Source organism: Pseudothauera rhizosphaerae, assembly GCF_004801305.1.
In the GTDB taxonomy this organism is placed as follows: domain Bacteria; phylum Pseudomonadota; class Gammaproteobacteria; order Burkholderiales; family Rhodocyclaceae; genus Pseudothauera; species Pseudothauera rhizosphaerae.
In genome coordinates, this window is record NZ_SSOD01000006.1 from 170,325 (window position 1) to 225,277 (window position 54,953).

At 69.3% G+C, this 54,953-nt stretch carries 58 protein-coding genes and 1 tRNA gene (2 of these 59 cut by a window edge); 31 read left to right on the forward strand and 28 right to left on the reverse strand.

Annotated elements, in window-relative coordinates:
* Window positions 1–457, reverse strand: partial view of an imidazoleglycerol-phosphate dehydratase HisB gene (gene hisB, locus E6O51_RS09605; RefSeq protein WP_136384768.1) — the 5' portion only. The gene continues 131 nt to the left of window position 1, outside the view; 457 of the gene's 588 nt are visible here — the first part of the coding sequence; it begins with the start codon at window positions 455–457; its stop codon lies off the left edge, out of view.
* Between the two features lie 109 nt (window positions 458–566).
* Between hisB and hisC the strand changes: the two genes are divergently transcribed.
* On the forward strand, window positions 567–1,637 hold the full coding sequence (gene hisC / locus E6O51_RS09610; protein ID WP_136384769.1) for a histidinol-phosphate transaminase: 1,071 nt from the start codon (window positions 567–569) through the stop codon (window positions 1,635–1,637).
* Window positions 1,638–1,702: 65 nt separating this feature from the next.
* Here hisC and hisD read toward each other — a convergent pair whose 3' ends face one another.
* Together hisD and hisG are read right to left on the reverse strand one after the other, a co-directional pair.
* Window positions 1,703–3,007 (reverse strand): histidinol dehydrogenase, encoded by a 1,305-nt coding sequence (hisD, locus tag E6O51_RS09615; RefSeq protein WP_136384770.1) that lies wholly within the window; start codon window positions 3,005–3,007, stop codon window positions 1,703–1,705.
* Window positions 3,004–3,645, reverse strand: a complete 642-nt coding sequence (hisG, locus tag E6O51_RS09620; protein WP_136384853.1) for an ATP phosphoribosyltransferase — start codon at window positions 3,643–3,645, stop codon at window positions 3,004–3,006. The genes hisD and hisG overlap by 4 nt, the downstream gene beginning before the upstream one ends.
* A gap of 165 nt (window positions 3,646–3,810) precedes the next feature.
* Here hisG and rnk point away from each other — a divergent pair, with 165 nt between their 5' ends.
* Window positions 3,811–4,203, forward strand: a complete 393-nt coding sequence (rnk, locus tag E6O51_RS09625) for a nucleoside diphosphate kinase regulator (RefSeq protein WP_136384771.1) — start codon at window positions 3,811–3,813, stop codon at window positions 4,201–4,203.
* Between the two features lie 25 nt (window positions 4,204–4,228).
* On the opposite strand, the gene E6O51_RS09630 is transcribed toward rnk, so the two are convergent.
* Window positions 4,229–4,870, reverse strand: coding sequence for a TetR/AcrR family transcriptional regulator (locus tag E6O51_RS09630; RefSeq protein WP_168735241.1), 642 nt, complete (start codon window positions 4,868–4,870; stop codon window positions 4,229–4,231).
* 238 nt (window positions 4,871–5,108) lie between these two features.
* Between E6O51_RS09630 and E6O51_RS09635 the strand changes: the two genes are divergently transcribed.
* The 14 genes from E6O51_RS09635 (at window position 5,109) to gltS (ending at window position 21,861) form a co-directional block, all read left to right on the forward strand.
* Window positions 5,109–6,857 carry a PHA/PHB synthase family protein gene (locus tag E6O51_RS09635; RefSeq protein ID WP_136384773.1) on the forward strand — a complete coding sequence of 583 codons (1,749 nt, stop codon included), beginning with the start codon at window positions 5,109–5,111 and terminating at the stop codon, window positions 6,855–6,857.
* A 1-nt stretch (window position 6,858) separates the two neighbouring features.
* Window positions 6,859–8,334: an efflux transporter outer membrane subunit gene (locus tag E6O51_RS09640; protein ID WP_136384774.1), complete on the forward strand. Its 1,476-nt coding sequence runs from the start codon at window positions 6,859–6,861 to the stop codon at window positions 8,332–8,334.
* Between the two features lie 23 nt (window positions 8,335–8,357).
* Window positions 8,358–9,431, forward strand: a complete 1,074-nt coding sequence (locus tag E6O51_RS09645; RefSeq protein WP_230976752.1) for an HlyD family efflux transporter periplasmic adaptor subunit — start codon at window positions 8,358–8,360, stop codon at window positions 9,429–9,431.
* Window positions 9,432–9,434: 3 nt separating this feature from the next.
* Window positions 9,435–12,173 (forward strand): ribosome-associated ATPase/putative transporter RbbA, encoded by a 2,739-nt coding sequence (gene rbbA / locus E6O51_RS09650; protein ID WP_136384776.1) that lies wholly within the window; start codon window positions 9,435–9,437, stop codon window positions 12,171–12,173.
* Between the two features lie 406 nt (window positions 12,174–12,579).
* Complete coding sequence (locus tag E6O51_RS09655; protein WP_136384777.1) at window positions 12,580–13,704, forward strand: ABC transporter permease; 1,125 nt, start codon at window positions 12,580–12,582, stop codon at window positions 13,702–13,704.
* A 42-nt stretch (window positions 13,705–13,746) separates the two neighbouring features.
* Window positions 13,747–14,247, forward strand: a complete 501-nt coding sequence (locus E6O51_RS09660; protein ID WP_136384778.1) for a hypothetical protein — start codon at window positions 13,747–13,749, stop codon at window positions 14,245–14,247.
* A complete protein-coding gene (gene phbB, locus E6O51_RS09665; protein ID WP_136384779.1) occupies window positions 14,237–14,986 on the forward strand; it encodes an acetoacetyl-CoA reductase in 750 nt (249 codons plus the stop codon). The genes E6O51_RS09660 and phbB overlap by 11 nt, the downstream gene beginning before the upstream one ends.
* 158 nt (window positions 14,987–15,144) lie before the next feature.
* A complete protein-coding gene (locus E6O51_RS09670) occupies window positions 15,145–16,326 on the forward strand; it encodes an acetyl-CoA C-acetyltransferase (RefSeq protein WP_136384780.1) in 1,182 nt (393 codons plus the stop codon).
* Window positions 16,327–16,385: 59 nt separating this feature from the next.
* The gene (locus E6O51_RS09675) at window positions 16,386–16,970 is read left to right on the forward strand and encodes an acyloxyacyl hydrolase (protein ID WP_136384781.1); all 585 of its coding nucleotides are present in this window, start codon (window positions 16,386–16,388) and stop codon (window positions 16,968–16,970) included.
* A gap of 77 nt (window positions 16,971–17,047) precedes the next feature.
* A complete protein-coding gene (locus E6O51_RS09680) occupies window positions 17,048–18,187 on the forward strand; it encodes an ABC transporter permease (protein WP_136384782.1) in 1,140 nt (379 codons plus the stop codon).
* Window positions 18,184–18,993, forward strand: coding sequence for an ABC transporter ATP-binding protein (locus E6O51_RS09685; RefSeq protein ID WP_136384783.1), 810 nt, complete (start codon window positions 18,184–18,186; stop codon window positions 18,991–18,993). Before E6O51_RS09680 ends, E6O51_RS09685 begins: the two co-directional genes overlap by 4 nt.
* A 1-nt stretch (window position 18,994) precedes the next feature.
* Entirely contained in the window at window positions 18,995–19,936 is a 942-nt protein-coding gene (locus E6O51_RS09690; RefSeq protein ID WP_136384784.1) for an MlaD family protein, read from the forward strand.
* Window positions 19,933–20,559 carry an ABC-type transport auxiliary lipoprotein family protein gene (locus E6O51_RS09695; RefSeq protein ID WP_136384785.1) on the forward strand — a complete coding sequence of 209 codons (627 nt, stop codon included), beginning with the start codon at window positions 19,933–19,935 and terminating at the stop codon, window positions 20,557–20,559. The genes E6O51_RS09690 and E6O51_RS09695 overlap by 4 nt, the downstream gene beginning before the upstream one ends.
* A 75-nt stretch (window positions 20,560–20,634) precedes the next feature.
* Window positions 20,635–21,861 carry a sodium/glutamate symporter gene (gene gltS / locus E6O51_RS09700; protein ID WP_230976753.1) on the forward strand — a complete coding sequence of 409 codons (1,227 nt, stop codon included), beginning with the start codon at window positions 20,635–20,637 and terminating at the stop codon, window positions 21,859–21,861.
* Here gltS and E6O51_RS09705 read toward each other — a convergent pair.
* The 11 genes from E6O51_RS09705 to E6O51_RS09755 are packed head-to-tail and all read right to left on the reverse strand — an operon-like array spanning window position 21,827 to window position 30,199.
* Entirely contained in the window at window positions 21,827–23,119 is a 1,293-nt protein-coding gene (locus E6O51_RS09705; protein ID WP_269140102.1) for a TIGR03862 family flavoprotein, read from the reverse strand. The genes gltS and E6O51_RS09705 overlap by 35 nt on opposite strands.
* Window positions 23,116–24,372 carry a UDP-N-acetylglucosamine 1-carboxyvinyltransferase gene (gene murA, locus E6O51_RS09710; RefSeq protein ID WP_136384786.1) on the reverse strand — a complete coding sequence of 419 codons (1,257 nt, stop codon included), beginning with the start codon at window positions 24,370–24,372 and terminating at the stop codon, window positions 23,116–23,118. Before murA ends, E6O51_RS09705 begins: the two co-directional genes overlap by 4 nt.
* Window positions 24,372–24,629: a BolA family protein gene (locus tag E6O51_RS09715; RefSeq protein ID WP_136384787.1), complete on the reverse strand. Its 258-nt coding sequence runs from the start codon at window positions 24,627–24,629 to the stop codon at window positions 24,372–24,374. The genes murA and E6O51_RS09715 overlap by 1 nt, the downstream gene beginning before the upstream one ends.
* A 20-nt stretch (window positions 24,630–24,649) precedes the next feature.
* Complete coding sequence (locus E6O51_RS09720) at window positions 24,650–25,429, reverse strand: ABC transporter permease (protein WP_136384788.1); 780 nt, start codon at window positions 25,427–25,429, stop codon at window positions 24,650–24,652.
* On the reverse strand, window positions 25,422–26,318 hold the full coding sequence (locus E6O51_RS09725) for an ABC transporter ATP-binding protein (protein WP_136384789.1): 897 nt from the start codon (window positions 26,316–26,318) through the stop codon (window positions 25,422–25,424). Before E6O51_RS09725 ends, E6O51_RS09720 begins: the two co-directional genes overlap by 8 nt.
* A gap of 15 nt (window positions 26,319–26,333) precedes the next feature.
* Entirely contained in the window at window positions 26,334–26,618 is a 285-nt protein-coding gene (locus E6O51_RS09730; RefSeq protein WP_136384790.1) for an STAS domain-containing protein, read from the reverse strand.
* Window positions 26,615–27,235, reverse strand: a complete 621-nt coding sequence (locus E6O51_RS09735; RefSeq protein ID WP_136384791.1) for an MlaC/ttg2D family ABC transporter substrate-binding protein — start codon at window positions 27,233–27,235, stop codon at window positions 26,615–26,617. The genes E6O51_RS09730 and E6O51_RS09735 overlap by 4 nt, the downstream gene beginning before the upstream one ends.
* The gene (locus tag E6O51_RS09740) at window positions 27,232–28,089 is read right to left on the reverse strand and encodes an MlaA family lipoprotein (protein WP_136384792.1); all 858 of its coding nucleotides are present in this window, start codon (window positions 28,087–28,089) and stop codon (window positions 27,232–27,234) included. Before E6O51_RS09740 ends, E6O51_RS09735 begins: the two co-directional genes overlap by 4 nt.
* Window positions 28,090–28,119: 30 nt before the next feature.
* Window positions 28,120–28,587, reverse strand: a complete 468-nt coding sequence (gene mlaD / locus E6O51_RS09745; RefSeq protein WP_136384793.1) for an outer membrane lipid asymmetry maintenance protein MlaD — start codon at window positions 28,585–28,587, stop codon at window positions 28,120–28,122.
* Window positions 28,584–29,378 (reverse strand): lipid asymmetry maintenance ABC transporter permease subunit MlaE, encoded by a 795-nt coding sequence (gene mlaE / locus E6O51_RS09750; protein ID WP_136384794.1) that lies wholly within the window; start codon window positions 29,376–29,378, stop codon window positions 28,584–28,586. Before mlaE ends, mlaD begins: the two co-directional genes overlap by 4 nt.
* Window positions 29,375–30,199 carry an ABC transporter ATP-binding protein gene (locus E6O51_RS09755; protein ID WP_230976756.1) on the reverse strand — a complete coding sequence of 275 codons (825 nt, stop codon included), beginning with the start codon at window positions 30,197–30,199 and terminating at the stop codon, window positions 29,375–29,377. The genes mlaE and E6O51_RS09755 overlap by 4 nt, the downstream gene beginning before the upstream one ends.
* 205 nt (window positions 30,200–30,404) lie before the next feature.
* On the opposite strand from E6O51_RS09755, the gene E6O51_RS09760 reads away from it, so the two are divergent.
* From E6O51_RS09760 to E6O51_RS09785, 6 genes are all read left to right on the forward strand, one after another.
* Entirely contained in the window at window positions 30,405–31,400 is a 996-nt protein-coding gene (locus tag E6O51_RS09760) for a KpsF/GutQ family sugar-phosphate isomerase (RefSeq protein ID WP_136384796.1), read from the forward strand.
* The gene (locus E6O51_RS09765; protein WP_136384797.1) at window positions 31,400–31,921 is read left to right on the forward strand and encodes a KdsC family phosphatase; all 522 of its coding nucleotides are present in this window, start codon (window positions 31,400–31,402) and stop codon (window positions 31,919–31,921) included. The genes E6O51_RS09760 and E6O51_RS09765 overlap by 1 nt, the downstream gene beginning before the upstream one ends.
* A gap of 6 nt (window positions 31,922–31,927) precedes the next feature.
* On the forward strand, window positions 31,928–32,518 hold the full coding sequence (gene lptC / locus E6O51_RS09770; RefSeq protein ID WP_136384798.1) for an LPS export ABC transporter periplasmic protein LptC: 591 nt from the start codon (window positions 31,928–31,930) through the stop codon (window positions 32,516–32,518).
* Window positions 32,515–33,060 carry a lipopolysaccharide transport periplasmic protein LptA gene (gene lptA, locus E6O51_RS09775; RefSeq protein ID WP_136384799.1) on the forward strand — a complete coding sequence of 182 codons (546 nt, stop codon included), beginning with the start codon at window positions 32,515–32,517 and terminating at the stop codon, window positions 33,058–33,060. Before lptC ends, lptA begins: the two co-directional genes overlap by 4 nt.
* A 34-nt stretch (window positions 33,061–33,094) precedes the next feature.
* Window positions 33,095–33,871 (forward strand): enoyl-CoA hydratase, encoded by a 777-nt coding sequence (locus E6O51_RS09780; RefSeq protein WP_136384800.1) that lies wholly within the window; start codon window positions 33,095–33,097, stop codon window positions 33,869–33,871.
* 349 nt (window positions 33,872–34,220) lie between these two features.
* Complete coding sequence (locus E6O51_RS09785; RefSeq protein WP_136384801.1) at window positions 34,221–34,784, forward strand: phasin family protein; 564 nt, start codon at window positions 34,221–34,223, stop codon at window positions 34,782–34,784.
* 93 nt (window positions 34,785–34,877) lie between these two features.
* Here E6O51_RS09785 and E6O51_RS09790 read toward each other — a convergent pair whose 3' ends face one another.
* The 9 genes from E6O51_RS09790 to miaB all read right to left on the reverse strand — a co-directional run bounded on the left by E6O51_RS09790 (window position 34,878) and on the right by miaB (window position 44,850).
* The gene (locus E6O51_RS09790) at window positions 34,878–35,639 is read right to left on the reverse strand and encodes a lysophospholipid acyltransferase family protein (protein WP_136384802.1); all 762 of its coding nucleotides are present in this window, start codon (window positions 35,637–35,639) and stop codon (window positions 34,878–34,880) included.
* Between the two features lie 42 nt (window positions 35,640–35,681).
* A complete protein-coding gene (gmhB, locus tag E6O51_RS09795; protein WP_136384803.1) occupies window positions 35,682–36,215 on the reverse strand; it encodes a D-glycero-beta-D-manno-heptose 1,7-bisphosphate 7-phosphatase in 534 nt (177 codons plus the stop codon).
* Between the two features lie 10 nt (window positions 36,216–36,225).
* Window positions 36,226–38,313, reverse strand: a complete 2,088-nt coding sequence (glyS, locus tag E6O51_RS09800) for a glycine--tRNA ligase subunit beta (protein ID WP_136384804.1) — start codon at window positions 38,311–38,313, stop codon at window positions 36,226–36,228.
* A complete protein-coding gene (gene glyQ / locus E6O51_RS09805) occupies window positions 38,313–39,224 on the reverse strand; it encodes a glycine--tRNA ligase subunit alpha (RefSeq protein ID WP_136384805.1) in 912 nt (303 codons plus the stop codon). The genes glyS and glyQ overlap by 1 nt, the downstream gene beginning before the upstream one ends.
* Before the next feature lie 85 nt (window positions 39,225–39,309).
* A complete protein-coding gene (gene lnt, locus E6O51_RS09810; RefSeq protein WP_136384806.1) occupies window positions 39,310–40,806 on the reverse strand; it encodes an apolipoprotein N-acyltransferase in 1,497 nt (498 codons plus the stop codon).
* Complete coding sequence (locus tag E6O51_RS09815; protein WP_136384807.1) at window positions 40,806–41,660, reverse strand: HlyC/CorC family transporter; 855 nt, start codon at window positions 41,658–41,660, stop codon at window positions 40,806–40,808. Before E6O51_RS09815 ends, lnt begins: the two co-directional genes overlap by 1 nt.
* A gap of 96 nt (window positions 41,661–41,756) precedes the next feature.
* Window positions 41,757–42,500 carry an rRNA maturation RNase YbeY gene (gene ybeY, locus E6O51_RS09820; protein WP_136384808.1) on the reverse strand — a complete coding sequence of 248 codons (744 nt, stop codon included), beginning with the start codon at window positions 42,498–42,500 and terminating at the stop codon, window positions 41,757–41,759.
* The gene (locus tag E6O51_RS09825; protein WP_136384809.1) at window positions 42,460–43,500 is read right to left on the reverse strand and encodes a PhoH family protein; all 1,041 of its coding nucleotides are present in this window, start codon (window positions 43,498–43,500) and stop codon (window positions 42,460–42,462) included. Before E6O51_RS09825 ends, ybeY begins: the two co-directional genes overlap by 41 nt.
* On the reverse strand, window positions 43,501–44,850 hold the full coding sequence (gene miaB, locus E6O51_RS09830) for a tRNA (N6-isopentenyl adenosine(37)-C2)-methylthiotransferase MiaB (RefSeq protein ID WP_136384810.1): 1,350 nt from the start codon (window positions 44,848–44,850) through the stop codon (window positions 43,501–43,503).
* A gap of 57 nt (window positions 44,851–44,907) precedes the next feature.
* Here miaB and E6O51_RS09835 point away from each other — a divergent pair.
* Window positions 44,908–44,984 (forward strand) — tRNA-Met (locus E6O51_RS09835).
* A gap of 54 nt (window positions 44,985–45,038) precedes the next feature.
* Here the strand turns inward: E6O51_RS09835 and mpl are convergent.
* Window positions 45,039–46,403 (reverse strand): UDP-N-acetylmuramate:L-alanyl-gamma-D-glutamyl-meso-diaminopimelate ligase, encoded by a 1,365-nt coding sequence (gene mpl / locus E6O51_RS09840; protein ID WP_136384811.1) that lies wholly within the window; start codon window positions 46,401–46,403, stop codon window positions 45,039–45,041.
* Between the two features lie 159 nt (window positions 46,404–46,562).
* Here mpl and E6O51_RS09845 point away from each other — a divergent pair, with 159 nt between their 5' ends.
* The 8 genes from E6O51_RS09845 (at window position 46,563) to E6O51_RS09880 (ending at window position 52,585) form a co-directional block, all read left to right on the forward strand.
* Window positions 46,563–47,099: a hypothetical protein gene (locus E6O51_RS09845; protein ID WP_230976757.1), complete on the forward strand. Its 537-nt coding sequence runs from the start codon at window positions 46,563–46,565 to the stop codon at window positions 47,097–47,099.
* On the forward strand, window positions 47,096–47,653 hold the full coding sequence (locus E6O51_RS09850) for a TlpA family protein disulfide reductase (RefSeq protein WP_136384813.1): 558 nt from the start codon (window positions 47,096–47,098) through the stop codon (window positions 47,651–47,653). Before E6O51_RS09845 ends, E6O51_RS09850 begins: the two co-directional genes overlap by 4 nt.
* Window positions 47,654–47,705: 52 nt before the next feature.
* Entirely contained in the window at window positions 47,706–48,203 is a 498-nt protein-coding gene (aroQ, locus tag E6O51_RS09855) for a type II 3-dehydroquinate dehydratase (protein ID WP_136384814.1), read from the forward strand.
* A 55-nt stretch (window positions 48,204–48,258) separates the two neighbouring features.
* Entirely contained in the window at window positions 48,259–48,699 is a 441-nt protein-coding gene (gene accB, locus E6O51_RS09860; RefSeq protein WP_136384815.1) for an acetyl-CoA carboxylase biotin carboxyl carrier protein, read from the forward strand.
* A gap of 8 nt (window positions 48,700–48,707) precedes the next feature.
* Window positions 48,708–50,069 (forward strand): acetyl-CoA carboxylase biotin carboxylase subunit, encoded by a 1,362-nt coding sequence (gene accC, locus E6O51_RS09865; protein WP_136384816.1) that lies wholly within the window; start codon window positions 48,708–48,710, stop codon window positions 50,067–50,069.
* Window positions 50,070–50,084: 15 nt separating this feature from the next.
* Window positions 50,085–50,987: a 50S ribosomal protein L11 methyltransferase gene (gene prmA, locus E6O51_RS09870; RefSeq protein WP_136384817.1), complete on the forward strand. Its 903-nt coding sequence runs from the start codon at window positions 50,085–50,087 to the stop codon at window positions 50,985–50,987.
* Complete coding sequence (locus E6O51_RS09875; protein WP_136384856.1) at window positions 50,984–52,099, forward strand: DUF3426 domain-containing protein; 1,116 nt, start codon at window positions 50,984–50,986, stop codon at window positions 52,097–52,099. Before prmA ends, E6O51_RS09875 begins: the two co-directional genes overlap by 4 nt.
* A gap of 93 nt (window positions 52,100–52,192) precedes the next feature.
* Window positions 52,193–52,585 (forward strand): diacylglycerol kinase, encoded by a 393-nt coding sequence (locus E6O51_RS09880; RefSeq protein ID WP_136384818.1) that lies wholly within the window; start codon window positions 52,193–52,195, stop codon window positions 52,583–52,585.
* Here E6O51_RS09880 and E6O51_RS09885 read toward each other — a convergent pair.
* The 3 genes from E6O51_RS09885 to E6O51_RS09895 form a co-directional block, all read right to left on the reverse strand.
* A complete protein-coding gene (locus tag E6O51_RS09885) occupies window positions 52,582–53,055 on the reverse strand; it encodes an outer membrane lipoprotein (protein WP_136384819.1) in 474 nt (157 codons plus the stop codon). The two genes, E6O51_RS09880 and E6O51_RS09885, sit on opposite strands and share 4 nt — an antisense overlap.
* Window positions 53,046–53,984 carry a carbohydrate kinase family protein gene (locus E6O51_RS09890; RefSeq protein ID WP_136384820.1) on the reverse strand — a complete coding sequence of 313 codons (939 nt, stop codon included), beginning with the start codon at window positions 53,982–53,984 and terminating at the stop codon, window positions 53,046–53,048. Before E6O51_RS09890 ends, E6O51_RS09885 begins: the two co-directional genes overlap by 10 nt.
* 93 nt (window positions 53,985–54,077) lie before the next feature.
* Window positions 54,078–54,953, reverse strand: the 3' portion of a protein-coding gene (locus E6O51_RS09895) for a glycosyltransferase family 4 protein (protein WP_136384821.1). The gene runs 354 nt beyond the window's last position; 876 of the gene's 1,230 nt are visible here — the last part of the coding sequence; its start codon lies beyond the right edge, outside the window — the gene reads right to left on this strand; the stop codon is at window positions 54,078–54,080.

The following is a 54,953-nucleotide window of genomic DNA, read 5'->3' on the forward strand; positions in this document are numbered from 1 at the left end:
TGTCGACGTGCAGCGTGACGCCGGCGTGGTTCACGAAGCCCTGGAAGAATTCCCGCGCCAGGTCCACGTCGAAGTTGCCGATGCGCGCCCGCGTGTAGTCCACGAAGTAATGCAGGCCGGGGCGGCCGGAGAAATCCACCGCCACGCGCGACAGGGCCTCGTCCAGCGGCACGTAGGCGTGGCCGTAGCGGCGGATGCCCTTCCTGTCGCCCAGGGCCTTGGCAAAGGCCTGGCCCAGCGTGATGCCCACGTCTTCCACCGTGTGGTGGTCGTCGATGTGGGTGTCGCCCTCGGCCTTCACGACGAGGTCGATCGCGCCGTGGCGGGCGATCTGATCCAGCATGTGGTCGAAGAAGGGCACCCCGGTGGCCAGTTCGGCCTTGCCGGTGCCGTCCAGGTCGATGCGGACGGAGATGCGGGTCTCGAGGGTGTTGCGGGTGACGTCGGCTTGCCGCATGGCGCAGTGCTTCGCACGAGGGAAATGAACGAAGGCCATGATACCATCGCCGCACAATCCTGCTGCAACCGGCAGGCCGCACACTCCCCCTACGATCCCTACCCTGGAAATGAGCCGCTTCTGGAGCGCCGTGGTCCACGGCCTGACCCCCTACGTGCCGGGCGAACAGCCCAAGATCGACAATCTGGTCAAGCTCAACACCAACGAGCACCCCTACGGCCCCTCGCCCAAGGCGCTGCAGGCCATCCGCAAGGAAGTCACCGACAGCCTGCGCCTGTACCCGGACCCCAACGCCGACCGCCTCAAGGCTGCGCTGGCCGCGCGCTTCTCCCTGGAGCCGCAGCAGGTCTTCGTCGGCAACGGCTCGGACGAAGTGCTGGCCCACGCCTTCCACGCCCTGCTGCGCCACGAACGCCCGCTGTGGTTCGCGGACGTCACCTACAGCTTCTACCCGGTGTATTGCGGGCTGTACGGCATCGAATACCGCACCGTGCCGCTGGACGAGCACTACGCCATCCGTCCTGAGGATTACCTGCCCCAGGGCGATGAGCGGGCCGGCGGCATCGTCGTCGCCAACCCCAACGCCCCCACCGGGCGCGCGCTGCCGCTGGCGAAGATCGAGCGCATCGTCGCCGGCAATCCGGACGCGGTGGTGGTCGTGGACGAAGCCTACGTGGATTTCGGCGGCGAGAGCGCCATCGCGCTGGTGAACCGCCATCCCAACCTGCTGGTGGTGCAGACCTTTTCCAAGAGCCGCTCGCTGGCGGGCCTGCGGGTGGGTTTCGCTGTCGGCCACGCGGACCTCATCGCCGGGCTGGAGCGGATCAAGAACAGCTTCAACTCCTACCCCCTGGGGCGCATGGCGATCGCCGGCGCGGTGGCCTCGGTGGAGGACGAACCCCACTTCCGCGAAAGCTGCCGGCGCGTGATCGCCACCCGCGAACAGCTCACCGCCGATCTCGCGGCCCTCGGCTTCCAGGTGCTGCCTTCGGCGGCCAACTTCGTATTCGCCCGCCACCCCAAGCACGACGCCGCCGAACTGGCCCTGGCACTGCGCAACCGCGCCATCCTGGTGCGCCACTTCAAGGCGCCGCGCATCGACCAATTCCTGCGCATCACGGTGGGCACCGACGCCCAGTGCGGACAACTGGTGAAAGTGCTCGGCGAACTGCTGGGCTGACTTCTCCCCTTGAAATGAAAACGGCCCGCATCGCGCGGGCCGTTTTCTTTGGGCAAATGGAAAGTTCAGCCCTTCAGCCGCATCTCCGCCGACCGCGCATGCGCCTGCAGCCCCTCGCCGTGGGCGAGGACGGAGGCCACCCTGCCGAGCACCTGCGCGCCCTCTTCGGAGATGTGCACGATGCTGGTCCGTTTCTGGAAGTCGTACACGCCCAGCGGCGAGGAGAAGCGCGCGCTGCGCATGGTGGGCAGCACGTGGTTGGGGCCGGCGCAGTAGTCGCCCAGGGCCTCCACCGAGTGGTGGCCGACGAAGATGGCGCCGGCGTGATGGATCTTCGCCACCCAGGGTTCGGGGTCGGCCAGGGACAGCTCCAGGTGCTCGGGCGCGATGCGGTTGGCGATGGCGCAGGCCTGCTCGAGGCTATCCACGTGGATCAGCGCACCACGGTTGGCGAGCGATTTGGCGATGATCTCGCGCCGCGGCATGGTGGGCAGCAGGCGGTCGATGGCTGCGGCCACCGCGTCGATGAAGCCCGCGTCCGTGCACAGCAGGATGGACTGGGCCAGTTCGTCGTGCTCGGCCTGGGCGAAGATATCCATGGCCACCCAGTCCGGGTTGCCGCTGCCGTCGGAGACGATCAGCACCTCGGAGGGCCCGGCCACCATGTCGATGCCCACGGTGCCGAACACGCGGCGCTTGGCCTCGGCCACGTAGGCGTTGCCGGGGCCGACGATCTTGTCCACCTGGGGAATGGTCTGGGTGCCGTAGGCCAGCGCCGCCACGGCCTGGGCGCCGCCGATGGTGAACACGCGGTCCACGCCGGCGATGGCCGCCGCGGCCAGCACCAGCGGGTTCTTCTCGCCGCGGGGGGTGGGCACCACCATGATCAGTTCCCCGACGCCGGCCACCTTGGCGGGAATCGCGTTCATCAGCACCGAGCTGGGGTAGGAAGCACGCCCGCCCGGCACGTAGAGGCCCACACGGTCCAGCGCGGTGACCTGCTGGCCCAGCTTGGTGCCGTCCGCCTCCCCGTAGGACCAGGATTCGATCTTCTGCCGCTCGTGGTAACGCCGCACGCGGTCGGCGGCGGTGCGCAGTGCCTCGCGCTGCTCGACCGTGAGGCCGTCCAGCGCCGCCTTCAGCTCGGCGTGGGGCAGTTCCAGGTCCGCCATCGAGCCCACGTGCAGATGGTCGAAGCGGCGGGTGTATTCGATCACCGCCGCGTCGCCGGTGGCGCGCACCGCGCGCAGGATTTCGGTCACCGCCGCGTCGATGCGCTCGTCGGCCTCGGACTCGAAGGCCAGCAGGGCGCCGAGGGTGGCGAGGAATTCTGGTTCGCGGGCGTCCAGCCTGCGGATGGCGTCGCTCATTTCACCGCTCCGGCAAAGGCATCCAGCACCGGCTGGATGAGTTCGCGCTTGAGTTTCAGCGAGGCCTGGTTGCAGACCAGGCGCGAGCTGATCGGCATGATTTCCTCGACCTCTTCCAGGTTGTTGGCGCGCAGCGTGCCGCCGGTGGACACCAGGTCCACGATGGCGTCGGCCAGCCCCACCAGGGGCGCCAGCTCCATGGAACCGTAGAGCTTGATCAGGTCCACGTGCATGCCCTTGGCGGCGAAGTGGGCCTTGGCGCTGTGGATGTACTTGGTGGCCACGCGGATACGCGCACCCGGCTTGCTGGCCGCCGCGTAGTCGAAACCCTTGGGCACCGCCACGCACAGGCGGCAGCGGGCGATGTCGAGATCCAGCGGCTGGTACAGCCCCGCCCCGCCATGTTCGAGGAGCACGTCGCGCCCGGCGATGCCCAGGTCGGCCGCACCGTACTGCACGTAGGTCGGCACATCGGTGGCGCGCACGATCACCAGCCTCACGTCGGCGCGGTTGGTGCCGATGATGAGCTTGCGCGAGGTCTCCGGATTGTCGGCGGGCACGATGCCGGCCGCGGCGAGGAGCGGCAGGGTTTCCTCGAAGATGCGGCCCTTGGACAGGGCGAGGGTGATGCTGGACACGCTGGACACGAACTCGGCGCCTCGGGATGCGAAAAAGGGGGTCATTGTACCCCGCCACGGCTTCTGTTAGCCTTGGTGCCTCGGCTGAACCGCATGCGGCGGTTCGGCCGTTTTTTTCTTTTTCGAATCCCTGTGACGACCGGATGGAACCCTAGCGAGACTGCCATGAAGCCCGAAATCATCGTTTCCTCGACCGACCTCGAACGCCTGGAAGGACTGCTGCACGCCGCCAACGCGCGCAGCCGCAGCGATCTGGACGGCCTGCGCGAAGAACTGGCGCGCGCCGACGTGCGCGACGGGGAGGACCTGCCCGGCGATGTCATCACCATGGGCAGCCGGGTGCGCTTCTGCGAGGAAGTGAGCGGGAAGGAGTATGCGCTGGCCCTGGTCTATCCCCACGAGGCCGGCCAGGACGGCGGCAAGGTCTCGGTGTTCTCCCCCGCCGGCAGCGCGCTGCTGGGGCTATCCACCGGGCAGAGCATCGACTGGCACACCCCCGAGGGCAAGGCCATCCGCATCCGGGTGATGGAAGTGGTGCAGCCCGCACATCCCGCATGAGCCGCGGGCGGGACGCGCCCCGGCCTCATCTCGGCTGCAGCGCGTCCAGCAGCAATTGCCGGTGGGCCTCCCGTGCCTGTTCCAGGGACATGGGCAGGTCGTACTGGCACACCATGCGCAGAATCATCCAATGCACGAGCGGCGAGGCGGCCAGCGAGAAATTGTCGGTCAGCGCGCTGCCGCGCATGACGCCCCGCCTGACGTATTCGTTTACCAAGGACTGATCCTTGGCGACACGGCTTTCCACCACCTCGTCGTACCAGCGCCGGACCAGTTCCGGTGAGCGCCTGCTTTCGGCAATGAGCATCTGGAACGTCGACACGATGACCGGATTCTCGAGCCTGGCGTACAGCCGGTCGATGTAGGTGTCCACGACCGCCACCAGGGGCACCCCTGCCTCCAGCGGCGGCATCCCGCCGGGATCGTCGGGCGGCACCAGCGCCGCCAGCAGGTCTTCGAAGATCTCTTCCTTGCTCTTGTAGTGGGCGTAGATGCCGGCCTTGGACAGGCCTGCCCGCATGGCGATGCGCTCGATCGTCGTGGCGGCATAGCCATGATTCGTAAACTCGATGAGTGCCGCATCGAGGATTTCCCGCTTGCGCTCGACCGAGGACAGGTAGCGGCGCGGTCGTCGGACTGCGGTTTTCTGGCACGTGCCGGTGGTCAAGGCGGTTCCTTTTCTGGGACGGCGCGGAAGCGCATCGCGTAAAGAAATAATTGTACCCGCTCACCGCGCGGCGAGCGCACGGTATCGCCCGGCGCGCCCCTCGCGGCCGGCGCACGGCCGCCGCCCCAGAAAACGAACAATCGGTTGTATTCGTGTGCTAGAGTGAAAACGACCGAATGGTCATTCTAATTGCCTGGGGATCTTGATCCGGGTAAGGAAATAGGGAGCCAACAAGAAAATGCCGGAAGAAAAACCCGAGGCGGCGGCGCCGTGGAAGGCCCTGGATGCCAGCGTCCATGCCGCGTTGTCCCATGCATGCCTGTCCATCTCGCCGCACTCCGCCCTGCTCGCCTGGGCGGACTGGGCCACCCACCTGGCGGCCAGCCCGGGCAAACGCCTGGAACTGGCACGATTGGCGTTCGAACAGGCGGGGCAGTTGCAGGCCTATCTGTGCGAATGCGTGGCGGGCCTGCATGAAGGCGAGGAATCGACGGCCTCGCCGCCGGTGGACGACCGGCGCTTCCGGGATCCCACTTGGGACCACTGGCCGTTCAATCTGCTGCACCAGTCCTTCCTGATGCAGCAGCGCTGGTGGGAAGAAGCCACCCGGGACGTCTGGGGCGTCGACCCGCACCACGAGCACGCCGTGGCCTTCGCCGCCCGGCAGTGGCTGGACATGTTCTCGCCGGGCAACCTGCTGTCCACCAATCCCGTCGTGCTCAAGCGAAGCCTCGACGAGGGCGGCGCCAACCTGGCGCGCGGCCTGGGCTATCTCCTGGACGACCTCACCCGCCAGGTGGCGCGCCTGCCGCCGGCGGGCGCGGAGCAGTTCGTGGCCGGGCGCGACGTGGCAGTCACGCCGGGCAAGGTCGTGCTGCGGAACCGGCTGATCGAGCTGATCCAGTACACGCCGGCCACGGACGAGGTCCATCCCGAGCCGATCCTGGTCGTGCCGGCCTGGATCATGAAGTACTACATCCTCGACCTGTCGCCGCACAACTCGCTGGTCCGCTACCTGGTGGAACAGGGCTACACCGTGTTCTGCATCTCGTGGAAGAACCCGGACGCGGACGACCGCGACCTGGGCATGGACGAATACCTGGACCTGGGCTTCCGCGCCGCGCTGGACGCGGTGACCGCCATCGTGCCCGGTCGCAAGGTGCACGCCACCGGCTACTGCCTGGGCGGGACGCTGCTCGCCATCGCGGCGGCGGCCATGGCCCGCGACGGCGACGACCGCCTGGCCTCGCTCAATCTCTTCACCGCGCAGACCGATTTCAGCGAACCCGGCGAACTGGCTCTCTTCATCGACGAGAGCGAGGTCGCCCTGCTGGAGGCGCAGATGGCCGATACCGGCTACCTGTGCGCTGAGCAGATGGGCGGCGCCTTCATGATGCTGCGCTCCTACGACCTGCTGTGGTCGCGCCTGGTCGGTGAATACCTGCTGGGCGAGCGCCGGCCGCCCAACGACCTGATGGCCTGGAACGCCGACGCCACCCGCATGCCGGCGAAGATGCACGCCCAGTACCTGCGGCGGCTGTTCCTCGACGACGACCTGAGCGAAGGCCGCCACCCGGCGGACGGGCGGCCGGTGTCCCTGGGCGACATCAAGCTGCCGGTGTTCTGCGTCGGCACCGTCGCCGACCACGTGGCGCCCTGGCGCTCGGTCTACAAGCTGCACTACCTGTCGCCGACGGAAATCACCTTCGTGCTGACCAGCGGCGGCCACAACGCCGGCATCGTCAGCGAACCGGGCCGGCCCCGGCGCCAGTACCAGTTGCACACCCGCCCGGCGGGCGGCGGCTACATCGCGCCGGAGGAGTGGCAGGCCACGGTGCCGGTGCAGCAGGGCTCCTGGTGGCCGGCATGGGCCGCATGGCTGCGCCAGCGCTCGGGCGCGCCGGCCAAACCGCCGCGCCTGGGCGCGCCCACCAAGGGCTACAAGGTACTCGGCGACGCGCCGGGCGAATACGTGAAGGAGAAATGACATGGCCCTGACGCCGCGGGAGGGCGGCGCAGCCCCCCGTCTCGCCCTGAAATGCCTGCGCGCCGTGGCGGCCGGACTCGCCGCCGCCAGCCTCGCCGGCTGCGTCTCCCTGGCGCCGCAGCACGAAACGCCGCCGCTGCCCGTGCCGAACACCTACCCGGCCGACGGCCGGACTTCCGTGGCGTCCGCGGTGAACGCCCACGGCCTGCCCTGGAACGAATACTTCACCGACCCCGCGCTGCAGCGCCTGATCGAGGCAGCACTCGCCAACAACCGCGACCTGCGCACGGCGGCGCTGCGGGTCGACGAAGCGCGCGCGGCCTTCCGCATCCAGCGCGCCGACCGCTTCCCCGGCATCGACGTCGGTGCCCAGGGCGCCCGTGCCCGCACGCCGGGCGATCTCAACGTCAGCGGGGACTCCGTGGTCGGCGGCGAATACCGCGCCGAAGTGGGGCTGAGCACCTGGGAACTGGACCTGTGGGGACGCGTACGCAGCCTGGAGACATCCGCCCTGCAGGCCTGGCTGGCTACCGACGCCGCGCGCCAGGCCGTGCGCGTCGCCCTGATCGCCCAGGTGGCGGACGGCTACCTGGGCCTGCGCGAACTCGACGAACGCGTCGCCATCGCGCGGCAGACCGTGGCCAGCCGCGAGGAGTCCTACCGCATCTTCCGGCGCCGCTTCGAGGTGGGCGCCACCTCCAAGCTCGAACTGGTCCAGGTGCAGACCCTGCTGACCCAGGCCCAGTCGCTGCACGCCCAACTCGCCCAGGCGCGCGCCAGCCAGTTCCACGCCCTGGTGCAACTGGTCGGGAACGACCTCGGCCCGCTGCCGCAGGCGCCGCTCACGGAGACCGCAGCACTGGCCGACCTGCAGCCGGGCCTGCCTTCCGAACTGCTGGCGAACCGGCCGGACATCCTTTCCGCCGAGCACCGTCTGCGCGCCGCCCACGCCGACATCGGCGCGGCGCGCGCCGCGTTCTTCCCCCGCATCGCCCTGACCGGCACCTGGGGCACGGCCAGCGCCGAACTCGACGGCCTTTTTGACTCCGGCAGCCGGGCCTGGACCTTCGTGCCCACGCTGTCGCTGCCCCTCTTCGACGGCGGGCGCCGGCGCGCCGGCCTCGATCTGGCCGAGGTGCGCCGCGACATCGCGGTGGCCGGCTACGAGCAGACCATCCAGACCGCTTTCCGCGAAGTGGCCGACGCGCTGTCGGCGCGGCGCTGGCTGGCCGAACAGCTCGACATCCAGCGCGTCGCCCTGGACGCCCAGGCCGAACGGGCGCGCCTAGCGCAACTGCGCTACGACAACGGCTCGGCCGCCTACCTGGAAGTGCTGGACGCCCAGCGCGACCTGCTCGATGCCGCACAGCAACTGGTGCAGGTCCGCCGCACCCTGCTGTCGAGCCGGGTAGCGCTGTACGCCGCGCTGGGCGGGGGCGCCGGCCTGCCGCCGGCCCCTTCCGCTTCGACCCGATGAAACCTCCCCACCGACCCATGAACATGTCCCCTGCCCTCAAGAAAAAGATCGTCGCCGCAGCGGCCGCAGCCGCCATCGCCTCCCTGGCCTGGTGGGCCTGGTCCGCACTGCCGGGCGACGGCCCCGGCGACGGCTTCGTCAACGGCAACGGCCGCATCGAGGCCACCGAGATCGACATCGCCACCAAGCTCGGCGGCCGCATCGACGAGATTCTCGCCGGCGAGGGCGACTTCGTGACCGCCGGCGAACCGCTGGCGCGGATGCAGATCGACGTGCTGCAGGCCCAGCGCGACGAGGCCGAGGCCAGCCGCCAGCAGGCCGAGCACATGGCGGCCGCCGCGGACGCGCAGGTCGTCCAGCGCGAGAGCGACGTGGCCGCGGCCCAGGCCCTGGTGGCCCAGCGCGAAGCCGAGCTGGATGCCGCCCAGCGGCGCCTGGCGCGTTCGCAGACGCTGGCCGGCGAAGGCGCCGCCTCCATCCAGGAACTGGACGACGACCGCGCGGCCGTGCGCGGCGCCGAAGCCGCCCTGGCCGCCACCCGTGCCCAGGCCGCCGCAGCGCGGGCGGCGGTGGAAGCGGCCAAGGCGCAGCGGGTGGGCGCGCACTCCACCGTGGTGGCCGCCGCCGCCACCGTCGCCCGCATCGACGCGGACATCCGCGACAGCATCCTGCACTCGCCGCGCGACGGCCGGGTGCAGTTCCGCGTCGCCCAGCCGGGCGAGGTGCTCGGCGCCGGCGGGCGGGTGCTGAACCTGGTGGACCTGGCGGACGTATACATGACCTTCTTCCTGCCCGAAACCGTGGCCGGCCGGGTGGCGCTGGGCAGCGAGGCCCGCATCGTGCTCGACGCCGCACCGCAATACCCCATTCCGGCAACGATCTCCTTCGTCGCCAGTACCGCGCAATTCACGCCGAAAACGGTCGAGACCGCCAGCGAGCGGCAGAAGCTGATGTTCCGGGTCAAGGCGCAGATTCCGCCGGAACTGCTGCGCGAGCACCTGCGCCAGGTCAAGACCGGCCTGCCCGGCGTGGCCTGGGTCAAGCTCGATGCCGGCGCGCCCTGGCCTGCCTCGCTGTCCGTCCGCCTCCCCGAGTAAACGATGACCATGCAATCGCCGTCATCCGCCGTCGCCCGCCTTCAGGGCGTGCGCCTGCGCTACCGCAAGACGGTGGCGCTGGACGGCCTCGACCTGGCGATTCCCGCCGGCCGCATGGTGGGCCTGATCGGCCCGGACGGCGTGGGCAAGTCCAGCCTGCTGTCCCTGCTGGCCGGCGCCCGCGCGCTCCAGGAAGGCCGGGTGGAGGTGCTGGGCGGCGACATGGGGAGCAAGGCCCACCGCGACGCGGTGTGCCCGCGCATCGCCTACATGCCCCAGGGGCTGGGCAAGAACCTCTATCCCACCCTGTCGGTGGAGGAGAACCTGCAGTTCTTCGCGCGCCTCTTCGGCCACGGCGCAGCCGAGCGCCGGCGGCGCATCGACGACCTGACCCGCAGCACCGGCCTGCTCCCTTTTCTGTCGCGCCCGGCCGGCAAGCTCTCCGGCGGCATGAAGCAGAAGCTCGGCCTGTGCTGCGCGCTGATCCACGACCCGGATTTCCTCATCCTGGACGAACCCACCACCGGCGTCGATCCGCTCGCCCGTGCCCAGTTCTGGGACCTCATCGACCGCATCCGCGCGGGCCGGTCCGGCATGAGCGTGATCGTCGCCACCGCCTACATGGACGAGGCCCAGCGCTTCGACTGGCTGGTGGCCATGGACGGCGGCCGGGTGCTGGCCACCGGCACGCCGGCCGAACTGCTGACCCGCACCGGCTGCGCCGGCCTGGAAGAAGCCTTCATCCGCCTGCTGCCCGAGGAGAAAACGCGCGGCTACGAGCCGGTGCTGATTCCCCCGCTGGACGGCGACGGGGACGACATCGCCATCGAGGCCCGGGACCTCACCATGCGCTTCGGCGACTTCACCGCCGTCGACCACGTCAGCTTCCGCATCCGCCGCGGCGAGATCTTCGGCTTCCTCGGCTCCAACGGCTGCGGCAAGACCACCACCATGAAGATGCTCACCGGCCTGCTGCCGGCGAGCGCAGGACGGGCCTGGCTGTTCGGCCACCCGGTCGATCCGAAGGACATCGCCACCCGCCGCCGGGTGGGCTACATGTCCCAGGCCTTCTCGCTCTACGGCGAACTCACCGTGCGCCAGAACCTGGTGCTGCACGCCCAGCTCTTCCACGTGCCGGAGGACGAGGTTGCCGGCCGCGTGGCCGAGATGGTCGGGCGCTTCGGCCTTGAAGAAGAACTGGACAGCCTGCCCGACCGCATTCCGCTGGGCATGCGCCAGCGCCTGTCGCTGGCGGTGGCGATGGTGCACAAGCCGGAGCTGCTGATCCTGGACGAACCCACCTCGGGCGTCGATCCGGTTGCGCGGGACAATTTCTGGCGCCTGCTGGTGGAATTGTCGCGGCGCGACAAGGTGACGATCTTCATCTCCACCCACTTCATGAACGAGGCCGCGCGCTGCGACCGCATGTCCATGATGCACGCCGGCCGCGTGCTCGACAGCGATGCGCCGGCCCGGCTGGTGGAAAAGCGCGGGGTGGCCACGCTGGAGGAAGCCTTCATCGGCTATCTGGTCGAAGCCGGCGGCGAACAGCCGTCCGAGGATGCCGACGCGCAGGAGCCGGCACCCACGGACGAAGGCCATGCCCCGGCCGGGCAGCGGCGCTTCAGCCTGCAGCGCCTGCTGAGCTATGCCTGGCGGGAGAACCTGGAACTGCGGCGCGATCCGGTGCGCGCGGCGCTGGCGCTGGCGGGCTCACTGATCCTGATGTTCGTGATGGGCTTCGGCATCACCCTGGACGTGGATGATCTGCGCTACGCGGTGCTGGACCGCGACCAGACCACGGTCAGCCAGAACTACGCCCTGAACCTGTCCGGCTCGCGCTATTTCGTCGAACAGCCGCCCATCACCGGCCATGAGGATCTGGACCGGCGCATGCGCAGCGGCGAACTGTCGCTGGCGATCGAGATTCCGCCCGGCTTCGGCCGCGACGTGATGCGCGGCCGGCGCGTGGAGATCGGCGCCTGGTTCGACGGCGCCATGCCCACGCGCGCCGAGACCGTGCAGGGCTACGTGCAGGGCATGCACCAGCACTGGCTGGCCGAGCAGGCCGGCCGCGCCGGCATCGATCTGGCCGCCACCGCCGCCGTCCAGACCCGTTACCGCTACAACCCGGACATCGAGAGCCTCAAGGCCATGGTGCCGGCGGTGGTGCCGCTGCTGCTGCTGATGCTGCCGGCCATGCTCACTGCGCTGGCCGTGGTGCGCGAGAAGGAACTGGGCTCCATCATCAACCTCTACGTCACCCCGGTCACGCGTACCGAGTTCCTGATCGGCAAGCAGATTCCCTACGTGCTGCTGGCCATGGTGAACTTCCTTTGCATGTGCCTGCTGGCGGTCACCATTTTCGGCGTGCCGATCACCGGCAGTTTCCCGACCCTGGCCCTGGCCACCTTCCTGTTCTGCATCACCGCCACCGGCATGGGCCTGCTCGCCTCGACCGTGACCCGCAGCCAGATCGCGGCGATGTTCTTCACCATGATCGGAACGATGCTGCCGGCGACCCAACTGGCCGGCCTGATCAATCCGGTGTCGTCGCTGGAAGGCGCCGGCCGCCTCGTCGGGGAAATCTACCCGGCGACCTACATGTTCTCCGTCAGCCGCGGCGTGTTCAGCAAGGCGCTCGGATTCGGGGAACTGCACGGCGCGTTGTGGCCGCTGCTGCTCGCGGTGCCGGTGATCCTGGCCGCAGCCGTGGCGCTGCTCAGGAAACAGGAAACCTGAAGTGAAACTGCACGACATCCGCCAAGAATCCGGGCCCCCTGACGAGGGACGGGGAGCTTGCCGCCTTTCTCCCTCCCCCCTTGCGGGGGAGGGCCGGGGAGAGGGGGCGTCCCGCAGGGACGCAAGCGGCCGTCGTGCATACCCGGACCGCGTCCCTCGTCCGGCCGCCCCCTCTCCCCAACCCTCTCCCACGAGGGGAGAGGGGGCAAAACCACCACGTTTCGTGCGTCGTGGGTCACGCCACGCGCGGTGGAGAAACTGACATGCAACGACCCCCACGCTCACTGCGTTCGCGGAGGGTCGGCTTTGCACAGCCGGCCCGTTCGGCAGGCACGACGCGTTACCCCTGCCTCACCCCCCCAAGGGGGCTAAGGCCTCCCTTGGGGCGGCCCTGCGGGAGGCCTGAATGCGCCGCCTCATGAACATCCTCCGGCTGGGGCGCAAGGAACTGTGGAGCCTGTGGCGCGACCCGATGATGCTGGTGCTGATCGTGTACGCGTTCACGGCCTCCGTCTACACCGCGGCCACGGCCATGCCCGAGACCCTGCACAACGCGCCCATCGCCATCGTCGATGAGGACCAGTCCCCGCTGTCTGCGCGCATCGCCTCCGCGTTCTACCCGCCGCATTTCACGCGGCCCCGGATGATCACCCTCGGCGAGATGGACACGGGCATGGACAACGGCGAGTTCACGTTTGCGCTCAACATCCCGCCCAACTTCCAGCGCGACGTACTGGCCGGCCGCCAGCCGGAGATCCAGCTCAACATCGACGCCACCCGCATGAGCCAGGCATTCACGGGCAACGGCCACGTGCAGCAGGTCGTCATGGGCGAAATCGACGAGTTCGTGCGCCGCTACCGGGCGCCCACCGAACTGCCCGTGGACCTGGCGTTGCGGGCACGTTTCAACCCGTCCCTGGAAAAGTCCTGGTTCGGCGGCATCTTCGAGATCATCAACTCGGTCGCCATGCTGTCCCTCATCCTGACCGGGGCGGCGCTGATCCGCGAGCGCGAGCACGGCACCATCGAACACCTGCTGGTGATGCCGGTCACGCCGGGCGAGATCATGATCTCCAAGATCTGGTCGATGGGGCTGGTGGTGCTGCTGGCCTCGGCACTGTCGCTGGTCCTGGTCGTGCGCGGCCTGCTGCAGGTCCCCATCGAAGGCTCCATCCCCCTGTTCATGTGCGGTGCGGCCCTGTGCCTGTACGCCATGACCTCGCTGGGCATCTACATGGCGACGCTCGCGCGCAGCATGCCCCAGTTCGGACTTCTGCTGATGCTCACGCTGATGCCGCTGAACGTGCTCTCCGGCGGCCTCACGCCGCGCGAAAGCATGCCGGAGCTGGTGCAGAACGTGATGCTGATCGCACCCACCACCCATTTCGTCGAACTGGGCCAGGCCATCCTGTTCCGGGGCGCCGGGCTGGACGTGGTCTGGAAACCCTTCCTGGCGCTGCTGGTGATCGGCTCCGTGCTGTTCGCCCTGTCGCTGAAACGCTTCCGCAGGACCATCAGCCAGATGGCCTGATTTCCCGCCCCCGCAAAGGGCACCGTCGTCAAGGAGATCATCATGAGTGCCAATACCCTTCCCCTGGATCTGTTCAAGGCCAACCTCGAACTCCAGTTGCGTGTCAGCCGCCTGCTGCTGGAAAACGGGCAGCGCTGGCTGGAAGCCGCTTCGCGCTCGGGTGCCGACAGCCTTGCCGAGTCCGGCGAGGAAATCGAAAACCTGCTCAAGACCGAAGACTGGCAGGCTCTGGCCACCCTGACTCCCCAGGCCTTCTGGACCCAGATCCAGCAGCGCATCGAGGGCACGCAGGCCGCATTCCAGCAGCGCATCGAAAACACGCGGGCGGTATCCGAGGTCGCAGCCGGCAACCAGGCCGCCTTCACCGAGGGCCTGCAGCAGGCCGCCCAGGACTGGCAGAAGACGGTCACCGAGGCCTTCGAAGGCGTCGGCCCCGTGCCGCAACCGTTCCAGAATCTGATCGAGCAATGGGGCGCCGCATGGACGGCCCCCCGCAAGAGCAAGGCCACGGGGGCCAAAGGAGGGACGGGCCGTGGCAACTGAGCGTCGCACCGCACTGATAACCGGCGGCATGGGCGGACTGGGCCAGGCGATTGCGCGCGTGCTGCACGATGCGGGGCATACCGTCCTCGTCACCCATTCACCGGGCAACAGCCGCGCCGATGCCTGGCTGCAAGGCCAGGCCGCCGCCGGCTATGAATTCCAGGCCTACGGCGTGGACATCGCGGACAAGGCCTCGTGCCGGGAACTTGGGCACAAGCTGCGCACCGCCGGCCATCACGTGGACATCCTGGTCAACAACGGCGGCATCACCCGCGACGTCACCTTCCGCAAGATGAGCGAGGACGACTGGGACGCGGTGCTGCGCGCCAATCTGGACTCGGTGTTCAACGTCACCCGGCAGGTGATCAACGACATGACCGAGCGCCACTGGGGCCGCATCGTCAACATCTCGTCCATCAACGGCAACAAGGGCCAGTTCGGGCAGACCAACTACTGCGCCGCCAAGGCCGGCATGCACGGCTTCACCATGGCGCTGGCGCAGGAGGTGGCGAACAAGGGCATCACCGTCAACACGGTGTCGCCCGGCTATCTCGACACGAGGATGGTCGCCGCCGTGCCGCGGGACGTGCTGGAGTCGCAGATCATCGCGCGCATTCCGGTGGGACGCCTCGGCAGGCCCGAGGAAGTCGCCGCGCTGGTCGGCTTCATCTGCAGCGAGGAAGCCGCATTCATGACCGGCAGCAACGTCTCCATGAACGGCGGGCAGCACATGCACTGAACGGCTGCACGTCGCGTCGCGGACGGGTTGCGCGAGCGACCCGCTCCCTGCCCGTCCCTTTCGAACACCCCATGCAGGCAAGAGGCTCGACCATGATCCAGCCAATGGCAGCATTGCTTCGTCCCCCCGAACACCCCGTCCCCAAAAGAGGTTCGACCATGAGCGACATCGCCATTCTGGCGGCCACCCGTACCGCGATCGGCAGCTTCCAGGGCAGCCTGTCCGGCCTGCCCGCCCCGGCCCTGGGCGCCGCGCTGATCCGCAGCGTGCTCAAGCGCACCGGCATCGCGCCGGAACACATCGACGAAGTCATCCTCGGCCAGGTCATCACCGCCGGCAGCGGCCAGAACCCGGCCCGCCAGGCGGCGATCCAGGCCGGCCTGCCCCATGCGGTGCCGGCATTGACCCTCAACAAGGTCTGCGGCTCGGGCCTGAAGGCCGTGCATCTGGCCGCCCAGGCCATCCGCAGCGGCGACGCCGAGCTGATCCTGGCCGGCGGCCAGGAGAGCATGAGCCAGGCCCCCTACGTGCTGCCCAGGGCGCGCACCGGCCTGCGCCTGGGCCATGCGCAACTGGAGGACAGCCTGATCCGCGACGGCCTGTGGGACGCCTTCAACGACTACCACATGGGCGTCACCGCCGAGAACCTGGCCGAGCGCTACGGCCTGACCCGCGAACAGCAGGACGCCTTCGCCGCCGCCTCGCAGGAGAAGGCCGCCGCGGCCATCGCCGCCGGCCGCTTCAAGGACGAGATCACCCCGATCGCCCTGCCGCAGCGGCGGGGCAGCCCGGTGGTGTTCGACACCGACGAGCAGCCCCGCCCCGGCACCACCGTGGAGGCGCTGGCCCGGCTCAAGCCGGCTTTCGAACAGGAGGGCACGGTGACCGCCGGCAACGCTTCTACGCTCAACGACGGCGCCGCGCTGTTGCTGCTGGCGAGCGCCGAGAAGGCCTGGAGCCTGGGCCTGCCGGTGCTGGGCTGGATCAAGGCCCATGCCAGTGCCGGCGTGGACCCGGCGGTGATGGGCCTCGGCCCGGTGCCGGCCACCCGCCGCGTCCTGGAAAAGGCCGGCTGGACGCTGGACGAGGTGGACCTGATCGAGGCCAACGAGGCCTTCGCCGCCCAGTCCCTGGCGGTGGCCCGCGAACTGGCCTGGAACCCGGCCCGGGTCAACGTCAATGGCGGCGCCATCGCCCTGGGCCACCCCATAGGCGCCTCCGGCGCGCGCATCCTGGTCACCCTGATCCACGAACTGCGCCGCCGCGGCGCCCGCAAGGGCCTGGCGACGCTGTGCATCGGCGGCGGCCAGGGCGTGGCGCTGGCCGTGGAAGCGGCCTGACCCGGACCGTCGACGACTGCGGTCCGCCTGTGGCAACCCATAAGAAGAGGTTTCATTCGATGCCCCGCCCGAAGACCTGCGCATTCCCTGGTTTGATCCTCTGCACCGCCGTAAGCGCCTTGTCCCCGGCGCCAGCCGACGCCCAGACCCTGCCGGACCCCGGCCACCGCTTCTACGTGGACGCGGGCACCACGGGGGGCGGCGATCCGGCCCATACGGCGGCGCTGGGCATGCTGATTCCCAGTTCGCTGCTTCCCGCGATCCCGCGCAGGGCCGGCCCCCTGTCCCTGCATTGGGACATCTCCCTGGCCCATTGGCGAACGGATCGCGTGCAGGGCGGGCATCACCAATTCACGCAACTGACCGGCATGGGCGTGTGGCGCCATCCCATCGGCGGGGCGGACACTTCCTGGTTCGTCGACCTGGGCCTGGGCATCACCCTCTTCGACCGGCTCTACAGGTCCGGAACGGACAGGTTCAGTACCGCGTTCCAATTCACGGAAGCGATCGGGCTGGGTTACCGCTTCGGCGAAGGGAACGCCTATGAAGTCTCCGTGCGCGCCCAGCACATCTCCAACGCCCGCATCAAGAAGCCCAATCCGGGGGAGAATGTCGTCCGCTTGCGTTTTGCCTGCCGATTCTGACTTTACAGGCCGGGTCCTCCATACTGAACGCGATCCACAACCACTCGACTACCGGGGCAACGACAGAGTGCCGACCCATGAGTGAAACTCCGTTCGTCCGCAGCGCGGATTCCGCCGCATCGACGGTCCCCATGCTGCACATCGGCGGCGACTGGACCCTGGACCACTATCGCCCGCTCGCCGCGCGGCTGGACGCACTGCGGGCCCAACTGCGGGCCGACACCCGCATCGACATCGCCGCCCTCGGCGCCCTGGACACGGCCGGCGCCAGCCTGCTGTTCGAACTGCTCGGCCAGGAACGCCTGCGGACTGTGCTCGCCGACGCCACGCTGGCGCCGGAGCGCCGCGCGCTGCTGCAGGCGGTCGCCGGCGCCCTGACCGGCCCCGTTGCCGAAGCGCCGCGCCGCAGTGGTTCCGCCATCGGCGACGTGCTGGAACACGTCGGCATCGCCACCGGCATCTTCTGGCGCAACCTCACCGGGCTGCTCGGCTTCATCGGCATCACGCTGGAATGCGGCCTGCGCATCCTGCCGAGGCCCTGGCGCTGGCGCCTCACCTCGCTCACCGCCAACCTGGAAAAGACCGGTCTCGACGCGGTGCCCATCGTTGCGCTCCTCACCTTCCTGGTCGGCGCGGTGGTGGCCTTCCTCGGCGCCACCGTGCTCGCCGACTTCGGCGCCAGCATCTTCACCGTGGATCTGGTCGCTTTTTCCTTCCTGCGCGAATTCGGCGTACTGCTCACCGCCATCCTGGTGGCCGGCCGCACCGCCAGCGCCTTCACCGCGCAGATCGGCTCGATGAAGGCCAACGAGGAAATCGACGCCATCCGCGTGATCGGCCTCGACCCGGTGGAACTCCTCGTGCTGCCGCGCGTGGCCGCGCTGCTGATCGCGCTGCCGATACTGACCTTCATCGCCATGCTCGCCGGCATCGTCGGCGGCATGCTGGTGTGCGCGCTCACGCTGGACATCTCGCCGACCATGTTCCTCTCCATCTTCGAGAACGACGTCAGCCTGCGCCACTTCCTGGTCGGCATGGCCAAGGCGCCGGTCTTCGCCTTCCTGATCGCGGTGATCGGCTGCCGGGAAGGCTTCAAGGTCGCCGGCAGCGCGCAGTCGGTGGGCGAGCACACCACCTCGGCGGTGGTGCAGTCCATCTTCGTCGTCATCCTGGTGGACGCGGTGGCCGCGCTCTTCTACATGGAGATGGGCTGGTGAGCGGCGAACGGGAAAACGGCGGCAACGTCATCGAGGTGCGCGGCCTGCGCAACCAGTTCGGCACACAGGTGGTGCACGAGGCGCTCGACCTGGACGTGCGGCGCGGCGAGATCCTCGGCGTCGTCGGCGGCTCGGGCACCGGCAAGTCGGTCCTGCTGCGCACCATCGTCGGGCTGAACCGGCCGGCGGCCGGCAAGGTGCATGTGTTCGGCCACGACCTGCTGACGCTGCCTCCCACCGCGCGCTCGCGGCTGGAGCGGCGCTTCGGCGTGCTGTTCCAGAAAGGGGCGCTGTTCTCCTCGCTGACCGTGGCCGAGAACGTGGCCCTGCCGCTGATCGAGCACGCCGGCCTGCCCGCGCCGGAAGCCGCGCGGCTCGCCGCCCTCAAGATCGCGCTCGCCGGCCTGCCCGCCAACGCCGGCGACAAGTACCCCGCCGACCTTTCCGGCGGCATGGTCAAGCGCGCCGCGCTGGCCCGCGCACTGGCGCTCGATCCGGACATCCTCTTCCTCGACGAGCCCACCGCCGGGCTGGACCCCATCGGCGCCGCCGCCTTCGACCGGCTCATCCTCACGCTGCGCGACGCGCTCGGGCTCACGGTGTTCATCGTCACCCACGACCTGGACACCCTCTACACCATCATCGATCGCGTCGCCGTGCTGGCGCAGAAGCGCGTGCTGGTGAACGACAGCCTGGCCGCCGTCGCCGCCACCGACGACGCCTGGATACACGAATACTTTCACGGCCCGCGCGGCCGCGCCGCAATGCAAGCGGCTCAGGCCGCCCCCGCACAGGAGAGCACCTGACATGGAAACCCGCGCCCATCACATCCTGATCGGCCTCTTCACCGTCATCGTCGTCGGCGCAGCGCTGGCGTTCGCGCTATGGCTGGGGAAGGTCGACAGAGACAGGCAGTTCCACCACTACGACGTGGTCTTCGAAGAAGCCGTGGCCGGGCTGTCCAAGGGCAGCACGGTGGAGTTCAACGGCATCAAGATCGGCGAGGTGGATAGCCTGCGTCTGGACCCGCAGGATCCGCGCCGGGTGCTGGCCCGCATCCGCGTGGACAGCGAAGCGCCGATCCGCACCGACACGCGGGCACGCCTCGCGCCGGCCGGCATCACCGGCATCTACACGATCCGCCTCACCAGCGGCGACGACCCCGGCAGCAAGCCTCTGCGGCCGCTCGATGGCGAAGTGCCGGTGATCGTCGCCGAGCCCTCGCCGCTCACCAAGCTGATGGCCGAGGGCGGCGATGTGATGCTCAACGTCAACGAACTGCTGATCCAGGCCCGCGCGCTCTTCTCCAGCGAGAACGCCGCCGCCGTCGGCCGCACCCTGCAGCACCTCGAACAGACCGCCGGCACGCTGGCGGCCCAGCGCGAGGACATGGGCGAGGCCCTGCGCCAGCTCGCGCTCGCCAGCGCGCAAGCCAACGGCATGCTTGCCGAGGCGAGGAGGATGCTCGGCACCACCAACCGCCTGCTCGACGACCAGGGCACGCAGACGCTGGAAAGCGCGCAGCGCGCCATGGCGGCCTTCGAGCAGACCATGCAGCGGGTGGACGGACTCGTCGCCGACAACCGCAGCCAGTTCGACAGCGGCATGCGCGGCATCGCCGAACTCGGCCCCGCGGTCTCCGAGCTGCGGCGCACCCTCGCCTCGCTGCATTCCATCACCCGCCAACTGGAGAACAGGCCGGCCGACTACCTGCTGGGCCTCGAATCGACAAGGGAATTCCAGCCATGAACTTCGTCTCGATCCGCCGCCCCTCGGCTGCGCTCGCCCTCCTCGCCGCCGCGCTGCTGCCCGCCTGCTCCGTCCTGCCCAAGGCCGAACCGGTGGACCTCTACCTGCTGCCGGCCACCGCCGCGCCGGCGGCAGGGGCGCCCGCGCTGGAGCTCGCGCTGCGGGTCAGCCGGCCGGAGGCCGCCCGCCACCTGGCCGGCCAGCGCATCGTGGTGCTGCCCGACGGCGACCGGGTCAGCGTCTACAAGGGTGCGAGCTGGAGCGCCCCGGCGCCGGTGCTGCTGCGCAACCGCCTGCTGGACGCCTTCCGCGCCGACGGCCGCATCGCCGCGCTCAGCAGCGACGACCGGGCGCTGCACGCCGATCTCGAACTCGTCAGCGACCTGCGCGCCTTCCACAGCGAATACCGCGACGGCACACCCGAAGCCGTGATCCTGCTCGACGTGCGCCTGGTGGCGCCGGACACCCAGCGCATCCTCGCCAGCCGCCGCTTCGAGGTCCACCAGCCCGCGTCCGGCACCGGGGTGGCGGAGGTGGTGCGCGCCTTCGGCACCGCCGGCGACGCGCTGTCGGCCCAACTGGTGGCCTGGACGCTGGAACAGGCCACCCTGCAGGGACGCTGAAGAGGAGGCCGCACGCGCGGCCCCGTCACGTCTGCCCTTTCACGCTGAGGAGAGTCAATGGAGCCAGCCGGGATCATGCAGGCCACCGTTATGCGACCCGTCGAGATCGACGGTTTCGTCACCTTCACCCTGGCGATCCTGCTGCTGTTCATCGGCAAGGGATTGACCGCGCGCATCGGCTGGCTGCGCCGCTACAGCGTTCCGGAGCCCGTCGTCGGAGGAATGTTCTGCGCGGCCGTCGTATGCCTGCTGTACTACGGTTTCGATGTCCGCGTGGACTTCACGCTGGAGGCGCGCGACACGCTGCTGTTGTACTTCTTCGCGGCCATCGGCCTGAACTCGGACGTCAAGATGCTCGGGCACGGCGGGAAGGCGCTGGTCGTGCTGATCGTGCTGGCGAGCAGTTTCATGTTCCTGCAGAACCTGGTCGGCATGGCCGTTGCCGGTGCCTTCGGCATGGATGCACGCGCCGGTCTGATGGTCGGTTCAATCTCGCTGACCGGCGGCGTCGGCACCACGATGGCCTGGACGCCCCACTTCGTCGAGCAGTTGGGCATCGCCGGCGCGGGCGAGATCGGATTGGCCGCCAACATGATCGGCATGATCGCCGCATGTGTGATAGGCGGCCCGGTGGCGGGCTACCTGATGCGGCGCCACCGGCTCCAGCCCTCGCACGACGCCGGCCTGGAAATCGGCGCCCTGCACGAGGACGAGTTCAGCAAGCGCATCGACTACCATGGTGTCCTGCTCGCGATGCTGTGGCTCAACCTCACCCTGATGCTGGGGCACGGCGTGAGCGCACTGATCGCGTCGACCGGCCTCAATCTGCCGCAGTTCGTCGGCTGCCTGATGGCCGGCATCGCCCTGCGCACGATGGGCAATCTGTTCAGGCCGAACGGCGGCCGGCTGTGGAACTGGCAGAGCATGCAGCCCGGCGTCGCGCTGATCTCCGACGTGAGCCTGGGCATCTTCCTCACCATGGCCCTGATGGGGCTGCAGCTCTGGGTGCTACAGCCCATGCTGGGCTTCATCGGCACGGCCATGGTGCTGCAGATCCTGCTGGTGATCGTGTTCACCGTGCTGGTGGTGTTCCGCTGGATGGGCCGCGACTACGAGGCGGCGGTGGTGTGCGCCGGCTTCGGCGGCATCAGCCTGGGCTCCACGGCCACCGCCATCGCCAACATGAGCGCGGTGACGCGCGAATACGGCAACGCGCCGCGGGCCTTCATCGTCGTGCCGTTGGTGTGCGGTTTCTTCATCGACCTGGTCAATGCCCTGGTGATCGGATCGATGGCGGGCTGATCCCGGCTGCGGACAGCCAGTCCAGCGCGCCCTGGCCCGCCGCGCGGCCGGAAGCGAAGCAGGCGGTGAGGAGATAGCCGCCGGTGGGCGACTCCCAGTCCAGCATCTCGCCGGCGCAGAAGGTGCCCGGCCGGGCTTTCAGCATCAGGTGTTCGTCCAGCGCCTCGAAGGCGATGCCGCCCGCCGTGCTGATCGCCTCGTCGATGGGACGGGTGGCCGACAGCGTGATCGGCAGCGCCTTGATGGCCGCGGCCAGCGCGGCCGGAGCGGCGGGCAGGGGACGGCCCAGCACTTCGTGCAGCAGGGCCGCCTTCAGGCCGGCCAGTCCGAGCTGGCCTTGCAGGTGGCTGGCCAGCGAACGGCTGCCGCGGGGACGGGCGAGCTGGGTTTCCACCCAGGCGGCGTCCCGCGCCGGCAGCAGGTCGAGGCGAATTTCCAGTTTCCCCGCCGCTTCCAGCGCATCCCGCAGCGGCGCCGACAGGGCGTAGATCAGGCTGCCTTCCAGGCCGGTGCGGGTCAGCAGGCATTCGCCGGTGCGGCCCTGCTGGTTCCCCTGCGCATCGGTGAAGGACAGGCCCACGTTCTTCAGGGGCTGGCCGGCATGGCGCTCGCACAAGTAGGCGGACCAGCCGCCGGCCACGTCGAAGCCGCAGTTGGCCGGCCGCAGGGGCGCGACCGGCACGCCGCGGGCGGTGAAGGGGGCGATCCAGCGCCCGTCCGCGCCGAAACGCGCCCAGGAGCCGCCGCCCAGGGCGAACACCACCGCGTCGGCCTGCTCCGCGTGTGGCCCGGCGGGGCCGTCGAACAGCAGCGCACCCGATTCGTCCCAACCCTGCCAGCGTTCGCGCACGTGGATACGCACGCCGGCCGCGCGCAGCCGATGCAGCCAGGCGCGCAGCAGGGGCGCGGCCTTCATGCCCACCGGGAACACCCGGCCGCTGGAGCCGACGAAGGTCTCCACGCCCAGCCCCTGCGCCCAGTCGCGCAGGTCCTGCGGACCGAAGGCCGCGAGCAGGGGTTCGATCTCGCTGCGGCGCGCGCCGTAGCGGGCAAGGAAATCGGCGGACGCTTCGGAATGGGTCAGGTTGAGCCCGCCGCGGCCAGCGAGCAGGAACTTGCGCCCGACCGTGGGCATGGCATCAAAAAGATCGACCGCCGCGCCGCCGGCCGCCAGCACCTCGGCGGCCATCAGCCCGGCCGGCCCGCCGCCGACGACGATGGCACGCGGCACGCCGGGCCTGCCCACGGGCGGCGTCACCCCAGCCGGCGCACCCGCGCGCCGAGGGCGGCGAGCTTGGCTTCCAGGCGTTCGTAGCCCCGGTCCAGGTGGTAGATGCGCTCGATGACGGTCTCGCCCTCGGCCACCAGGCCGGCGATGACCAGGCTGGCCGAGGCGCGCAGGTCGGTGGCCATCACCGTGGCGCCTTCCAGCCGCGCCACGCCCTGCACCACCGCGGTGTTGCCGTCGATGCGGATGTCCGCGCCCAGGCGCTGCAGTTCCACGGCGTGCATGAAGCGGTTCTCGAAGATGGTCTCGCGGATCATCGCCGCGCCCTCGGCCACGCAGTTGATGGCCATGAACTGGGCCTGCATGTCGGTGGGGAAAGCGGGATAGGGCGCGGTGCGCAGGCTCACCGCGGTCAGGCGCCGGGGCGCCTTGAGGCGGATGGCGTCGCGTTCGGAAGTAACCTCGCAGCCGGCGTCCATGAGCTTGTCGATGACCGCGTCCAGGTAGCAGGACGAGGTGTTGGTGAGGCGGATTTCGCCGCCGGTGGCGGCCGCCGCGCACAGGTAGGTGCCGGTCTCGATGCGGTCCGGCATGATGCGGTGGGTGGTGCCGGAGAGGCGCTCCACGCCGCGGATGCGGATCACGTCGGTGCCGGCGCCGGTGATGCGCGCGCCCATGGACGCCAGGCAGTTGGCGAGATCCACCACCTCGGGCTCGCGGGCGGCGTTCTCGATCACCGTCTCGCCGTCGGCCAGGCAGGCGGCCATCATCAGGTTCTCGGTGCCGGTGACGGTGACCATGTCGGTGAACAGGCGCGCGCCCTTCAGGCGCGGCACGCTGGCATGCACGTAGCCGTGCTCCACGCGCACGTCCGCGCCCATGGCCTGCAGGCCCTTGATGTGCTGGTCCACCGGACGCGCGCCGATGGCGCAGCCGCCGGGCAGGCTCACCCGCGCTTCGCCGCAGCGCGCCGCCAGCGGCCCCAGCACGAGAATGGAGGCGCGCATGGTTTTGACCAGTTCGTAGGGCGCCACCGGGTTGTCCAGGTCCGCGGCATCCAGCGTCACCGTGCCGGCGGCCGCGTCCCGTTCCACCTTGACGCCCATCTGGGCGATGAGCTTCAGCAGCGTGCCGATGTCGTTCAGTTGCGGCACGTTGGTGAAGGTGACCGGCTCGCGGGTCAGCAGCGCGGCGCACAGCAGTGGCAGGGCGGCGTTCTTGGCGCCGGAGATGGCGACCTCGCCCGCCAGGCGGGTGCCGCCCTCGATCAGCAGCTTGTCCATCAGAGGCCCAGCTCCTGGCGCACTTCGGCCCACTTGGCCGGGGTATAGGTCTGCAGTTGCAGGGCGTGGATATCGTTGCCCATGAGGCGGCCCAAGGTGGTGTACACGGCCTGGTGCTGGCGCACGCGGGGCAGGCCCTCGAAGGCACTGGAGACGACGATGCCGGTGAAGTGCACGCCGTCGTCGCCCTCGATGGCGACGTAGTCGCAGGCCATGCCGGCCTCGATCAGGCGCTTGATTTCTTGTGCTGGAAACATGGTGGTTCTCTGGTCAGGATTCAGGCCCGCAGCTTGTAGCCCCGGGCGAGCATCGCCAGGGTCAGGGCCGCGAGCAGCACGAAGGATACGCCCACCACCGCTAGGCTCAACCAAGGCGACACGTCGGACTGGCCGAAGAAGCCGTAGCGGAAGCCGTCGATCATGAAGAAGAAGGGGTTGGCGTGGGAGACCTGCTGCCACACGGGCGGCAGGGAGTGGATGGAGTAGAACACGCCGGAGAGCATGGTCAGGGGCAGGATGAGAAAGTTCTGGAAGCCGGCGAGCTGGTCGAACTTGTCCGCCCAGATGCCGGCGATGACCCCCAGCGAACCGAGGATGGCGCTGCCCAGCAACGCGAAGGCGAGGATCCACAGCGGATGGGCGAAGCCCAGTTCCACGAAGGGCAGCGCCACCAGCAGCACGCCGGCGCCAACGAAGAGCCCGCGCGCCACGGAGGCGATCACGTAGGCGGCGTAGAACTCGCCCCAGGACAGGGGCGGCAGCAGCACGAAGACGATGTTGCCGGTGATCTTGCTCTGGATCAGCGACGAGGAGCTGTTGGCGAAGGCGTTCTGCAGCAGGGACATCATCACCAGCCCGGGCACCAGGAAGCCGGTGTAGGCGATGTCGCCATACACGGTGACGTGGCGGTCGAGCACATGGGAGAAGATCAGCAGGAACAGCAGGGCATTGAGCACCGGCGCGGCCACGGTCTGGAAGCCCACCTTCCAGAAGCGCAGCACCTCCTTGTACAGCAGGGTGCGAAAGCCGGCCAGGCGGGATTCGCGCTGCTCAGGCACGCTGCATGACCTCCACGAACACGTGCTCCAGGTCCGGCTCGCCCAGTTGCATCTCCTGCAGCCCGGCGCCGGCCTCGCGCAGGCGGGCGAGCAGCGGCTCCACGTCGGCGTAGCTGTCGAAGGCGAACGCCACCCAGCCGTCCTCATCCGCGCGGCCGCCCAGCGCGACGCCGGCCTGCGGGTTGGCCAGGCGCGCCTGCAGCGTGTGGGTGGCGAAGCGCTCCAGCAGGTTGGCGGTGGTGTCCAGCGCCACCACGCGCCCGGCCTTGAGCATGGCGATGCGCCCGCACAGGGTCTCGGCCTCTTCCAGGTAGTGGGTGGTGAGCACGATGGTGTGGCCGTCGCGGTTCAGCTTGCGCACGAACTGCCACAGGCCCTGGCGCAATTCCACGTCCACGCCGGCGGTGGGTTCGTCGAGCACGATCACCGGCGGACGGTGCACCAGCGCCTGGGCGACCAGCACGCGGCGCTTCATGCCGCCGGAGAGCGCGCGCATGTTCACGTCGGCCTTGGCGGTGAGGTCCAGGCTGGCGAGGATCTCGTCTATCCAGTCGTCGTTGTGGCGCAGGCCGAAGTAGCCGGACTGGATGCGCAGCATCTCGCGCACGTTGAAGAAGGGGTCGAACACCAGTTCCTGCGGCACCACGCCCAGCACGCGGCGGGCGTTGCGGTAGTCGCCGACGACGTCGTGGCCCATGACCTCCAGCGTGCCGCCGTCCGGCCGCACCAGGCCGGCGAGCGCCGAGATCAGCGTGGTCTTGCCCGCGCCGTTGGGCCCGAGCAGGCCGAAGAACTCGCCCTGATGCACCTCCAGGTCCACGCCGGCGAGCGCCTGCAGGGCACCGTAACGCTTGGTGACCCCACGGACGCGAATGGCGGGCAACGACATCGGCCGGAGAGGGATTCAGGCGTCGAGCGGCAACAGGCCGTCTACGCCGTACAGTACGGCAAGGCTCTGCAGCCCCGCCGGTACGCCGCGCAGCACCAGGCGCCGGCCGTTGGCGCGCGCGCTGCGCAGCCAGGCGAACAGCAGCGCGAGCGCGGCCGAGTCGGCCACGGTGACCGCCGACAGGTCCACCACCCGGTCGGCCGCGGCCGCCGCGCGGCACCCCTCTTCGAGCAGGGGCGCCACGGTGGCCATGGTCAGCGGCCCTTCCAGGCGCAGCACTTCGCCTTCGCTTGCGATCATGAGCGTGCGGCGCCCTCGGCCAGTTCGCGGTTGCGATTCTCCAGCGAGCGGATCAGACCCTCGATGCCGCCGGTGCGGACTTCCTGGGTGAAGGTGCCGCGGTAGTTGGTGACCAGGCTGACCCCGGCGACGATGACGTCGAACACCTTCCAGCCGGCGTCGGTGCGCTCCAGCACGTAGTCGATGGCGACCGGCTGGGCGCCGGGCTGGCGCACCTCGGTGCGCACCTGCACCGTGGTGTCGGCGGCACCGGCGCGCAGGGGGCGGAATTCGATGACCTGGTCGCGGTACTGGGTGAGCGCATTCGAATAGGTGCGCACCAGCAGCGTACGGAAGGCGTCGGTGAGCTGCGCCTGCTGCTCGGGCGTGGCCTGGCGCCAGTCGCGCCCCACCGCCAGCATGGTCATGCGGCGGAAGTTGAAGTGGGGCAGCACCTTTTCGTCGACCAGGGCGAGGATCTTGGCCGTATCGCCGCCCTGGATGTCGCGGTCGCTGCGGACGATCTCCAGCACCTCGCCGGTGACGCTGCGCACGAGATCGTCCGGCGGGGTCACGGCCGCCTGCGCCGGCAGCAGCGCGGCGAGAGAAAGGGAGAAACCGAGGATCAGGGCTTTCATCGCTTCGTCACTTCCAGTTGGAGACCGGGGCCGTTGCCAGGGGGGCCGGGCGCGGTCGGGTCTATCAGTTCCAGCCGGCCCACCGAAGCGGCGGCGGCATCGGCCAGCAGGGGCGGCGCCACCGGGGCGGCCGCGCCGTTGAAGTCTTCGTACTCGATGGGCGGATTGCCGTCATGCACCTTGTAGCGCCGGTTCTGCAGGTAGAAGTCGCGCAGGTAGGCGTACTTGTCGAAGGTGCTCTCTTCCAGCGTCCTGTCGGCACCGAGCAGGCCGGCCCGCGTATGCACGACGTCCAGCGCGCGGAAGGCGTTGCGCGTACTCACATGATCCAGCCGCCAGGCCTGGTTGCCGCTCAGATCCACCGGCAGGGCGGCCGCATCGCGCACCGTGCGCGGACCGAGGAAGGGCAGCACCACGTAGGCGCCTTCGCCCACGCCCCACACCGCCAGGGTCTGGCCGAGATCCTCGTCGTGCTTGGGCAGGCCGGCCGGCGTGGCGATGTCGAGCAGCCCGACGATGCCGAAGGTGGAGTTGAACAGGAAGCGCATCCAGTCCGACAGCGCCTCGGCCGGCTTGCCCTGCAGCATGTTGTTGAGCCCGATCCAGGGATCGGCGAGATTGCTGAAGAAATTGCCCACGCCGATCTTCACCGGCTTGGGCGCGACGTAGTCGTAGCCCTGCGCCACCGGCTTCAGCACGGCCTTGTCCACGCTTTCGTTGAAGGTGAACATCGCCCGGTTGAAGCCTTCCAGCGGGTCGTCGGGGTTGCGCGGGGTGCTGGCACAGCCGCTCAGGACAGCCACGCCGCAGGCCAGGGCGCCCGCGCGCAGGATGGGAAGGAGACGCTTCTTCATTGTTGTTGGGTGCTACGTCCGTTTGCGCGCTCAGTTGGCCGGGGGCTCGGCAGCGCGGTTGAACAGGAACTGGCCGATCAGCTTCTCCAGCACCACGGCCGACTGGGTAATCTGGACGGCGTCGCCGTCCTTGAGCATATCCACGTCGCCCCCCGGTTCCAGCCCCACGTACTGCTCGCCGAGCAGGCCGGAGGTGAGGATGGTGGCGATGGTGTCGCGCGGAAATTCGTAGCGCGATTCGACGGCCAAGCTTACCACCGCGCGGTAAGCCTCCGTATCGAAACGGATGTCCGTGACCCGGCCGACCACGACGCCCGCGCTCTTGACCGGGGCACGCACCTTGAGACCGCCGATGTTGTCGAAAGGTGCCTGGATCACATAGGTGGGCACGTTGTTGAAGCCGCCGAAGCTGCCCACCTTCAGGGACAGGAAGAACAGCGCGGCGATGCCGATCGCGACGAAGAAGCCGACCCACAGGTCGAGTACGGTACGGCTCATGATTGACCCCGGAACATGAAGGAAGTGAGGACGAAATCCAGCGCCAGGATGGTCAGCGCAGAGCTCACCACGGTGCGGGTGATGGCACGCGAGACGCCCTCGGCGGTGGGCGCGCAGTCGTAGCCTTCGAACACCGCGATCAGCGACACCGCGACGCCGAACACGAAGCTCTTGATGACGCCGTTGACGACGTCGTAGCGGAAATCCACCGCCGCCTGCATCTGCGACCAGTAGGCGCCTTCGTCGATGCCGATGAACACCACGCTGATCAGCCAGCCGCCGAGGATGCCCATGGCGGAGAACAACGCCGCCAGCAGCGGCATGGAGATCACCCCGCCCCAGAAGCGCGGCGCGACCACGCGGGCGAACGGGCTCACCGCCATCATGTCCATGGCGGTGAGCTGCTCGGTGGTCTTCATCAGGCCGATCTCGGCGGTCACCGCCGAGCCCGCACGGGCGGCGAACAGCAGGCCCGCCAGCACCGGCCCCAGCTCCCGCAGCAGGGACAGGGCCACCATGGTGCCGGTAGCCTCGCTGGAGCCGAAGCGCTGCAGGATTTCGTAGCCCTGCAGCCCCAGCACCAGGCCGACGAAGAGGCCGGACACCAGGATGATGAGCAGGGACAGCACGCCGGAGAACCAGAGTTCGCGGAGGGTCAGGTGCAGGCGGCGGAAGGACTGCCCGGAATACAGCAGCACCAGCGCGAAGAAGCGCGCCGCGAAGCCCAGCCGCCACACTCCGTCCACGACGCGCGCGCCGATGCGGCGCAACAGTTCGGCCACGCGCTTCATGGCGCCCCCTCCCCCAGCAGGCTGGCCGCCAGGGGCGCGGCCGGATAGTGGAAGGGCACCGGGCCGTCGGCTTCCGCATGCACGAACTGGTGCACGAAGGGGTCGGTCGACGCGCGGATTTCGTCCGGCGTGCCCTGGGCGACGATGCGGCCCTCGGAGACGAAGTACACGTAGTCCACGATCTCCAGCGACTCGTGGATGTCGTGGGTGACCATGATGGAACTGGCGCCCAGCGCGTCGTTGAGGCGGCGGATCAACTGGCCGATGACGCCCAGCGAGATCGGGTCCAGGCCGGCGAAGGGCTCGTCGTACATGATCAGCATCGGGTCCAGCGCGATGGCGCGCGCCAGCGCCACGCGGCGCGCCATGCCGCCGGACAGCTCGGCCGGGCTGAGCCCTTCCGCGCCGCGCAGGCCCACCGCGTTGAGCTTGAGGCGCACCAGGTCGCGCACCAGTTCGGGCGGCAGGTCGGTGTGCTCGCGCAGGGGGAAGGCCACGTTGTCGAACACCGACATGTCGGTGAACAGCGCGCCGAACTGGAACAGCATGCCCATGCGGCGGCGCAGGGCGTAGAGATCGTCCCGCGACAGGCGGGCGAGATCCTGGCCATCCACCTGCACGCTGCCGGCCGAGGCGCGCAATTGCCCGCCGATCAGGCGCAGCAGCGTGGTTTTGCCGCAGCCGCTGCCGCCCATGATCGCCACCACCTGGCCGCGCCGCACCGACAGGTCGATGCCGCGCAGGATCTCGCGCTCGCCGTAGGCGAAGCGGACATTACGCAGGCATACCAGGGGAGTATCGGCGGGCTCGGTCACGGGCAGCGGGACGACGGATTCGACAAAGCTTGCGAGTGTACCAGAGACGATGCGAATGCCCTGTAACGGGTGTTGCATCGCGCGCAACATCCCCGCGCCCGCAGCGGCAGCGCCGCGGGCGCCGTGCGGGGGCGCTCTGCTATAATCGCCCGTCGCGCCGCGCCGGCTCCCCGGCGTGGCCCGCCCCCTTCCGTTCCCGACCACGCACACCATGCCCGACGCTTCCCCCCGCTTCCCCGCCGCCCAGGGCGCCGCCGCGCTCGCCCGGCGCGTGCTGCGCATCGAGGCCGACGCCGTGGCCGCGCTGGCCGAACGCGTGGGCGAGGATTTCGAACGCGCCGTGGCCCTGATCCTGCAGCGCCGCGGCCGGGTCATCGTCACCGGCATCGGCAAGTCCGGCCACGTGGCGCGCAAGCTCGCCGCCACCCTGGCCAGCACCGGCACGCCGGCCTATTTCGTCCATGCGGCCGAGGCGGCCCACGGCGACCTGGGCATGATCACGCCGGAAGACGTGGTGATCGCCCTGTCCTACTCCGGCTCCAGCGAGGAACTGCTCACCATCGTGCCCCTGGTCAAGCGCCAGGGCGCGCGGCTGATCAGCATGACCGGCAACCCGGATTCGCCGCTGGCGCGCGAGGCCGACATCCACCTCGACGCCGCGGTGGCCGAGGAAGCCTGCCCCCTCAACCTGGCGCCCACCGCCAGCACCACCGCCGCGCTCGCGCTGGGCGATGCGCTCGCCGTGGCGCTGCTCGATGCGCGCGGCTTCGGCGCCGAGGACTTCGCCCGCTCCCACCCCGGCGGCGCGCTGGGCCGGCGCCTGCTGACCCACGTGCGCGACGTCATGCGCCCGGCCGAACGGGTGCCCACGGTGGCCGGCGACGCCACCCTGGCCGAGGCGCTGCTGCAGGTCACCCGCGGCGGCATGGGCATGACCGCGATCGTGGACGCCGAACACCGCCCGACAGGCATCTTCACCGACGGCGACCTGCGCCGCGCGCTGGAGAAGGGCTGCGACGTGCGCAGCGCGCGGCTCGCCGAACTGATGAGCCGCAATCCGCGCACCATCGCCCCGGACGCGCTGGCCGTGGAAGCAGCCGAGATGATGGAACGCCTGCGCATCAGCCAGCTCATCGTCGTGGACGCCGACGGACGGCTGGCCGGCGCGCTCACCACCCACGACCTGATGCAGGCCAAGGTGATCTGATGCACGCCCCGCGCACCCCCGCCAACCTCCGCCTGATGGGCTTCGACGTGGACGGCGTGCTCACCGACGGCAGCCTCTACTTCACCCCCAACGGCGACGAGATCAAGGTGTTCTCCAGCCTCGACGGGCACGGCCTGAAGATGCTGCAGAACGCCGGCATCGAGGTCGTGATCATCAGCGGACGCAGCTCGCGTGCGCTGGAACTGCGCGCCGCCAACCTGGGCGTCGCCGAACTGCACATGGGCGTGGAGGACAAGCGCGCCTGCCTCGACACCCTGCTCGCGCAGCGTGGCCTCGCGCGCGAGCAGGCCGGCTACATGGGCGACGACGTGGTGGACCTGCCCATCCTGCGCGCCTGCGGCTTCGCCGCCACCCCGGCCGACGGGCACGGCTTCGTGCGCCGCCACGTGGATTACGTCGCCCGGCACAACGGCGGGCGCGGTGCGGTACGCGAGGTGTGCGACCACATCCTCGCCAGCCAGGGGCGCCTGCAGGCCATGCTGGCCGCCTATCTCACCTGAACCGGTATGGCCATTCCCGCCCACCGCATCTATCCCGTGGTCGCGCTGGCCCTGCTCGCCGGCGCCACGCTGTGGCTGGAGCGCGTCAGCGCACCGGAAGAAGCGCGCACGCCGGTGGTCGAACGGGGCAAGGCCGATTTCAGCGCCGACGGCACGCGCCTGGTCAGCTTCGGCGCCGACGGCCGGCAGCGCTACGAGCTGCTGGCCGAACGCATCACCCACTACCCCGGCGCAAACGGCACCGACATCACCGAATTCACCCGGCCGCGCCTCACCCAGACCGCCGAAGGCCGCCTGCTCCACCTCGTGGCCGACAGCGGCGAAGCCTATCGGGAAGGGGAGGAGATCCTGTTCACCGGCAAGGTGCGCGTGCGCCGCAGCGGCATCCCCGGCGAACCGGAGGCGGTGTTCGTCTCCGACACCCTGACCGTGTGGCCCGACGACGAACGCGCCCGCAGCCGCACGCCGGTCGTGCTCACCCGCGGCGACACCGTCATCCGCGCCAGCGGCATGCAGGCCGACAACATCTTCGGAACCCTGCAGTTCGACGGCAGGGTCAACGCCACCATGCCGCGCAGCGGCCGGAATACGCCATGAACCGCCACGCTCCCGCCCTCCTGCTGTGCTTCGCCCTCGCGTCCTCCGCCGCCCTGGCCGAGCCGGCCGACCGGGAGCAGCCGGTCAACATCGAGGCCAACCACGTCACCGTGGACGACCGCAGCAAGACCCACGTCTTCGAAGGCGACGTGATCCTCACCCAGGGTTCGCTGCAGATTCGCGGCGACAAGCTGGTGGTCACCCAGGGCGCCGACGGCTTCCAGCAGGGCGTGGCCACCGCGGGCGGCAACCGCCTGGCCACCTTCCGCCAGCGCCGCGCCGGCACCAACGAATACGTGGAGGGCGAGGCCGAGCGCATCGAGTACGACAGCCGCACCGAGCGGGCCAAGCTGTTCAACCGCGCCTACGTGAAGAGCGGCGGCGATGAGGTGCGCGGCAGCTACATCGAATACGACGCGCTGAGCGAGAACTACCTGGTCAGCAACGCCCCCGGCGGCGCCGGGCCGGCCGCCGGCGGCGGACGCGTGCGCGCGGTGATCCAGCCCAAGGGCAGCAGCGCGCCGGCCGCCCCGGCGCAGTGATTTTTCACGACAGAGAGAACGGCAAGGAGACTGCATGAGCTACGAAAACATCATCGTCGAGACCCGCGGCCGCGTCGGCCTGATCACCCTCAACCGGCCCAAGGCGCTCAACGCGCTCAACGACGCCCTGGTGGACGAGATCGGCCACGCCCTGGACGGCTTCGAGGCCGACGAGGGCATCGGCGCCGTCGTCATCACCGGCTCCGAGAAGGCTTTCGCCGCCGGTGCCGACATCGGCGCCATGGCCGGCTTCTCCTACATGGACGCCTACAAGGGCGACTACATCACGCGCAACTGGGAACGCGTGAAGACCTGCCGCAAGCCGGTGATCGCCGCGGTGGCCGGCTTCGCCCTGGGCGGCGGCTGCGAACTGGCGATGACCTGCGACATCATCATCGCGGCCGACAGCGCCAGGTTCGGCCAGCCGGAAGTCAAGCTCGGCATCCTGCCCGGCGCCGGCGGCACTCAGCGCCTGCCGCGCGCCGTGGGCAAGGCCAAGGCCATGGACCTGTGCCTCTCCGCCCGCTTCATGGATGCGGCCGAGGCCGAGCGCGCCGGCCTGGTGTCCCGCGTCGTGCCCGCGGACAAACTGCTGGACGAGGCGCTGGCCGCGGCCGAGACCATCGCCGGCTTCTCGCTGCCGGTGGTCATGATGATCAAGGAATCGGTGAACCGCGCCTTCGAGAGCGGCCTCAACGAGGGCCTGCTGTTCGAGCGCCGCGTGTTCCATGCCGCCTTCGCGCTGGAAGACCAGAAGGAAGGCATGGCCGCCTTCGTCGAGAAGCGCAGGCCCGACTTCAAGCACCGCTGAAGCGGGCCCGGCCGCCCCGCTCCCCCGCGCAGCCGGCCCCGTGCCGGCTGTTTTCATTCCGCTGCAACAAGGCCGGCGCATGCTGCCGCAACGCAGCGGACCGGAAAACCCATCCGGGTAATCCTGCCCATTCCGGGCAACCCCATGCGCGCACCATGGCTGCACGTCAGCGTTCCGTAAGCAATTGAATCTGATAATTGAAACGGTTTGCTGCAACGCATCAGAGAAAGCTTGACTTCGGTCCTTTGGCTTCTATAATCCGGACACATGATGCAGTGCAACATTCCGCCAAGAGCGTTGCCGCATCGATGTCACCCACCTCAATCCGCATCCATCGAAGGAGTTCTCAATGTCCACCTCCCCCGAGCAGTTCGCCGCTTTCAACAAGGCCAACATCGAAACCCTGCTGACCGTGGCCAACAACGCCTTCGCCAGCGCCGAGCGCCTGGCTGCGCTGAACCTGAACACCGCCCGCTCCCTGCTGGAAGACGGCGTGTCCAACACCAAGGCCCTGCTGGGCGTCAAGGACGTCCAGGAACTGATCAACCTGCAAACCTCGCTGGCCCAGCCGCTGGTCGAAAAGACCGTCGCCTACGCCCGCAGCGTGTATGAAATCGCCTCCCAGGGCCAGGAAGAGTTCTCCAAGCTGCTGGAAGGCCAGGTCGCCGAACTGAACAAGGGCGTGGCTTCCGCGCTGGACAAGGCCGCCAAGTCCGCCCCGGCCGGCTCCGACGTGGCCGTGGCCGCGGTCAAGTCCGCCATCGCCGCCGCCAACAGCGCCTACGACAGCCTCTCCAAGGCCGCCAAGCAGGTCGCCGAGATCGCCGAAGCCAACGTGGCTGCCGCGACCAACGCCACCGTCAAGGCCGTCAGCACCACCTCCAAGGCTGCTTCTTCCAAGAAGGCCGCCTGAGCCCCTCCGGCACCCCGGAAAGCAAACGGCCCCGCTTCGGCGGGGCCGTTTTCGTTTACCGGCTGTGCCCGACTTGCGGGACCGACGGAAACCCTACTGCCCCGCCTCCTCGATCACCACCGCCTCGCCGCCGCTGGCCGCATAGTGATGGGGGAACAGCCTGCGCATCTCCCCTTCGATCCACTCCTCCGCTTCCCGGTTGATCGCTTCCACCTTCCTGCCCTTCACGTCGATGACCGGGCCGATGCTCACGGTGATCTCGCCAGGGCGCTTCAGGAAGGCGTTGCGACGCCAGAACTCGCCCGCGTTGTGGGCCACCGGCACCACCGGCACGCCGGCGCGGCGCGCGAGGAAGGCGCCGCCGACCTTGTAGCGCCGCGTGGTGCCCGGCGCCACCCGCGTGCCTTCCGGGAACACCACCACCCAGTAGCCCTCCGAGAGCCGCGCCTTGCCCTGCTCCACCACCTGGGACAGAGCGTCCTTGCCGGCGGCGCGGTCGATGGCGATGCCCGGTATCTGCGCCAGCCCCCAGCCGAAGAAGGGCACGCGCAGCAGTTCCTTCTTGAGCACGAAGCACAGGGCGGGAAAGATGATCTGCAGCGCCATGGTTTCCCAGGCGGACTGGTGCTTGGACAGGATCACCGCCGGACCTGGGGGGATGTTCTCCCGCCCGATGACGCGATAGCGGATACCCAGCAGATGCCACACGAACCACATCACCACGTCCGCCCAGGAGGTGATGATGCGATGCCGAATGCGGTGCGGCAGGGGGAAGGTCAGGAAGCCGAAGAACACGTACGGCGGCGTGACCACCGTCAGCACGAGGGCGAAGAGAAGGGAACGGAGAAGGATCACGGGGTCACTTGCAGGAAAGGAAAGCAGGCGGCGCCACGGCCCTCACGAGGTGAGGTCCGCCACCACGGTCGCCAGATCGGGATAGATCAGCGTGTCCGCCGGCAGGGCCGGGTCCTCGCGCGTCTTCTGCCCCTTGCCGGTCAGCACCAGGTAGGGCTTGCCGCCCACCGCGATGCCGGCCTGCAGGTCGCGCAGGCTGTCGCCGACCACCGGCACACCGTCCAACGCGATGTTGAAGCGCTCGGAGATCTGCAGCAGCAGGCCCGGCTTGGGCTTGCGGCAGTCGCAGCCGGCGTCCGCCGCATGGGGGCAGAAGAAGATCGCGTCCAGCCGGCCGCCGACCTGGGCCAGGCTCTTGACCATCTTCTCGTGGATCGCGTTGAGCGTGTCCATGCCGAACAGCCCGCGCCCCACGCCGGACTGGTTGGTGGCCACCACCACCCGCCAGCCCCACTGGTTCAGGCGCGCGATGGCCTCCAGGGAACCGGGGATGGGTTTCCACTCGTCGGGCGACTTGATGAACTGCTCGGAGTCGTGATTGATGACGCCGTCGCGGTCGAGGATGATCAGCTTCATGGCGCCGGCTTCACACGGACAGGCGGGAGATGTCCGCCACCCGGTTCATCAGCCCGGCGAGCTGGTTCAGCAGGGCGAGGCGGTTGGCGCGGGTGAGCGGCTCCTCGGCCATCACCATGACCTCGTCGAAGAAGCGGTCCACCGCGTCCCGCAAGCCGGCCAGCACGCGCAGGGCATCGGCGTAGTCCTCGTTGTCCACATGCGAGCGCACCAGGGGCGCGACCTCGACCACGCGGTGGAACAGCGCCTTCTCGGCCTCTTCCTGCAGCAGGGCGACGTCCGGCTCGCCGGGTTCGCCCTCCGCCTTCTTCAGGATGTTGACGATGCGCTTGTTGGCCGCGGCCAGGGCTTCGGCTTCCGGCAGGCTGCGGAAGGTTTCCACCGCCGCGAGCTTGGCCGGCACCAGGTCGATGCGCGCGGGCTTGAGGGCCAGCACGGCGTCGATCACCGCCGCGTCGCGCCCGCTTTCCCGCAGCAGGTGGCGCAGGCGCTCGAAGACGAAATCCCGCAGCTGGGCGGTAAAGCCTTCCGCCGTCAGCAGGCCCGGCTTGAAGCCGGCCGCCGCGTCGTCGATGAGACGGGGCAGTTCCAGCGGCAGCGGGCTTTCCATCAGGATGCGCAGCACGCCCAGGGCGGCACGGCGCAGGGCGAAAGGATCCTTGTCGCCGGTGGGCACCAGGCCGATGCCGAAGAAGCCGACGAGGGCATCGAGCTTGTCGGCCAGCGCCACCGCGGCGGCCACGTTGCCCTCGGGCAGCGCGTCGCCGGCGAAGCGCGGCTGGTAGTGGGCCTGCACGGCGTCGGCCACCGCCTTGCCCTCCCCGTCGGCGAGCGCGTAGTAGCGGCCCATGATGCCCTGCAGTTCGGGGAATTCCCCCACCATCTCGGTGACGAGGTCGGCCTTGGCCAGCCGCGCCGCGCGCCGGGCGGCGGCCACGTCGCCGTGCAACTGGGTGGCGATGGCGCCGGCCAGGGCCTCCAAGCGCTCGACCCGTTCGAGCACGCTGCCCAGCTTGTTGTGATAGACCACGTTGGCCAGGCGCGGCAGGCGGCTGTCCAGCTTGTGCTTCTTGTCCGTCTCGAAGAAGAAGCGCGCATCCGACAGGCGCGGACGCACCACGCGGGCGTTGCCGGTGACGATGTTCACCGGGTTGTCGAGGCGCATGTTGGAGACGATCAGGAAGCGGTTGAGCAGCTTACCCTGGGCGTCGAAGAGCGGGAAATACTTCTGGTTGGCGCGCATGGTCAGGATCAGGCATTCCTGCGGCACGGCCAGGAATTCGGCCTCGAACTCGCCCACGTAAACGGTGGGGTGCTCCACCAGCGCCGTCACTTCGTCCAGCAGGTCGGCGTACTCGCCCAGTTGGGCGCCCTGGCGCTTCGCTTCGGCGATCAACTGATCGTCGATGTCGGCGCGGCGCTCGGCGAAGGACGGAATCACCTTGCCTTCCGCCAGCAGCGTGGGCTCGTAGGCTTCCGCGGTGGCGATGTCGATGTCGCCGCGGCTCATGAAGCGGTGGCCGCGCGTGGTACGGCCGGCGTCCAAGTCCAGCACCCGGCCCAGCACCACGTCGGCGCCGTGCAGCATGACCAGCTTGTGCACCGGGCGCACGAAGGTGGCGTCCCCGTCGCCCCAGCGCATCACCTTGGGGATGGGCAGCGCCTTGACCGCGTCCTGCACGATGCCGGCCAGCACGTCGGCGAGCTTCGCGCCCGGCACCACGGCAGTGTGGAAAAGCGCCTCGGCCTTGCCGTCCAGGCGGCGCTCGAAAGCGGCAACCGCGCTGGCCGGGATGCCCTTGGCTTCCATTTTCTTGAGCAGCGCCGGGGTGGGCTTGCCTTCGGCATCCAGCGCCACGGCCACGGGCATCAGCTTCTCGGTGACTTCCTTCGCCGCGGCCTCGGCGGCCACGCCCGGCATCAGGATGGCGATGCGGCGCGGGCTGGCGAACCAGCGGAAGCCCGCGTCCAACCCGGCCAGGCCGCGGGCCTTGAGCCCTTCGGCGATCCTGGCCGCAAAGGTCTCGCCCAGGCGCGGCAGGGCCTTGGGCGGCAGTTCTTCGGTCAGCAATTCGACGAGCAGAGTCGCGCCGGTCATCACGCGGCCTCCTTGTTGTTCAGCATGGGGAAGCCCAGCGCTTCGCGGGATTCGAAATAAGCCTGCGCCACGGCGCGGGACAGGTTGCGGATGCGGCCGATGTAGGCGGCGCGCTCGGTCACCGAGATGGCACCGCGGGCATCCAGCATGTTGAAGGTGTGGGCGGCCTTGAGCACCATCTCGTAGGCCGGCAGCGCGAGGCCCGCTTCCATCAGGCGCTTGGCCTCGGACTCGTAGTTGCCGAACAGCGAAAACAGGAAATCCACGTTGGAATGCTCGAAGTTGTAGGTGGACTGCTCCACCTCGTTCTGGTGGAACACGTCGCCGTAGGTGACCTTCGAGCCGTCCGGATACACCGCCCACACCAGGTCGTAGACGTTTTCCACGCCCTGCAGATACATCGCCAGGCGCTCCAGGCCGTAGGTGATCTCGCCCAGCACCGGCCTGCAGTCCAGGCCGCCCACCTGCTGGAAGTAGGTGAACTGGGTGACTTCCATGCCGTCCAGCCACACTTCCCAGCCCAGGCCCCAGGCGCCCAGCGTGGGGTTCTCCCAGTCGTCCTCGACGAAGCGGATGTCGTGCGCGTTGGGGTCTATGCCCAGCGCCCGCAGGGAATCCAGATACAGTTCCTGGATGTTCAGCGGCGAAGGCTTCAGCACCACCTGGTACTGGTAGTAGTGCTGCAGGCGGTTGGGGTTCTCGCCGTAGCGGCCGTCCTTGGGCCGGCGCGAGGGCTGCACGTAGGCGGCGTTCCACGGCTCGGGGCCGATGGCGCGCAGGAAGGTGGCGGTGTGGGAAGTGCCCGCGCCCACTTCGAGGTCGTAGGGCTGCAGCAGCACGCAGCCCCGCTCGCCCCAGAACTGCTGGAGCGTCAGGATGACTTGCTGGAAGGTGGGTTTTTGTGCAGTCATGGTCTCGGGCGGCAGGCGCCGCGCTGCGAACGCAAAGAGGTGGATTTTACTGGCATTTGCCGGCGCGCGGGCGGCCGCCGGCGCGCTATCGGCCGGCGGATGGAGCCGGCCGGCGGCGCAGACGCGGGAACAGGAGGAGCAGCACGGCCGCGGCGGCGAGCACCGCCGGCCAGTCGCCCCAATGGGCATAGGGCGTCATCCCCTGATAACCGCGCACCTCGGTGCGCAGTGCGCCCTGCTCGAAGGCGGGCAGCACGGCCTGCACGGAACCGTCGGGGCGGATCACCGCGGTCATGCCGGTGTTGGTGGAGCGCAGCATGGGCCGCCCCGTTTCCAGCGCCCGCACGCGGGCGATCTGCAGGTGCTGGGGCTGGGCCAGCGAATCCCCGTACCAGGCGAGGTTGGACAGGTTGAGCAGCAGCGTGGCCTCGGGCAGCGCGTGCAGCAGTTCGGCGCCGAAGAGGTCTTCGTAGCAGATGTTCACCGCCACGCGCTGGTCGCCCAGCGCCAGCGGCGCCTGCCGGGCCGGGCCGCGGGTCTGGTCGGACATGGGGATGTCGGCGAGGACGTAGAACCAGCCGAACAGCGGCGGCGAGTATTCGCCGAAGGGCACCAGGTGACGCTTGGCGTACCCCTGCCGCGGCGAGCGCCCGGCGCTGAGGGCTGCGTTGTGGATGTGCCCCTGCCCGTTGCGCGTGAACACGCCCAGCACCAGGTCGCCGCCCACGGCGTTCATGCGCGCTTCCAGGTGTTCGAGATAGCCCTCCGGCAGTTGCTCGGCCAGCAGCGGCAGCGTGGTTTCGGGCAGCACCACCAGTTGTGCGGGATTCTCCGTGACGAGGCGCAGGTTGGTGTCCAGCCAGTCGGCGAGGCGGCCGGGCTGCCACTTCAAACCCTGCTCGATGTTGGTCTGCAGCAGCGCCACGCGCAGGGGCTCGCCGACCGGCGCGGTCCACGCCACGCGCCCCAGCGCGACGCCGGCCACGGCCAGCACGAGCAGCGCCACGGCGCCCGGCCAGGCCTGCGCCAGGCGACGCCAGGGCGCGAAGGCGAGCAGCCCCGCGACCAGCGCGACGAGGCCGCCGACGCCGTACACACCGACCAGCGGCAGGAAGCCTGCCAACGGGCTGGGCGGCGTCTGCGAGTAGCCCACGGCGAGCCACGGGAAACCGGTGAACACGAACCCACGCAGCCACTCGCCCAGCACCCACAGGGCAGCGAACAGTCCGGCACGGGCGAATATAGTTTCCGGGTGCAGGCGGGCGAACAGGGCACCGGCCAGTCCGGGGAAGAGCGCCAGGTAGGCGCAGAACAGCAGGATCGCAAGACCGGCCAGGGGCGCCGGCATGCCGCCGTAGCGGTTCAGCGCCACGTACAGCCAGGACACCCCGGCGAGGAAGGCGCCCAGCCCCCACACGAAGCCGAGCAGGAATCCGCGCCGCGCGCGGCCGGCGCGGGCGAGCAGCGCCGCCAGCACCGCCAGGGCGACGAAGACGAGCGGGAAGAGGCCGAACGGCGCATAGGCGAGCACCGAGGCGGCGCCGGCCGCAAACGCGAGCAGCAGGGAGGACACGGGACGCATCAGCCGCCGGGGGTATCCTGCACAGCGGTGTCGCGCTCCACCAGCAGGGTATGCACCCGTCGGCTGTCGGCGCGCAGCACCTGGATCTTCAGGCCTTCCACGGCGATGCTCTCGCCGCGCTTGGGCAGGCGCCCGAGCTGATGGATCACCAGCCCGCCGACGGTATCGTAGTCCTCGTCGGCCAGATGGGTGTCGAAGGCGGTGTTGAAATCGGCGATCTCGGTCATGGCCTTGACCCGGTAGCGGCCGTGGCGGTCGAGGCGGATGTTGTCGCCGATCTCGTCGAAGTCGTATTCGTCCTCGATGTCGCCGACGATCTGTTCGAGCACGTCCTCGATGGTGACCAGGCCCGCCACCCCGCCGTATTCGTCCACGACGATGGCCATGTGGTTGCGGCTGACGCGGAACTCCCGCAGCAACACGTTGAGGCGCTTGGATTCGGGCACGAACACCGCCGGGCGCAGCACGGCGCGCAGGTCGCCGGTGTCGAAGGCGCTCCCGGCGAAGTAGCGCAGCAGGTCCTTGGCGAGCAGGATGCCGGCCACGTCGTCCTTGCTCTCACCCACCGCGGGAAAGCGCGAATGGGCGGTGTCGATGACGAAGGCGGCGATCCTGTCCAGCGGATCGTTCAGGTGGATCACGTCCATCTGGGCGCGCGGCACCATCACGTCGCGCACCTGCATGTCGGCGATCTGCAGCGCGCCTTCGATGATGGAGAGGGCGTCGGCATCGAGCAGATTGCGCTCGAAGGCCGCGTGGAGCTGCGCGAGGAGTTGTTCGCGATCTTCCGGTTCGCGCGTCAACAGGGCCGAAAGCCGCTCGATCAACGACGGTTTACTGGGGGTACTGTCCATCTCGCTTGGCTGGTAAGGAGTCAGGGGTGCCCAGCGGCAAGCACGAATCGTGCTGCCCTGCCCACGCCTGACGCCTCACACGGACCGCCTCGCGTTTCAAGCATACGGGTCGGCATGGCCGAGGCCGGCCAGGATCGCCGTTTCCCGGGCTTCCATGACCGTCGCGTCGGCATCCGTCTCGTGATCGTAACCCTGCAGATGCAGCATGCCATGCACCACCAGGTGGGCATAGTGCGCCTCCAGGTCCTTGTCCTGGGCGGCCGCCTCGCGCACCACCACCGGGACGCACAGCACCAGGTCGCCCGCCAGCGGGGCATCTTCGGCCTCATTGGGCAGAAGCTCCCCGTCACCATAGGCGAAGGTCAGCACGTTGGTGGCGTAGTCCTTGCCGCGGAAATCCCGGTTCAGCGTGCGTCCCTCCTCCTCGCCCACCAGGCGGACGGTGACTTCGGCGTCCCGTTCCAGCGCCGCCTGCGCCCAGCGGCGGATGGCGTCCTTCTTCGGGGCCTGGGCAAGCTGCGCCTTGTTCAGCGCCTTCTGCACGGTCAGCCCGAGTTGCGGCACGCGCTCCGGTTTGCCGGTCACGGCCGGCGCCATGTGGTGGCGCACGTCCACGCGCAGGGTGAGCAGATTGCATGCGCCCGGTTGCACGCCGATGACGGGCGTGCCTTCGTCGGATTCCGCCTCGATGTCCAGGTCGCCCCAGGCCGCGGGCGGAAAGTCCAGCACCAGGCGGCGCCCGCGGCCGAAGTCGATCTCGATGCGCTCGGCCCTGATGCGGGTGGCCTTGCCGTCGGCATCAACCGCGACGATCTTCGGGGCGGTCGGCTTCTTCGCCATGGGGGTGGTCCTTTTCCCGTTGTTCCCGCCGGAGCGCACGTGCCTCCCGCGCCGTCTGCCGGTCGTAGGCCTCGACGATGCGCATCACCAGCGGATGGCGCACCACGTCGTCCTTCTGGAACTCGGTGAAGGCGATGCCGCGCACCTGGGCGAGCACCTCGCGCGCTTCCAGCAGGCCGCTCTTCGCCCCGCGCGGCAGGTCCACCTGGGTGAGGTCGCCGGTGACCACCGCCTTGGCACCGAAGCCGATGCGGGTGAGGAACATCTTCATCTGCTCCGGCGTGGTGTTCTGCGCCTCGTCCAGGATGATGAAGGCGTGGTTGAGCGTGCGCCCGCGCATGAAGGCGAGCGGCGCGATCTCGATGGCGCCGCGCTCGAAGAGCTTGCCCGCGCGCTCGAAGCCCATCAGGTCGTAGAGGGCGTCGTAGAGCGGACGCAAATAGGGGTCGATCTTCTGCGCCAGGTCGCCGGGCAGGAAGCCCAGGCGCTCGCCCGCCTCCACCGCCGGGCGGGTCAGGATGATGCGCTCCACCTTCTCCCGCTCGAAGGCATCCACCGCGCTCGCCACCGCCAGATAGGTCTTGCCGGTGCCGGCCGGGCCGATGCCGAAGGTGATGTCGTGGTCCTGGATGTTGCGCAGGTAGTCCACCTGGCGCGGCGTGCGGCCGTGCAGTTCGTTCTTGCGGGTGAGCAGCACCGGGGCCGCGGCGGAGTTGCCCACGGCCGACGGCGCGCGCGCGGCGATCTCCATCAGTTCGAGCTGCAGGTCGTCCAGCGAGAGGTGATCGTCGGCCCTGGCGTAGAAGCGCTTCAGCGCTTCGGCCGCGCGCCCGGCGGCCTCGTCGCTGCTGCCCTTGATGGTGAAGCGCTCGCCGCGCCGGGCGATGCTCACGTCCAGCGCGGTCTCGATCTGGCGCAGGTTCTGGTCGAGCGCGCCGCACAGATTGGCCAGGCGCTCGTTGTCCACCGGCTCCAGCACCAGTTGGGTGGTCTGCTCCATTCAGGATTCCCGCAGCAGGATTTCGCCGCGCAGGCTGTGGGGCAGCGCGGCGGTGACGGTGACGTCCACGAACCGGCCGATCAGGCGGTCGCGGTTGGGCGAGTGCGCCGGGAAGTTCACCACGCGGTTGTTCCCGGTACGCCCGGAGAATTCGCCCGGATCCTTCTTCGACGGCCCTTCCACCAGGATGCGCTGCACCGTGCCGACCATGGCCTCGCTGATGGCGTGGGCCTGGGCTTCCAACTGCTTCTGCAGGCGCGCCAGCCAGGCGAGCTTGGTTTCCTGCGGCACGGGGTCGTCCAGGTCCGCCGCCGGGGTACCGGGGCGCGCACTGTAGACGAAGCTGAACGAGGTATCGAAGTTCAGTTCTTCCACCAGCTTCAGCGTCTTCTCGAAATCCGCCTCGGTCTCGCCGGGGAAGCCGACGATGAAGTCCGAGGACAGGGAGAGGTCGGGCCGCGCAGCGCGCAGCTTCTTCACCACGGACTTGAACTCCAGCACCGTGTAGCCGCGCTTCATGGCCGCCAGCACGCGGTCGGAGCCGGACTGCACCGGCAGGTGCAGGTGGGACACCAGCGTGGGGATCTTCAGGTAGGCGTCGAACACGCGCTGGGTCATCTCGCGCGGGTGGGAGGTAGTGTAGCGCAGGCGCTCGATGCCGGGGATCTCGGCCACGCATTCGAGCAGGAAGGCGAAGTCGCCGGTCTCGCCGCCCTCGCGGCTCAGGGCGCCGCGCCAGGCGTTCACGTTCTGCCCCAGCAGGGTCACTTCCTTGACGCCCTGCCCGGCCAGCCCCGCCACCTCGGCCAGGATGTCGTCCAGCGGGCGCGAGACCTCCTCGCCGCGGGTGTAGGGCACCACGCAGAAAGTGCAGTACTTGGAGCAGCCTTCCATGATGGACACGAAGGCGCTTGCCCCCTCCACGCGTGCCGGCGGCAGGGCGTCGAACTTCTCGATCTCGGGAAAGGAGATGTCCACCTGCGAGCGCCCGGTGGCGCGCCGCGCCTGGATCAGCCTGGGCAGGCGGTGCAGGGTCTGCGGGCCGAACACCACGTCCACATAGGGCGCCCGCGCCACGATGGCCTCGCCCTCCTGGCTGGCCACGCAGCCGCCCACGCCGATGATCAGTTCGGGGCGCGCCTGCTTGAGGTGCTTGACCCGGCCCAGGTCGTGGAACACCTTCTCCTGCGCCTTCTCGCGCACCGAGCAGGTATTGAAGAGGATCACGTCCGCCTCTTCCGGGTTGTCCGTCTTTTCCAGCCCCTCGGCCACCCCGAGCACGTCCGCCATCTTGTCGGAGTCGTACTCGTTCATCTGGCAGCCGAAGGTGCGGATGTAGAGCTTCTTCATCAGCCGTTGCGTTTGTTGACGCGGTAAATCTCGAGCCGTTATATTAGCAGGCTTGTTGGTGATGTAGCTCAGACGGTTAGAGCGACGGATTCATAACCCGTAGGTCGGCGGTTCGATTCCGCCCATCACCACCATCATTCCAGAACCCGCCGCTTCGCCGGCGGGTTCTTTCGTTTACGGCGGTCCGCTCAGGCGCCGACACCCTCGCGGGCGCGCAGCGCCGCGAGCAGCTTGTCGTGCACGCCGCCGAAACCGCCGTTGCTCATCACCAGCACGTGATCACCCGCCTGCGCCGTGGCGGCCACGTCGGCCACCAGTTGCGCCAGGTCGGCATGGCAGCTTGCCCGCGCGCCCAGCGGGGCGAGCGCCTCGGCGGCGTCCCAGCTCAGGCCGTTCGTGTAGCAGAACACCTGGTCCGCCTGGGCGAGGCTGGCGGGCAACTGGGCCTTCATGACGCCCAGCTTCATGGTGTTGGAACGCGGCTCCAGCACCGCGAGGACGCGCCCGGCGGGCCGGCTGCGGCGCAGGCCCTCCACGGTCAGCGCGATGGCGGTGGGGTGGTGGGCGAAGTCGTCATACACGGTGACGCCGCCGGCCTCGCCGCGCACTTCCAGGCGGCGTTTGATGCCGGCGAAGCGGGCCAGGCTGGCGACGGCCTGCTCGGGCGGCACGCCCGCGTGGCGCGCGGCGGCGACCGCTGCCAGCGCATTGGCGCGGTTGTGGCGTCCGGCGAGCGGCATGACGGCGCAGCCGAATTCGCGCCCGGCGAAGCGGAACACCGCCTCGCCCTCGCGGCTGCCTTCTTCCGCCAACCAGCCCTCGGCGTCCTCGAACCATTCCAGTTCGGACCAGCAGCCGCGCTCCAGCACCCGCTTCAGCGCGGCTTCCCCGGCATTGGCGACGATGCGCCCGCTCTTGGGCATGATGCGTACGAGATGGTGGAATTGGGTCTCGATCGCCGCCAGATCGGCGAAGATGTCCGCGTGGTCGAATTCCAGGTTGTTCAGGATCGCGGTGCGCGGGCGGTAATGGACGAACTTGGAGCGCTTGTCGCAGAAGGCGGTGTCGTATTCGTCCGCCTCGATGACGAAGAAAGGCGAATCCGTGAGGCGCGCGGAGACGCCGAAGTTCTTCGGCACGCCGCCCACCAGGAAACCCGGATTCAGGCCGGCATCCTCCAGCATCCAGACGAGCAGCGACGTCGTGGTGGTCTTGCCGTGGGTGCCGGCCACGGCCAGCACCCAGCGCCCGGCCAGCACGTGCTCGGCCAGCCACTGCGGGCCGGAGACGTAGGGCAGGCCGCGGTCGAGGATGGCTTCCAGCAGCGGATTGCCGCGGGAGATCGCATTGCCGATCACGAACACGTCCGGCTGCAGGTCGAGCTGGGCCGGATCGTAGCCTTCGGTGAGGACGATGCCCTGCTCTTCGAGTTGGGTGCTCATGGGTGGATAGACGTTGGCGTCGCAGCCGGTGACCGTGTGGCCCGCCGCGCGGGCGAGCAGCGCCACGCCGCCCATGAAAGTGCCGCAGATGCCGAGAATGTGGATGTGCATGAATACTCCGCGGACGCTGGAATGCGTGCGCAATCGGCCGGTGTAGAATGGCCGGCATTCTACCCGAAGGCGCACCGCCGCCCCGCAACCATGGCCTCACGAGTCAGCCTGCCCAGAAACGGCAACCTGCGGCGCGAGATCGCCGCGCTCGCGGCGCGCATGATGGCGGAGGACGGCATCGGCGACTACGGTTTCGCCAAGCGCAAGGCGGCGCGCCAACTGGGCGCGGTCGACGCCGAAACTCTCCCCACCAACGCCGAGATCGAAGCCGAGCTGCGCGCCTGGCAGGCCCTGTACCAGGACGAGGAACAGACCGAGCGCGTGCGCGAAATGCGCGAGGCCGCCGTGGAGATCATGCGCCAGTTGGAGACGTTCCGCCCCTACCTGACCGGCGGCGTGCTCGACGGCACGGCCGGCCGCTATGCCGAGATCGAGATCGACCTGTTCCCCGAAAGCGCGAAGGAAGTGGAGATCTTCTTCCTCGGCGAGAACGTGGCCTACGAGCACCGCAAGCCACGCCAACCCGGCCCCAACCCGCCGGAGACCGTGCTCGCCTTCGACTGGGACGACATCCCGGTGCGCCTGTCCATCTACCCGCCGGGTGCCGAGCGCGTGGGCCGCAAACCCAACGAACGCGCCCGCCTGCCCCAGGTCGAGGCGCTGCTCCAGGCCCCGGCCCCGGAGTCCAGCCTGTGAAGCGTCCGCTGCAAATCGTATTGATCGCCCTCGTCGCCGTCGGTGCGGCCACCGCCGGTTATCTGACCAACCGCGCCACGGCGCCGCAACCCCCTGCGGCCGCCGGCGTCGCCCCCGATGCGGGCCGCAGCCTGCTCGCGCTCTCCCTGCCCGATCTCGCCGGCACGCCGCAATCGCTCGCGCAGTGGCAGGGCAAGGTGCTGGTGGTCAACTTCTGGGCCACCTGGTGCGCGCCGTGCCGCAAGGAAATCCCCGATTTCGCCGCGGTCAGCCAGCGCCTGGCCGGCGACCCGGTACAGTTCGTCGGGCTGTCCATCGACAGCGCGGAAAAGGTGCGGGCCTTCCACAAGGAGTTCGCCGTGCCCTACCCGCTGCTGGTCGGCACGCCGGACACGCTGCGCGTCGCCGCCGAGCTCGGCAACAAGGCCCAAGCGCTGCCATTCACGGTGATCCTGGACCGCGGCGGGCGCATTGCGCACGTCAAACTCGGCACCTTGAAAGCGGACGAACTCGAAGGCAGAATTCGCGCACTGCTGCCGCCCCGGAACGGCTGAGGGGTTTCGCCGCGCTGGACAAATTGTTGCGATTTGCTGCAAACTTGCAGGCATGACGCGCCAAAAACGCAGCCAAAAGAACCAAACACCGCCACCTCCGGCGGCCCGCATCCTGGTTCTGCACGGCCCCAATCTGAACCTGCTCGGCACCCGCGAGCCTGAAATCTACGGCCGCACCACCCTGGCGGACATCCACGCCGCCATGGATGCGCGGGCACGGGCCGAGGGCGTCCTGGTCGAGTCCTTCCAGAGCAATCACGAAGGCCAGCTTATCGACCGGGTTCAGGCCGCGGCGGCCGAAGGCGTCGGCTTCATCGTCATCAACCCGGCGGGCTACACCCACACCAGCGTCGCCCTGCGCGACGCCCTGGCGGCGGTGAACATCCCCTATGTCGAGATACACCTCTCGAACATCCACGCGCGCGAGCCGTTCCGGCAGCACTCCTACTTCTCGGACCGCGCGGCCGGCGTCATCTGCGGACTCGGGGCGCAAGGCTACATGGCCGCCCTGGAGTTCGCCCTCTCGCGTCTGCGGGAAACACAACACTAATCAATCACCCCCGACGGCCGCCCAGGAGCAGGCGCCGTCCCGTTCGGAGAACAGCATGGATCTGCGCAAGCTGAAGAAACTCATCGACCTCGTCCAGGAATCGGGGATTTCCGAACTGGAAGTGACGGAGGGCGAGGAAAAGGTCCGCATCGCCAAGCACCTCACGGTCGCGCCCCAGGCCACCTACGTCACCCAGGCCCCCGCCGCCGCGCCGGCCCCCGTGGGCGCCCCCGCCGCGCCGGCCGAGAACGCGCTGCCGGAAGGCCACGTGGTCAAGTCGCCGATGGTCGGCACCTTCTACCGCGCCTCCTCGCCGGGCAGCAAACCCTTCGTGGACTTGGGCCAGAGCGTCGCGGAAGGCGACACCCTGTGCATCATCGAAGCGATGAAGCTGATGAACGAGATCGAAGCCGACGCCTCCGGGGTCGTCAAGGCCATCCTGGTCGACAACGGCGAACCGGTCGAATACGGCCAGCCGCTGTTCATCATCGGCTGATGCCCGCCATGTTCGAAAAGATACTGATCGCCAATAGGGGAGAGATCGCCCTGCGCGTGCTGCGCGCGTGCCGCGAACTCGGCATCCGCACGGTGGCGGTGCATTCGGAGGCCGACACCGAGGCGAAGTACGTCAAGCTCGCCGACGAATCGGTGTGCATCGGCCCGGCGCCGTCGGGCATGAGCTACCTCAACGTGCCGGCCATCATCTCCGCGGCCGAGGTCACCGATGCCGAGGCCATCCACCCCGGCTACGGCTTCCTGTCCGAGAACGCGGACTTCGCCGAGCGCGTCGAGCAGTCCGGCTTCGTCTTCATCGGTCCGCGCCCGGACACCATCCGCCTGATGGGCGACAAGGTCTCCGCCAAGGACGCCATGAAGGAGGCCGGCGTGCCCTGCGTGCCCGGTTCCGACGGCGCCCTGCCCGAAGATCCGAAGGAAATCGTCAAGATCGCCCGCGCCGTCGGCTACCCGGTGATCATCAAGGCCGCGGGCGGTGGCGGCGGCCGCGGCATGCGCGTCGTGCACACGGAAGCAGCGCTGCTCAACGCGGTGACCACCACCCGCGCCGAAGCGGGCGCGGCCTTCGGCAATCCCGTGGTGTACATGGAGAAATACCTGGAGAATCCGCGCCACGTGGAAATCCAGATCCTCGCCGACCAGCACGGCAACGCCGTCTATCTGGGCGAACGGGACTGCTCCATGCAGCGCCGCCACCAGAAGGTCATCGAGGAAGCCCCCGCCCCCGGCATCGAGCGCCGCCTGATCGCCCGCATCGGCGAACGCTGCGCCGAAGCCTGCCGCAGCATCGGCTACCGCGGCGCCGGCACCTTCGAATTCCTGTACGAGAACGGCGAGTTCTACTTCATCGAGATGAACACCCGCGTACAGGTCGAACACCCGGTCACCGAGATGATCACCGGCATCGACATCGTGCAGACGCAGATCCGCATCGCGGCCGGTGAAAAGCTGTGGTTCAAGCAGAAGGACATCCAGTTCCGCGGCCACGCGGTGGAATGCCGCATCAATGCAGAGGATCCGTTCAAGTTCACGCCGTCGCCGGGCCGCATCACCAACTGGCACACCCCGGGGGGTCCCGGCATCCGCGTCGATTCCCATGTGTACAACGGCTACACCGTGCCGTCGCACTATGATTCGATGATCGGCAAGCTGATCGCCTACGGCGACACGCGCGAGCAGGCCATCCGCCGCATGCGCATCGCCCTGTCCGAGATGGCGGTGGAAGGCATCAAGACCAACGTGCCGCTGCACCAGGAACTGATGCTAGACGCCCGCTTCGTCGAGGGCGGCACCAGCATCCACTACCTCGAGCAAAAGCTCGCCGACCGCAGCGAAGTCGCCAAGGCTTGAAGGCGGGCCGCGCCGATGTGGATCTCCGTCACCCTGCAGGCCGATAGCGAACGCGCCGAGGCGTTGTCCGACGCGCTGATGGAAGCCGGCGCGCTGTCGGTCGGCATCGAGGATGCCGATGCCGGCACCGAGGCGGAGACACCGCAGTTCGGCGAACCGGGCCATCACCCGACCCGGCTGTGGGAGCACAGCCGGGTCGTGGCCCTGTTCGACGCCGAGGCCGATCTCACCGTCGCCCTGGCCCAGGCCGCAGGCAGCGCCGGCTTCGACGCGGTGCCGCCGTTCACCGTGGACCAGGTCGCGGAACAGAACTGGGTGCAACTGACCCAGAGCCAGTTCGAACCCATCCGCATCACCGACCGGCTGTGGATCGTGCCGTCCTGGCACAGCGCCCCCGATCCGGAAGCGATCAACATCGAGCTCGACCCCGGCATGGCCTTCGGCACCGGCTCCCACCCCACCACGCGGCTGTGCCTGCAGTGGCTGTGCGAGACCGTGCAGCCGGGGGCGAGCGTGCTCGACTACGGCTGCGGCTCGGGCATCCTCGGCATCGCCGCGGCCAAGCTGGGCGCCGCCGACGTGCTCGGCGTGGACATCGACGACAAGGCGCTGGTCGCCGCGCGGGACAACGCCGCGCGCAACGGCGTCACGCTGCGCCTGCAGCATTCGCGCGCGCCGCTGGATGCGCGCTTCGACGTCGTCGTCGCCAACATCCTCACCAACCCGCTGTGCGTGCTCGCCCCCCTGCTCGCCGGACGGGTGGCGCCGGGCGGGCGCATGGCGCTGTCCGGCGTGCTGGAAACCCAGGCCGAACAGGTCATCGCCGCCTACGCGCCCTTCATCCGGCTCGAAGTGGGCGACACCCACGAAGGCTGGGTACGCCTCGAAGGCCGCCTGCCGGAGCGCGACGGGCCATGATGTTCGCCCGCTGCCCGGCTTGCCTGACGCTGTTCCGGGTCCGGCCGGAACAGCTCGGCGCACGCCGCGGCGAGGTCCGCTGCGGCCACTGCTTCAATCGCTTCAACGCCCTCGATCACCTGGTGACCGAGGCCGGCGAACGGATCGCCCCCGAAACCGTGCTGGCGCCGCCGGACGTTTCCCCGGCCGCGCCCCCCGCCTCCGTCGACATCCCGGCCGCGGCCGACGCCCAGGCGCCGGCAGAACATGCCGAGGCGGCCGACGGCGCCAGTCTCGACTTCGACATCCCCGAGGTCTGGCGCTCGCCGCGCGAGCGTCTGCGCGCCGCCGCTGAAGAGCCGCTTGCGGAGCCCGCTCCCGAGGCTGCTCCGGAAGCCGAATTCGTGGCACTTGAGGAGGACGCGGCCGGCGAGCCCGACTACGAACCCTCCCCGGATTTCGGCCGGGCCGAACCGACCATCGCGCGGGCTTTCGCCGAGGCGCCGGCGGACGACACCACGGCAGAAGACGCGCCCCCCCCATCCGGACAGGCGGACGTGGAACTGCCGCCGAACTGGACCAGCACCGCCGACGAGGACGCCGAGGACGCCGAACGGCTGGACGCGCTCTACGGCTCGCCCACCGCATCCGCCGGGCGGCGCTGGCTGTGGGGGCTGGGCGTCGGCATCCTGCTCGGCGCGCTCGCCGTGCAGTCGGCCTATCTGTTCCGCCAGGAGATCACGCGCAGCCTGCCCGTGCTGCGCCCGTTCTATCTCGCGGCGTGCGCGCAGTTCGGCTGCACGCTGCCGCTGCCGCGCGACGCCGAGCGCATCGGCATCGACGCCTCGGACCTGCAATCCGACCCGCGCGCGCCGTGGCGCTACGTACTCCACGCCACGGTGCGCAACCGCGCCGAATACGTGCAGGAATGGCCCCACCTGGAACTGACGCTGACCGACGCGCGCGACCGCCCGCTGGTGCGCCGGGTACTCGATCCGTTCGAATGGGCCCACGCCGAAACCGCCAAGCTGCGCGCAGGTTTTCCCGCCGGGCGCGAGCAGGTGGTCGAGCTGCATTTCGACGCGCCGGGACTGGAGGCGGTCGGCTACCGGGTCTACATCTTCTATCCTTGACGGGGCCCGCCGCAGCGGTCATGCCACCGTAACCCGGGCGCCGCAGCATTGCAGATTTGCGCCCGATTCCGCCCCTACAGGACACCACGATCCATGGAGCAACCGCAGGACCCGCCGCACGAAAGCCCGTTCAAGGGCAAGACCGGCCTGGTGCGCGTCTGGAACGCCTTCCGCTATTCCCTCGCCGGCCTCTCCGCCGCCTTCCGCCACGAGGATGCCTTCCGCCAGGAATGCCTGCTCGCCGCGATCCTTCTCCCGGCCGCACTGTTCATGCCGGTGGACGGCATGGGCAAGGCGCTGCTCATCGGCAGCACCCTGCTGGTCCTGGTGGTGGAGCTGCTGAATTCGGCCATCGAGGCCACCGTGGACCGGGTGTCGCTGGAGCGCCATCGGCTGGCCAAGCGCGCCAAGGACATCGGCAGCGCCGCCGTGCTGCTGTCGCTGATCAACCTGGCGCTGGTGTGGGGGCTGGTGCTGTTCGGCTAGCGGGTCACGCGCGTGGTACCGGCGTCGCGCACCAGGCGCACGCGCTCGCCGGGCTGGAAGTTCTCGCCTTCGTCTTCCTGCACCACGGCCAGATAACTGCCGCCTTCGAGCTTCACGGTGACCTCCACGCCCTGGCGGCGGGTCACGCCTTCCTCGACCGCGGCGCCGGCCAGGCCGCCGGCCACCGCGCCCAGGATCGCCCCGGCCGCCGCACCGCGTCCGTGGCCGATGGTGGAGCCGGCCAGGCCGCCCACCGCCGCACCCGCGGCACCGCCGATGGGCGTCTTGGTGCCTTCCAGCATGACCGGCCGCACCGACTCGATGGTGCCGAACTGCACCATCATCGTCCGCCGTGCTTCGGCGCGCTCGTAGGTGCCGCCGCCCAGACCGGATGCACAGCCGGCAACCGCCATGGCCGCAGCCACCAGCACCGCCGTTCCCGCTTGCGCGAGCTTCCTGCTTACTGCCATACCTCTTCCCCAAACGCCGCCCGGTAGCGGGCGGCAATCTCGTCGCGCGTCGGCGCGTGGTTCTGCCCGCCACGGTACGCGATCTTGATCGACCCCATGACCGAGGCTAGCCGACCGCAGCGCTGCCAGTCGTAACCGTTTGCAATGCCGTACAGCAGGCCGGCACGGTAGGCGTCGCCGCAGCCGGTGGGGTCGATCACCGCATCCGGGCTCACGCCCGGAATCTCGATGCAGCGACCGTCGGCGTAGATGCGCGAACCCTCGGCCCCCAGCGTGACGATCAGGGCCTCGACCTGCGTGGCGAGGGTTTCCAGGCTTTGCCCGGTCTTCTCGCACAGCAGGCGCGCCTCGTAATCGTTGACCGAGCAATAGCTGGCCAGTTGCAGGCAGCGCAGCAGTTCGTCGCCGGAGAACATGGGCAGCCCCTGGCCGGGGTCGAAGACGAAGGGCACGCCGGCCGCGGCGAACTCCTGCGCATGGCCGAGCATGCCGTCGCGCCCGTCCGGCGCGACGATGCCCAGCGACGCCCCCGCCGCCTCGGACACCTTGTTGAGATGGGAATGGTTCATCGCCCCCGGATGGAAGGCGGTGATCTGGTTGTCGTCCAGGTCCGTGGTGATGAAGGCCTGCGCGGTGAAGGTGCCGGGCACCTGGCGCACGTGGTCCTGGCGCAGCCCCAGGCGCTCCAGGCGGTAGCGGTAGGGGCCGTCGTCGTCCCCCACGGTGGCCATGATCAGCGGATCGGTGCCGAGCAGCTTGAGGTTGTAGGCGATGTTGCCGGCGCAGCCGCCGAACTCGCGCCGCATGTCGGGCACCAGGAAGGCCACGTTGAGGATGTGAATCTGCTCGGGCAGGATGTGATTCTTGAAGCGGTCGTTGAAGACCATGATCGTGTCGTAGGCGATCGAACCGCAGACGAGGATGGACATGACGGGCAGAAGTACGGGACAAAAAGGACCCGCATTATAGGCGCACCCTGTGGGCTGGATGGAACCCACGGAAGGAATCCGGGCCGACGCCCTTCAGGCCGTGACCACGTCCCGTCCGCCTGCGCCGCGCTCCTCGTGGGTGCGCACCACCTCTTCCATCACCGCCAGCAGGCGGTGCGTCACCGCCTCCCAGTCCGCATCGGCCACGCTCGCGCGTGCGTTGGCGCGCAGCCGCTCGCGCAGCGCCGCGTCGCCGGCCAGGCGGCACGCCGCGGCGGCGAACGCCACCTCGTCGCCGCAAGGCGCGAGCCAGCCGTTGTACCCCTCGCGGATGCGCTCGGCGGCGGCCGCGTAGTCGAAGGCGACCACGGGCAGGCCGCTCGCCAGGGCCTCGGTGGTGACGTTGCCGAAGGTTTCGGTGAGGCTGGGGAAGAGGAACAGGTCGGCCGAGGCGTAATGCGCGGCCAGGTCCTCGCCGCTGCGCATGCCGGCATAGACGAATTCCGGATGCGCGGCCTGCAGCGCCGCCCGCGCCGGGCCGTCGCCGACGAAGAGCAGGCGGGCGTCGGCCGCTTCCCCCTTCAGCGCGTCGAAGGCGCGCACCGCGAGCGCCAGGTTCTTCTCCGGCGCCATGCGCCCGACCACGGCCACCACCAGCGTGTCCGGCTGCGCGCTCCATGACCGGCGCAGCGTCTCGCTGCGGCGCGCCGGCGAGAACAAGCCCGTATCGACGCCGCGCGCCACCACCTCGACCCGGTGCACGCCGCGCGCCATCAGTTGCGCGGCCAGCTCCGCGGTCGGCGCCAGGCAGACCTCGCCCTTGTTGTGGAAGCGGCGCAGCCAGGCTTCCACCGGCTGCTTGAGCCAGCCCATGCCGTAGTAGCCGCTGTAGTTGTGGAAGTTGGTATGGAATTCGGTGACCACCGGCAGCCGGAGCTTCCTCGCCGCCGCCACCGCCGACCACCCCAG

Excerpts from the sequence above, each read along its gene's own strand:
- hisC (WP_136384769.1), top strand. The coding sequence starts at position 567 with ATGAGCCGCTTCTGGAGCGCCGTGGTCCACGGCCTGACCCCCTACGTG.
- hisD (WP_136384770.1), bottom strand. The coding sequence starts at position 3,007 with ATGAGCGACGCCATCCGCAGGCTGGACGCCCGCGAACCAGAATTCCTC.
- rnk (WP_136384771.1), top strand. The coding sequence starts at position 3,811 with ATGAAGCCCGAAATCATCGTTTCCTCGACCGACCTCGAACGCCTGGAA.
- E6O51_RS09635 (WP_136384773.1), top strand. The coding sequence starts at position 5,109 with ATGCCGGAAGAAAAACCCGAGGCGGCGGCGCCGTGGAAGGCCCTGGAT.
- E6O51_RS09640 (WP_136384774.1), top strand. The coding sequence starts at position 6,859 with ATGGCCCTGACGCCGCGGGAGGGCGGCGCAGCCCCCCGTCTCGCCCTG.
- E6O51_RS09645 (WP_230976752.1), top strand. The coding sequence starts at position 8,358 with ATGTCCCCTGCCCTCAAGAAAAAGATCGTCGCCGCAGCGGCCGCAGCC.
- rbbA (WP_136384776.1), top strand. The coding sequence starts at position 9,435 with ATGACCATGCAATCGCCGTCATCCGCCGTCGCCCGCCTTCAGGGCGTG.
- E6O51_RS09655 (WP_136384777.1), top strand. The coding sequence starts at position 12,580 with ATGCGCCGCCTCATGAACATCCTCCGGCTGGGGCGCAAGGAACTGTGG.
- E6O51_RS09660 (WP_136384778.1), top strand. The coding sequence starts at position 13,747 with ATGAGTGCCAATACCCTTCCCCTGGATCTGTTCAAGGCCAACCTCGAA.
- E6O51_RS09670 (WP_136384780.1), top strand. The coding sequence starts at position 15,145 with ATGAGCGACATCGCCATTCTGGCGGCCACCCGTACCGCGATCGGCAGC.
- E6O51_RS09675 (WP_136384781.1), top strand. The coding sequence starts at position 16,386 with ATGCCCCGCCCGAAGACCTGCGCATTCCCTGGTTTGATCCTCTGCACC.
- E6O51_RS09680 (WP_136384782.1), top strand. The coding sequence starts at position 17,048 with ATGAGTGAAACTCCGTTCGTCCGCAGCGCGGATTCCGCCGCATCGACG.
- E6O51_RS09690 (WP_136384784.1), top strand. The coding sequence starts at position 18,995 with ATGGAAACCCGCGCCCATCACATCCTGATCGGCCTCTTCACCGTCATC.
- E6O51_RS09695 (WP_136384785.1), top strand. The coding sequence starts at position 19,933 with ATGAACTTCGTCTCGATCCGCCGCCCCTCGGCTGCGCTCGCCCTCCTC.
- gltS (WP_230976753.1), top strand. The coding sequence starts at position 20,635 with ATGCAGGCCACCGTTATGCGACCCGTCGAGATCGACGGTTTCGTCACC.
- murA (WP_136384786.1), bottom strand. The coding sequence starts at position 24,372 with ATGGACAAGCTGCTGATCGAGGGCGGCACCCGCCTGGCGGGCGAGGTC.
- E6O51_RS09715 (WP_136384787.1), bottom strand. The coding sequence starts at position 24,629 with ATGTTTCCAGCACAAGAAATCAAGCGCCTGATCGAGGCCGGCATGGCC.
- E6O51_RS09725 (WP_136384789.1), bottom strand. The coding sequence starts at position 26,318 with ATGTCGTTGCCCGCCATTCGCGTCCGTGGGGTCACCAAGCGTTACGGT.
- E6O51_RS09730 (WP_136384790.1), bottom strand. The coding sequence starts at position 26,618 with ATGATCGCAAGCGAAGGCGAAGTGCTGCGCCTGGAAGGGCCGCTGACC.
- E6O51_RS09735 (WP_136384791.1), bottom strand. The coding sequence starts at position 27,235 with ATGAAAGCCCTGATCCTCGGTTTCTCCCTTTCTCTCGCCGCGCTGCTG.
- E6O51_RS09740 (WP_136384792.1), bottom strand. The coding sequence starts at position 28,089 with ATGAAGAAGCGTCTCCTTCCCATCCTGCGCGCGGGCGCCCTGGCCTGC.
- mlaD (WP_136384793.1), bottom strand. The coding sequence starts at position 28,587 with ATGAGCCGTACCGTACTCGACCTGTGGGTCGGCTTCTTCGTCGCGATC.
- mlaE (WP_136384794.1), bottom strand. The coding sequence starts at position 29,378 with ATGAAGCGCGTGGCCGAACTGTTGCGCCGCATCGGCGCGCGCGTCGTG.
- E6O51_RS09760 (WP_136384796.1), top strand. The coding sequence starts at position 30,405 with ATGCCCGACGCTTCCCCCCGCTTCCCCGCCGCCCAGGGCGCCGCCGCG.
- E6O51_RS09765 (WP_136384797.1), top strand. The coding sequence starts at position 31,400 with ATGCACGCCCCGCGCACCCCCGCCAACCTCCGCCTGATGGGCTTCGAC.
- lptC (WP_136384798.1), top strand. The coding sequence starts at position 31,928 with ATGGCCATTCCCGCCCACCGCATCTATCCCGTGGTCGCGCTGGCCCTG.
- lptA (WP_136384799.1), top strand. The coding sequence starts at position 32,515 with ATGAACCGCCACGCTCCCGCCCTCCTGCTGTGCTTCGCCCTCGCGTCC.
- E6O51_RS09780 (WP_136384800.1), top strand. The coding sequence starts at position 33,095 with ATGAGCTACGAAAACATCATCGTCGAGACCCGCGGCCGCGTCGGCCTG.
- E6O51_RS09785 (WP_136384801.1), top strand. The coding sequence starts at position 34,221 with ATGTCCACCTCCCCCGAGCAGTTCGCCGCTTTCAACAAGGCCAACATC.
- gmhB (WP_136384803.1), bottom strand. The coding sequence starts at position 36,215 with ATGAAGCTGATCATCCTCGACCGCGACGGCGTCATCAATCACGACTCC.
- glyS (WP_136384804.1), bottom strand. The coding sequence starts at position 38,313 with ATGACCGGCGCGACTCTGCTCGTCGAATTGCTGACCGAAGAACTGCCG.
- glyQ (WP_136384805.1), bottom strand. The coding sequence starts at position 39,224 with ATGACTGCACAAAAACCCACCTTCCAGCAAGTCATCCTGACGCTCCAG.
- lnt (WP_136384806.1), bottom strand. The coding sequence starts at position 40,806 with ATGCGTCCCGTGTCCTCCCTGCTGCTCGCGTTTGCGGCCGGCGCCGCC.
- E6O51_RS09815 (WP_136384807.1), bottom strand. The coding sequence starts at position 41,660 with ATGGACAGTACCCCCAGTAAACCGTCGTTGATCGAGCGGCTTTCGGCC.
- ybeY (WP_136384808.1), bottom strand. The coding sequence starts at position 42,500 with ATGGCGAAGAAGCCGACCGCCCCGAAGATCGTCGCGGTTGATGCCGAC.
- E6O51_RS09825 (WP_136384809.1), bottom strand. The coding sequence starts at position 43,500 with ATGGAGCAGACCACCCAACTGGTGCTGGAGCCGGTGGACAACGAGCGC.
- miaB (WP_136384810.1), bottom strand. The coding sequence starts at position 44,850 with ATGAAGAAGCTCTACATCCGCACCTTCGGCTGCCAGATGAACGAGTAC.
- mpl (WP_136384811.1), bottom strand. The coding sequence starts at position 46,403 with ATGCACATCCACATTCTCGGCATCTGCGGCACTTTCATGGGCGGCGTG.
- E6O51_RS09845 (WP_230976757.1), top strand. The coding sequence starts at position 46,563 with ATGATGGCGGAGGACGGCATCGGCGACTACGGTTTCGCCAAGCGCAAG.
- aroQ (WP_136384814.1), top strand. The coding sequence starts at position 47,706 with ATGACGCGCCAAAAACGCAGCCAAAAGAACCAAACACCGCCACCTCCG.
- accB (WP_136384815.1), top strand. The coding sequence starts at position 48,259 with ATGGATCTGCGCAAGCTGAAGAAACTCATCGACCTCGTCCAGGAATCG.
- accC (WP_136384816.1), top strand. The coding sequence starts at position 48,708 with ATGTTCGAAAAGATACTGATCGCCAATAGGGGAGAGATCGCCCTGCGC.
- prmA (WP_136384817.1), top strand. The coding sequence starts at position 50,085 with ATGTGGATCTCCGTCACCCTGCAGGCCGATAGCGAACGCGCCGAGGCG.
- E6O51_RS09875 (WP_136384856.1), top strand. The coding sequence starts at position 50,984 with ATGATGTTCGCCCGCTGCCCGGCTTGCCTGACGCTGTTCCGGGTCCGG.
- E6O51_RS09880 (WP_136384818.1), top strand. The coding sequence starts at position 52,193 with ATGGAGCAACCGCAGGACCCGCCGCACGAAAGCCCGTTCAAGGGCAAG.
- E6O51_RS09885 (WP_136384819.1), bottom strand. The coding sequence starts at position 53,055 with ATGGCAGTAAGCAGGAAGCTCGCGCAAGCGGGAACGGCGGTGCTGGTG.
- E6O51_RS09890 (WP_136384820.1), bottom strand. The coding sequence starts at position 53,984 with ATGTCCATCCTCGTCTGCGGTTCGATCGCCTACGACACGATCATGGTC.